The following is a 57,671-nucleotide window of genomic DNA, read 5'->3' as shown; positions in this document are numbered from 1 at the left end:
TGCTGCCATGCATGCAGAATGCTGCATCGGTCACACAGGGCTCACAACGGACGTTGTCAGGTCGACGCCCGCCTGCGCGGACGTGTTCCGACCCTTGGATCGCCTAGCTCGCGTTAGCACGTCAGATCTGTTTGGACCACTAGTCAACCACCGACATACACACCCGACTTAGGTCGATAGAATATCTTCTGATCGTGCAGCCGCCCAAGCAGATCCTGAATTCGGTGCAAGCTGTCATTCCGTGCTTTCTTTTCGTCTTCGCTTTCACCAGGGGCTCCAACCGACAATGAAGTTAGTGCACGCCGCAAGGATACTTCAATCAGATCGATGTCCTCGACCGAGAGTTCGAACAAATCGTTGTATTGGGGCATTCTGGTTACTCCTACCCGAGCGTGGGTTTCCAGAGTGCATCACGATCCAAAGTAAATCCACCCTTGCATGATGCGGTGGTCAAGGTGGCTCTCAGAATTGTTCCGTTACTGCCCACCCGTAATGAACGCGGTTGTGTTGCAAAGTTTTTTTTGCGAGGAATATTATTCCTATGCTCATCAAGTGAATGGGTAAATTGGGGGCGACTTTCGAGGTTTTCGGTCAATTGGCGCCCAGATTCAGCCGGAGATTGGTGTTAAACTGAATGCCAACAGAATAATTCCCCAAGTTTTGAAGGCTCCAAGAAAGTTTGCGACACATCCCATCGGTCTATTGTGAATTGAATGCCAATGTATTACATTGTACTACAATACGGAAACAGGTGATTGCGATGAGTACCAGCCCATATTCAATCCGTCTCGATGAAGACCTGAAAAAGACCCTGGAACGGGAAGCTGCGATCGAAGATCGACCGCCTGCACAACTCGCCGTACGGGCAATTAGAATGATGTTAGAATCCAAGGCTGCTAAACGTGCAGCCATTGATGCGGCCGTTGAAAAAGCAGACCAAGGCAAGTTCATAACGGCAGACGAAATGAATGCCTGGATAGACAGCTGGGATACCGAGAATGAACTTTCCGCTCCGGTAGCAAGCGGGCAATCCAATAGCCAATGAAGATTATATTTCTCGAAGATACGGCCCGGGACATTCAGTGGTTCCGTTACTACTACACGTCAGTTTTTCCTGAAGGAAGCGAAAGGGCACGAGCTCAACTCAAAGCCATTCAGCTTACTCTTGCAGCCAACCCTTATGCAGGTCACCCGAGTGACACACGCCGAGACATACGGGAGCTTTCAGTGCCGCAAACCCCATTCACGCTGATCTATCGTGTAATGCCCACCCAGATAGAAATTTTGCGTCTCTGGGATACTCGGCAGGGCGCGGATTACTGAAACCAGGAGTTTAAAATTGGTGGCATCAAGCGGGCAGGGTAGGGGCGGGCAAGCAACCGAACCTACTCTGCTGTTCGATCGCTGGATTCTGAACAGAGGTCGGGAATCTGCCGGTGCCAAGGAACTGTCAGTGTAGCCTGGCACGTACTAGGTAGGCTTCAATTGTGTCACCGCCGAGGGCGCGAATGGCCTCCAATCGGTGTAGACCTTCGATCAAAACGAACCTCTTATTGTCGGCGCGCAATTGGATCGGGGTACACTGGCCGTTCCTCAATATATCTTCGGCAAGCGTCAGAACTTTGTTTTGATCAAGTGTTTTTGCACGCTTTACAGGTACGTAGATCAATTCGAGCGGGTACGGTCTTTTCTCCAGCATAAGCTACCTGTGCAACCTTTCGTGCATTTGGTCCAGTTCGGGTTTCCCTTTGAACGCGCGCGCTGGTACGTACATCAAAGTACCGAACGAACAGCGCAGTGCAGTTCCTTATGCATGATCCAAGTCGCTGGTTTATCGTCACTTTCGATATGAGAGAAGGCCACGATTTGTGCAGCACTATCATTCTGTTCCGATACGGTTTCGGGAAGATTGAGGTCCAGATATTCCGCGATCAACAGCCCTGCTTTTTTGAAGGCCTTGATGGATGTCTCGCGCGATTTGTAACCAGCAGCCTGAGATAGTTGACCAATAGTCAGGCCTTTCTTCCCAGCGATTGAGAGTGCTCTGAGCATAGTGATCTGCGCCGGTGTAAACCTGACTTGGCGCAAGGCTTCTGTGTATTCCCGTTCGCTGGGAACAAGCGTGCCAGAATTTCCTTCCAAACGACGTTGATCGCAGCGCTTCTTATCACGTTCTTCAAGAATTTCTTTCAACGCCTCAATAGCCATTGCCGGAGTCTCACCAATAGCGTCGGCAATCATGGCTTGCGTCTTGGCAGGTGGCTTGGGGAACGCCCGCGCAACGCTGTTGCCGCTCAAAATACCCGCTTTTATTAAGTACCTTCCGAACTCTTCTTCAATAACTCCAGATACGTCAGCATTTTGCGATTTTCGAACACTGCGGTCCTGAAATTCTCGCTGTTCCCGACCAAGAACTGACGCTTTTGCGTTTTGAAGACTGACTTTAGGGGCTCTATTGCGCATCAGAGGAACACCACCACAACAACCGTCGCTACGAGCACCACTGACGCGATAAATAATTTGATTCCGTAAGTTAGGCGGCGAGCCCTTTCGGCTTTGAGCTTTTTGCCCAATTTTTCGTCAATCGAATCTAGAGTCACAGTTTGATCCTTCCGGCTCTTTCGTGGCGGCGGCGGCTTACAACAGCCTAATGTCGCGACAAATTTTCAACGCATTTGTCGTTCTGGCGATTGAAGGGTTGATTGCATTCCCATCTATCGCCTCGTCGGTTTAAATGAGCGTTTGATGGGACGATGATTGCCATGCATTTGCCTTTGATTGTGCGGAAACCACGCTCGCATTTCCATCCGGCATAGGTGTCAGACGTGAGGTATGCGTGATCAGGAACTGCCACAGGTTCGCAGCTACTTTCCGTAGCATTGAACCCTCTCAGGCATACCCAACCATCTACGCTGTTCTTTTCGGTCAGGCGACCGTTCAGAGGGACTTCGATAGCAACACAGTTCCGGCCCTCTTTGCGAAATCCCCAGTTGCAATGTATTTCTTGCACACCAAATCGGGTATCAACGAACCCGTTTTCCGGTGCAATCACTTCCTCACACTCTTCACCAATACGTCGAAACAATCGATTGCAGGTCCACCGATCTCCTGTTGAAGCGAGGAAGGCATTTTCAGGAATTGCTATTTCCTCACAAATATCCCCAATACGCTGGAATCCGTGATTGCATTCCCAGCCACGTCCATAGGAACTGCCTGTCAAATATGTGTTTTCAGGCGCTACCTGAGCTGAAAGCTGCGTTCCTGAAATCAACACGAGTAATGTCAAGATCAAACACGAAACATCTCGCATATATATGATTGAAGTCTGGTTAGAGTGGTGTCTGGGGCCGGACCTATCAGGCATCAGACACGCAGTTGATGAGCCATATATTGTTCATGTATCGCCTGCTTTCATGTGTCGTTCGTCGTCTGACAAATATCAGGAAACAATTGCAAAAGTTTGCGAGTAACGAGTTCGTTCCGAACACCCTAGCGGAACCCGTTCCTATGCTGGGGCACATGCTACAGGTTTTTGGAAGGCCATTGGATCATCGAAGTCGGCAGCACTGCGACGACGAATTAACTTCTCCAATGCATTCTTGTGGTTCTTATAAGGCGTAGAGTCAAGGAAGTATCCTTTTGTCGCAAAGTCCACTTTATGCGCAAAAGCATGCGCAGATTGATGCCTAGGCTGTAGAAGTGGCGAGCGACGGCTTAGCGCCCTCTCTGTTCGTTGGTGGCCCTACGATGAAGGTCAGCCATCGTCGTCTGGCAACATTGCAGCTTTGTCTGCTTTGGGCTGACACCAACCGAGTTCAACCGCAGCAGTCAGTTCGGTTGGCAATGACGGCTCAGGGCTCTTGCTTCCAGTCGGAACACACCGCAGAGAATGCCCGGAGCGAGCCCGAACTGTGAATTCGATTTTCTTGCTGCGCGCGCTCGCAGCGTAAAGTATGCCGCGCGAGCGAGAAATTAAATGCCGCTGCGCAGCGGAAAGACTGGTCATTCATGCGGACCGCAGCGAGGATCAGACAGCGGATTTACAGGTCGCGGACAAAGCGGCCATTTTGAGGTTGAGCACGAAAACCCCAACTTGGACGAAGAGAGCTTCTTTTTTTAACCCTCGGAGAAAAACTTTCCTGGTGCCCCCTGTTTGGCTACTCAATAAACCACATTCCATCAGGATCCATCATATCTTCAGATCGAGGCGGGGCTTCCAAAACGGCCGGAAGAGTTCAATCTTCGGACATCGATTCATCACAACTTTGAGGCCGGCATCCTCGGCGAGCTGTGCTGCTTTGTCGTCGTAGACGCCGATCTGTCCCCAAAGAACTTTGGCATCGATCGCGATGGCCTTTTCGGCAAAGCCAAAGAGTTCTTCCTTGGGGCGGAAGACATCCACCATGTCAACGGGTTTGTCGATTTCTTCGAGTGAATGATAGACCTTCAGGCCCCTGATTTCCTTGACGTTCGGGTTAGGGTTTACCGGCAGAATGTCGTAGCCAATTTCGCTGAGCTGTCGCAGAACGCCGTAGCTAAATTTCGTTTTGTCGGCGCTTGCACCAACCATTGCAATGGTTTTGACCGACTTCAAGATCTCGGCGAGATACTTGGGGTCGTAATCATACATACGGTCGAAATCTGCTTCGGGCATCGGTTAACCTTCCTTCGGCGTCGCAATGTCTGCCTTGAGTTCGTGGGGTTTGAGCGGATCGAGGAACGGATTGCGGTAAAGCTTGTCATGGCTCTCAACCCCGATCTCCAAGGTGATGTCGGACGTCGCGCGTGCCACGCAGAGGATTACGTAGCCGTTGGCGATCTGCCTATTGTTCAGCGCGACCTGTCGGCGCTGATCCACCGTGCCTGTTTTAAGTTTCGCGGCGCAGGTAATGCAGCCGCCGTATTTGCAGCCGAAGGGCAGATCAACCCCCTGTTCGCGTAACGTGTCCAGAAGTGGGCGTCGTGCGTTCACCTCATATGTCGCGCCATCCCTGTTGGCGATCGTCACAGTATGCGTTGTCATAGCCAAATGTCGCTTGTGCAATCACCGCCTGGATACCGGCTCTCGTGGCAGCGCGAGGGGCCATTTGGCTCTTTCCCAAAATCTACGATGAAGTCCTCGTTGATCTTCATGCCGCCGTTTTCAGGATCGCAATCTATCATGACCATTACTCCGCCCTTTTCGCGGATCTCGGGATAGAATTGGTTGTCCCAAGTCGAAAACAGCGAGGTGGTGACATAGAGCCTGCGTCCGTCGAGAGAGAGTTGGAACATCTGTGGACCGCCAGCGACCTCAACCCCATTAACGGCCGGCGCCTTGCCCAAAAGCCCCCCCATGTATACTTGGCCGGTCAGCTTGGGATTATGCGGGTCGGTGATGTCGTATTGGCGCATGTCGCCATGAAGCCAATTGTTGAGATAGAGGTATTTGTCGTCCATCGAGATCAGTATCGCCGACATCACTCCTGGCAGCGGGATCGGCCATTCCGGGTGCATCTCGTTATCAACGTCGATGATCTTTTCCCACTTCCACACGTCGTCGCTGTCTTTCCACCAGTGAATGACGTTGGTCGACAGCGCGGCCCCACAAAACCCATGCGTGCTGTCGGGGTCGTGGTGGAACTTGACCTCCAACGGCAACAGCCCGTCTTCGCCTAGATAGAAGCTTTCGACTGGTTCGCGTTTTTCGAAATCCCAGAAATGCAACTCGCGCCCGTATTTCAGATGGCCAACTTCTTCCAGATCGAAACCCGGCATAAAGGTGTTGGGCGCGGCCCATTCGGAACTCACCATCACGTTGTGACGGGGCTGGTACCAGAAATCATAACCGAACTTGATGCCGCCCATCGAGTTCTCCCAGCGGCCGACGATGTTGAATTCTTTATCGAGATGCAGATAGCCGCCCGGAGCTTCGCCCTTGGCGTTTCCAAGAAAGGAAATGATGATCTCAGAGCCCAAACAATGCACTGTATGCGGCCCTGACAGATCGACCTTGGCCTTAATCTCGGCCCCATCAATAACCTTGTGCAGCCGCGGCGCGCGTGGGTCGGTGGCGGTGTCGACGATGTGAAGGTTGTTAGAACGCACGCCAGGCAGGATCAGGTACTTTCGCGACATTGAGCCGTCGTCGTGACAGGACGAACAGGCATTCCAGCCCATGTGATGAAGCTCATCCCCGATCCCGGGCATTTCCAGCCGGTGGATTACCTGAGAATAAGTTGGGCTTTCCGGGTCTACATCGACTGTCGCAAGATAGTCGGGCTTCTGAATGCCCGTGCCTGTATAAATCGCAATCGTGTAAAGAAGCTTCTCACGCGGGGCCTGGATTGCCTCTTGCGGGCTAGCGTAGCCCGGTCCGCAACATGCACCATCCATCGTTGAACCCTCCCTTGATCACGATAACTGTATCGTATATCGAAAATGCTATTATCGTATAGTGAGAAAAATGCATCTAGAACGTTTAGCTCTGATATTGGAAATCGTAGGTCAAAAAGGGCGTGCGACAGTCGCGGAGATTTGTGCGCAGTCCGATCTCCCCAAGCCAACGGCCTATAGACTGGTTCAGGATCTTGTTTCGTCCGGACTGTTGCAGACATCTGCGCGTGGGGAGTTTGCCATTGGAGCCCGATTGAAGCGTATCACCCGGAGTGATCATTCTGATCCTGCGCTTCTAGAAGTGATTGCGCCGGTCCTGGCCAAGGGCGCCAGAGACTACGGGGCTGCGTTCTTTCTTTCCCGACTGCGCGGCAACCGGGTCGAGATCATTCACGTGGCCACGCCAGAAACGGGCGTGTCTTATCTTCACCCGGGTGTGGGCAAACGGCCCATGCACGCGTGCTCTTGCGCCAAGGCAATTGCCGCCGTTTCTCCAGAGCTGCTGTCTCATGACGAACTGAACGGGCAGCTCAAACGGTACACCGAACGCACCATTACCAGCCGAAAAGAACTGGCAAAAGAACTCGAATCCATTCGGGCCAAAGGGTACGCTGAATGTGTCGAGGAGCTGGAAAGAGGTATAAGCTCTGTCGCAACTACATTGGGCAAAACAGGTGTTGGTTCGACGTTGTCCATTGGCGCCACAGCCTCCGTTCGGGTGTTTACCCCTCCTATGCGGGTTAAGATCGGCCAAGCACTCATCGAAATGTCGCATGAGTTATCATCTGCACTAGGATGGGATGGTGCAGACGCGAATATTAAATCCGCCTAGGTTAGTGTTGGCTAAAGCAGTGGAGAAGGTTCACGTCATCAGGCGGCGGTGAAACGTTTGGTGCCATTAGGCGGGTTTACGCACGGTCAAGGAGGCTAAGTATGGATGATGGAATGCGCGGCGGGTTCTTCGCAGTTAATGTCAAACCTGAGCACCGGCAGTCTTTTTTGAACGCCAGCATCTTTGAAGCGCAAAGTGTTGTCAGCGAAGAGGCAGAGGTTTTCCAGTTTCAGATCATGGTGGACATGGCAAATCCCAATCGGTTCTATTTCTACGAAGTGTTCCGGGACGAAGCAGCCATTCAGGATCACTGGGACTCTGAAGCTTTTAAGAACTGGTTGAACACGGTCCAAACAATGCTGGATGGTGACATCGAAATTATTGCTCGGATGCGCTCGCTTTTTCCCACGACAAAAGGCTTTGAGGCCCAAAAACCGAGCCTGCTGCAGTGGTGAAACTGACTGGACGTTTGAAATTTTGGTCGCTGTGAGAAGGCGACCGGATGTGACGCTAGTCGGTTTTGGGCTCACTGCCGCCGAGTGCATCGGCACAAATGGTGTTCTCGGCTGGCTTCCGAGAGCAGACATTCACTCCGCTTGTACGATGACGTCGTCAGCGCGGTCCTGATGCTTGGGCGTGGGGGGAGGATCGGAGGGCATAAAATGTGTATGCTTTCCATCGGTTATTTCTCTCTATCGGGACCCTCATAGGGCGCTCCGGTTCAATATTAACCGGCAGGAGGGGCATCCAATCCTTCAGCTTATGCTTTCATATTCACATTTTGAACTGCTATCCGAAGTACCTGCTGAATTGACGTTTCGGAAACATCTGGTCTTGTCATTAAGCCCACAGGCCCCTGGGTCAGTTTTGTATTAATCGGCAACCTCATCAGCCGACCATCGGCTATTTCATTTGCAACGACCCCCTTGGAGTTGATCCCGACCGCGTCGGATTCATGCAGAATATATGCCCAGAAATTTCGGAAACGGCTTCTATTCGGCTGAGGACTCACCGATGCCAACTGTAATCAGAAAGTGATAGATGAATGGATCGCTAACTCGGCGGAAGAGATGTAGACTTGCCAATTGCTGAGACAGCTCCGATCGGTATCCATCAAAATAGGATAAAGGTTGAATCAGAAAACGATCCGGGTTCTTAGACCGAACAGAGTTATTTGGTCCTGATCGGGGTTCAAAAGCGGGTCGAGAACGAATTGTACCGATGGTGTGACCTGCAGTCCGGGTGAGATTGAAAAACGGTAGAATGCTTCGAGTGTGAACTGATCATCGTCGATGCCTCTTGCCTCAGCCCAGTTCAGGCCCAACCCGGCCAGATCGGTATTGCGACCGTAGTAGCCAAGACCCGCGGAAACGGACCGATCATAGAGCGCTGCGGTCCCCTTCGAAGCCCCAGCCCGAAAGAATGGCATCCATTTATTGTTAACAAACCATGCAGCTGAAAACGCAGCGCCGTAGTCTTCTGGACGGCTACCATCGTCAGCCGCATCCGCATGCCAGACGGTCAAATGGATGTTGTCGAAGTAGATGCGATCGAAGCCGGAGGTGTAACCAAGCTCGAGTGACTTGAAGAGATTGCCATCGCTAAACACATCAAAGTTTGGATCAGACGGATCGGCGTTTGCGTCTGAGACGCTCGCAACGGCGTAGAGGTTCTCGCTCAGCTTTAAGCCTCCGGCAATACCAAGGCCTGGATTAGGCGCGTTAAGTGTAGGGTTGGTGTTGAAAGACAGGTTTTGGAAACCACTGTAGGGGCTTACCAACCCGTAGATATCCACAAAGTCTGTTACATCAATCTGCCCGACTTGCAGCGTCCACGAGCCGTTCTCGGCCCTTTGGGTCCAGAACAGATTGGTCAGCAGTAGACCATTATCGTTGAAGGCTGTCCCTGTGATCGAAAGGGCTCCACCATCTAGCCCAAGGAATTGCGGGGCAATATCGGTATAACTGTGCCGGTCTTCGATCTTGAATGTCAGAGACCCCCGTTCAGTCGCCTGCCAATTGCCATAGAACCGCGCAATTCCGCTGGCAGCTTCGACCGCCCCCAGATCCGCGTTCGTGGTTTGGCCCAACGCTAGGTAATCAATGTTGAAGCGAAACCCACCCTCAGCCAGTCGGTCTTTCAACTGAAACCAACCCGGCGCAATATTGCGTGGAAAATCGGAACGATATTGTGGGTCGGTCAGCCCATCTCCGGGCTCTAGATCAGCTTCGACGGAAGATGGCCCGGATAATCCCTGTGCCGACGCTGCGCCAGCAAAGACAATACTCAGTGCGACAACGAGAAGTCTTATCATTCAGACGCCTTTGCCCCGCCGGTCTTGCGACTGCCCGCAGCTCGGATACGATCAGCGGCGCGCTGCTTCCATTCCAGCCCGTCTGCTTCGGTTTCCAGAGTTTCGACACGTTCCGTATCCAACTGGAATGTCGCATTCATAGGCATGAGACCGTCCACAACCATCATATTCTGGACAGTGGGATCGATAGTCAGCGTGCCCGTCAGCCGAACTGGTTCGTGGAAATAGCTGGGCGTCCAGTCGCCATTCAACCGCACGCGGATCATTTGGTTGGGCGGGGGCGGGGGCATGTGGCTACACATACCTCGTTCTGGCACTAGATACGCCACAGATCGCCCGTCTGGATCGCTCGGGCCCGGAATGGCAAAGCCCGCGATTGTTATTGTTTGACCATCGAGTTGAGGATTTCCGCTCGTTCCTGCCTTTCTTCGCCGCTCTTTCACAATCTCTCTTTGATCGAGCAGCCAATCGACATCAACGCCAACTCCCGCCAAGGCATCCTCGGTTTCGGTCAGAAGCTCCTGCCATTTCAGTCTTTCTTCCGCGCTGCCAGCGTCCTGCTGCAGCCTGCCACGCATCCGCACAACGAAAAGGACGTCGTCGAACTGTTCGGGGCTGAGGTCCCGATAGGGGTCCTCAAAGACCTGCACGGATGGGTCCGGGAGGTCTGCCCAGTCCAACGCGGTTTCAGGCGTCGCATTGGCAGACTGTCCCAACCAAACGAACCCTGCAAATACTACGGAGCGAAACCAATGGTGCATAAATACTCTCCGGCTACTTAGGCAGGTCAATCCAGTGTGTTCTTGTAGATGACGCCGTCCTTCATGATCAGCCGGATCGTATCAGGGCTTTCAGGCCTCGGGTCGGCGCCAAACCACTGATCACCAGTTCCCACTACTGAGAAGTCTTCTAGTGGGTTACCGTCGATCAGCAGGATGTCCGCATAGGCCCCTTCCTCGATCACACCCAGTTTTCCAGCGGTATACGGGTTCATAAAATCCCCTGACAGAGCGACAACTTCACCGCCCGTCGATGTCAGCGTGACCATGGACGTATAGGGGCCAAAAAAATCATTGTTTAAGTGTTTTTCGTAGGCAATCTGGATATTGCACGCCTCTACCGAACCAACACAGTCTGTCTGGAACCCCCGCTTCACCGGGCATTCTTTCATATTGTCGATATAGCCTGCAAATGTGGCCGAGGCAGACTTTGCCTTGGCAAGGCTCGCCGGAACGTTCGCCACAGCCGGAATATCAAGAAGGCCGGGGTCAAATGCCGTTAGGTTTGTTGTAATGTACGCACCCTTCTCGTTCATGACTTCGGCAATTTCGCAGTCAAAAGAAAAACCATGTTCGATTGACATAACACCTGCGTCGAGCGCACTCAGGATTGCTTCCTTGCGATAGGAATGCGCCATGACATAGCTGCCATATTCATTCGCGACCTGGACGGCGGCTCTGATTTCTTCGGGCGACCCGGCCAGCAATTGCCAAGGGTCGAATGCGGACACGACACCACCGGATTGCATGAATTTCAATTGCGTCGCGCCCATTCGAAAGTTGTTCCGTGCGAATTTATAGACGTCATCAACACCACTGACCTCCTGAGCCATGTTCAGCCGACCCATGTTTGTCTCCGAACCAGGTGGTGCTGTGAAATTCGCGAAGTCAGCGTGACCACCGCGTGTTCCGATAAACGCCCCAGATGGATAGTAACGAGGACCCTCGATTTGCCCCGAGTCTATCGCCCTACGTAGTCCACCATTAGCGCCACCAGCATCCCGGACAGTGGTGAAACCCTGCATCAGATACATCTCGGCCATCTGCGCACCGTGTATGGCAAAATCTTCCCAGGTCGTGTTGGCCTCCATCGCTGGAAGCGTCGGTCCCATCAGCATAAGATGCGCGTGCAGTTCAATAAACCCGGGGGTCAGTGTCCGTCCCTCTCCGTCAATAACCGTAGCATTGGGGGCATCAATCACTTCAGTTGATACGGCCTTAATCAGGTTGCCCTCGACCAATACGCTGGCATTCTCGATACGCTGTTCATTCACGCCATCGAAGATGTGCACGTTGGTAAACAACGTTTGGGGTTCTTCTTGATCCTGAGCCTGCGCGGACGCTGAAAAAGAAAGACCTGCAGCGACAATTACCGTCGAGCAAAGCGACATTCGTAGACCGGACATAAGTACTCCCTTCATATTCATGTTTTGCCAACTGTAGTCCGGAAAACTTTGCCTCGGTTGCCACTTTTGAATTGGCATGTTCGAATGTGATCGTAAAAATGGCCACCAATCAAAGCTACTAATCATCACAAGGGTGACGAGCTTGCCTTTCAACTCCACCTCTCAAGAGCATAGCGAGGGCTTTATTCGCCTCTCCTTAGCAGCTCCGTTTCTGCAATATCTCACCGAACGTAAAATCAATCCGCAACCAGCATTGGATCAGGTCGGCTTGAAAGCTGAACTGTTGTCTGACCCATCTGTGTTCGTTCACTCAGAGCTGGTCTACGGTTTGGTGAATGCCTTCTCAGAAGTATCAGGGGATCGATACCTAGGACTGAATGTAGGGGAGACGTTCGACCTACAAGGATGGCCGCCGTTCGCTCAAGCCTTGCAATCAACAGAAACGCTATTCGAGTTTTTTACTCGCTTTGTTGGGCTCGTACCGCAGGAATCCAATTCTGTGCGGCACAGCCTCGTCATTGAAGCAGACAAAGCGACTTATCGTATCGAGAGACAACAGGAACCAACTGTCCCCCCCGTTCAGGTGACCGGTTTTGGTGCCGCAATCTATGTACGCCTATTGCAGACCGTCGTCGGAGATTCTTGGGACTCTTCGCTTGTGCGATGGGAAAGCAGATACATCAATGGTCTGCCCATCGACTACAAAGGGATCGAGGTTGGCCTTGGGACTGATCCCGGAATGCAAATTAGTTTTCCTTTGGATTGGTTGTTTTTGCATCATGTCGCTGAGGGCTCTGCCAAGCCCATAGCCTCACCTCAACAAGAGGAAGAAGTAACCGTGGTGGCAGCTTTGCGCTCTGTCTTACGCGACAAACTGGATGGAACCGATTTACGACCAGACGTGGTGGCTGGATTACTGGGAATACAGCCGGGACGGTTTCTGAAAGCGCTTCAGCAACAAGGCACAACGCTATCCCGTGAAATCAAACGGCTGCGTGTCGATGTCGCCAAGGAACACCTCAAAGAAGACCAGATGACAATTGCGGAGATCGGTCTGATGCTCGGCTATTCTGACAAGTCCCATTTCACCCGCTTTTTTCGAGGCCAGACCGGAATGACACCGACCAAGTTCCGAAGCAAGTAAATGTGGTCGAGCCAAATGACCGCTCAGAAAAAGGGTCTTCGTCGGATCAGTTTGGAGAAGTTGTAGTGCGACGTTAAACAGATTAGTCGACGGCTTGAATTGGTTGGTCGCCACCGTCGTTTCAGCCTCTGCAACTGGCAGTTTCGTTGTGTTTTTCCGAGTTTGCGAAGCTTGGTTGCGCACGTCCGCATTGGGTTGCGATCAGTAATTGATGTCCGAAGCAGGTATTGCCTGGTAGGTCTCCCTCGCTAATGCAGCGTGTCTTTCGTCAACCTCATCTTGCTGGTCGGATCATCCCGATAGCGTCTAAAGTGCACGTTTTGATGGAGGCAGCATGGGCGTCATTGAACATCGAGCGGCAAACGGTATTTACACATAATCTGGGCCATCACATTGAAGGTAAATTGCAGTCTCGGCGCCTTATTTGCGAGCCATCACAATCACCGGTAACAATTTACGCAACTCATTCTCCAGCTCGGCAACACCGTTCGCATCACCGGAAACAACACGCGCCAGCGCCTCTTGGAAAAGGCCATCGATAGCCGCGTAAATTGCTCGGGATGAGAGGATTGGGGAACCGTTCTTCAGAAGCGCATAGCGCTCAACAATCCGCCAAATCATGTCCTCCAAGTCTCGGTCGATTTGCTGCACGTCATTCTGAAGAACATCGTCAAACAGCGCCTGTGAACGGAGATCGTACCAAAGACGGTGTAGTTTTGTTTCCTTCAATAGAGTTTCGGTTAGCTTTTCAATAAAAGCGTCAATAAGACCTTCCGGTGTGTCAGCTTGCTCAGTGGCCATATCGTAGCGGCGCACACACACTGATTTGTACTGCCGGATGCACTGGATGATCAGGTCATTCTTGTTGCTGAAGTAATAACGCAGCACACCATGCGAGAACTCGGTGTTTTCCGCAATATCGCGCAAAGAAGTTCGAGCATAACCCAGCTCAGCAAGAGTTGTCAGCGCGGCATCAGCGAGCTCCGCCTGGCGATTGGCAAACTTGCCGACCTTCGCGCGCGCTCGCTCACTTACATCGGCTAAACGATCTCGGGATGCCACCACAAAAAAACTCCATGTTTAGCAGATTCGCGCAGTTGATACGGCTTTTCAGCCGCTTACGCAGATATTCCTTCTACTTTCGAATATCAAGATATCCCATCCGTAAAGCAAAAGACTTTACAACTGTATAAATTGCTCTATGTGTAACCCCGCCGGAGCCATCAACCGTGAAGCCACGGCGGAAGCCGGCAACTTAACAAGTCTATGGAAGAACACTCAGGAGCCTCCAAATGAGCAAGCTGCATATCAAAACGCAAGGCGGTGTGGCGTCGGTGGTCATCGACAACCCGCCAGCGAATATCTGGACGGTAGACGTCATCAATGAGATGAATGCATTCATCTTGTCGCTTAAAGACGACCGGGAAACAAAGGCGGTCGTCTTTAAGTCGGCGAACCCGCATTTCTTTGTTGCTCATCTTGATCTGAACACGATCAACGGCACTCCTGGTGGTCAGGCAGGAATCATCGAATTTAGCCATATGATCAACAACATCAAAGCCATGAAGCAAGTGTCTGTTGCTGTTGTAGACGGGATCGCTCGCGGAGGTGGCAACGAGTTCATCATGGCTTGCGACTTCGCTTACGGCACTGAGAACGCAGCCTTTGCCCAACCGGAAATAGGCGTCAACATTCCGACGGGCGGGCAAGGTGCAGTGCAATTTGCCCGGCGTATGGGGAAGAACAAAGCACTCCAGGCTCTGCTGACAGGTGCAGACCTTACGTCCGAAGAAGCAGAGGCGGTGAATGTCATCACCAAATTTGTGCCCAGGGCAGAGATGGAAACTTTCCTTGAAGCAATTCTTGGTGCGATCCGAAATTTGGAACTGCGAGACATCGTGATGTACAAGGAGATTGTTGCAGTGTCCGTCAGGGATGAAGCCGCAGGCGCAGAGCTAGAGCTTTGCCATTTCCTGGAAAGGGCCAGAGAAGGCAAAACCCAGGCGATAATCGCGGCTTTTTTGAAGCACGGCGGTCAAACGGAGCGTGAAGCAACAGATTTCGAGGGAGTTTTTGCTGATACTGCCGCTGAACTGTCCGGCTCTTAAGGTAGTTATCGACCGCTGATCAGGTGCAGATAGATCATGGATGGCACATCCATCCATGATCAAATCTGCGTTGTTTCTCGAAGTTTCTAGGTTAACGCAATCTTGTAGCTATCAGCACACGTGTCGGAGCCGAACTTAGTAGGGACGGCGAAGTTTGAAATTGTCTTCGGGCACAAAGCCACCGGCAAAGCAACTCAAGCTGCACATGCGGCAAATGCCCGGAAAGTGGCGCTTCTCGGGATTTGCAAAACTAAATTGGGAACGTCCGGTCCGGGCTGCATACCAGCCATTCTTATGGTTGCTGGGAACGGCCGCAATGTCCGAATAGTGTTGAAAAAGTCTTTTGATTGGTGGGTCTTGCGCTGATTCACTGGTTTTGAGAGTGGAGGTGCGGCGATGATGGGACCGAGGCATATGGCGCAGGGTGCGCTGTTCTACGCGTTTTCAATCGAGGAATTTGTGCCCGAAGATCACCCGCTACGTGGCATTGATCGTTTTCCGGATCTATCTGACGTTCGACCGCTTCTGGCACCATCGTACAGCACGCATGGTCGTCCTTCGATTGATCCCGAGTAGATGATCCGGATGCTGTTGTTGGGCCATTGCCAAGGCATTCGGTCCGAGCGCCGCCTCTGCGAAGAGGTGCATGTCAAACTGGCGTACAGGTGGTTCTGCAGGCTCGATCTGACCGACCCGGTGCCTGACCATTCGACCTTCTCCAAAAATCGACATGGACGCTTCCGGGAGAGTGGTTTGTTCCGACACCTCTTCGAGACAGTTTTGCAGCGCTGCATTGATGAGGGCTTGGTTGGCGGCGAGAGTTTTGGTGTCGATGCCAGCCTGATCCCGGCGAATGCGAACCAGACACGCGGGATTGAAAGCAAGGAAGGTCTGCCATCCAACCTGACAACCCGCGTCGTTGAGGAATATCTCGGGACACTTGATGACGCGGCATTCGGAGCCTCGACCAAAGTCGTTCCCAAATACATCTCGCCTGTCGATCCTGCGGCGCGCTGGACGGGGGCAGATGGTGGAGCAGCCTTCTTTGCGTATTCCACCAACTATATGGTGGATTTGGACAATGCCGTGATAGTTGATGTTGAGCCATCTGTTCCGATCCGAACCGCTGAGGCCTTTGCCGCAAGGCGTATGATCGACCGGATCACAGACCGCTTTAGCATGACCCCGGACAAACCAGTTGGCGATGCCGGCTAAGGTTCAGCGGAGATGTTGGGCTGGTTGGTGGAAGAGCGCGGCATCGCTCCGCACATTCCGGTCTGGGATAAATCCAAACGGACGGACGGCACATTCTCGCGTGAAGACTTTGCCCACGACCCCGCGACCGACAGCTATACATGCCCAGGCAACAAAGAATTGCGGACATATCGTCGGAACTTCTCCAAGCCGCGAAAGCCCAACGGCGGCAAAGACGGGTTCATCCGTTACCGCGCCTCAAAGCACGATTGCGATGCCTGCCCTCTGAAGCCGCAATGCTGCCCAAGTGATCCCGGACGACGCGTGATGCGGTCCGTCCACGAAGCGGCCCGAGATGTTGCGCGCGACATCCGCAAAACAGATGCCTACATGACCTCGTTCATCCAAAGGCGGAAAGTCGAGATGCTCTTCGCTCATCTGAAGCGATACGTAGGTGTGCCGATGATGCGGCTGAGAGGACCCAAAGGTGCATACGAACAGTTCCAACTCGCAGCCACAGCACAGAACCTAAGGAAACTCGCCAAGCGGGTTCCGCAACTAAAACCAATAGGCTGAGAGGAACGGCCCAGCTGCTTTGGGTCTTCGCCCAACGGCCGCTCCAACGTCAACTTTTTCAACACTATCCGGACATTACTGCCATTTGGTACTCTTGTTCCAATGGCGGCTTAATCCCCGAAGCGTATACTCGCAGCGATTCCCTCTTTGGGTGAATAAAGCAACAAAGTCTCTGAGTTGGAGAAATAATATGAACCGGGTTCGTCATGCGCTCGGATTAGCCGAGCGTTGAGCTCATCTGGCCAAAGATAGGTGCATGCACCAAGGGTTTCATGGCGACCGTCAGGAACGGCAACTGGTGTTTGGAACCAATCGGCTTGCCAGTTCACTGGTGGGGTTGATGACGCGTTCCTTGAGATATTTGCAATTGCATAGGAGCAACCAAATACGTTGTCAGCCCATGGGTGACTGCCCCAATGCCACCGGCGGCTTTCAACAACGTCTTCGATTTCTAGCAAGTCCTCAAAGAACGTAGAAGCAAATCGTGGGCTTTGAACAAAGTGAATCCAACTCCACCAAACCATAACCAGAACTATCGGCAGGGTTATCAAAACTCCGACTGAACAAAGCAAGATGAGTAAGAGTTTCTTCATTTGACTTATTTGCGTTCCCGACTTCGGGCATAAATAACCAGCGGCGCATCCGACGCAATGGGCTCGTTGCTGACCTCAGTGTCGTTACAGCAAAGCCCCTTTGTTCAGATCCGCCGCGTTGGCTTCCCTGCAGTTGTTGCAGGGCTTTCACTCGTCGCAGCCTATTTCGGTGGGATTTACGCGATTCAGAACACCTCGGTTGCAAAAGCCATGTTGCTCTTTGCGACAGCACCGTTCATGAACGCGTTTCTAGGATGGATCGCTCTGCGTAAACGCGTGCGCTTCGCAACCTGGATCGCGATTGTTATTGCCATTGGCGGGATCGCGATCATGGTCGCCGAGAAGTCCGGAAGCGTCGCACTTAAAGGCAGCCTTGCAGCAATTGGTTCGCCGTTTTCACCGTGGCGTTGCGATGGGGGCGAACTGGAGAGATGCTGCCAGCGGTCTTCCTTTCGGGTCTTTTCGCAATCGTTATTACCTTGACGATCTGCCTTGGCTCCGGGCTCTCCATTGTTCTAAGTCTGAATGACAGCGGCATCGCGATGGGCATGGGGGTATTCTAGGCCGGGGTCGGAGCCGGTCTAATCCTCTACACGCTGGGTTCGCGCAGCCTCCCCGCGGCAGAACTCGCGCTCTTGTCTCTGGACGAAGTCTTGCTTGGTCCGCTCTGGGTCTGGCTTTTTCTCGGGGAAACCTCAAGTTTCAACACTCTGATGGGCGGCGCGGGTTCTACTCGCGGCCATCGCGGGCAATGCGCTGTCGGGCAAGCGACGGAAACCACCGCCAATTACATCGCCGTAGTGCAGCAGCAAGTACGGCCCAAACCTGCTGTTGACCACCACACTCGGTCGCTGGGCTGCGGCCCGTCGAACCTACCGTTCGCTGTGGGTGCGAAAGCTACCCCTGCGGACGAGGCTAATACCCTGAACGCAATGGAGTTGTGCGACTGAAAATTCGTGGCCGCGCAGCCCGGGCCGATACAGGCCCGGGCTATCCACGGCACGCCCTAGCTGGCCAGGCCGCAAGAGGAGGAGTCGCTGTTGTTGGTGGTGTCTGTCTCCGTTACACCATCAGCGGGATTGACATTGACGGTGATCTTGAAGGGGATCTGTTCGCCACCTTTGACGTCGTCAGGGAAGACGAGCGACAGGGTGGTTTCACCGCCGTTTGGAGCCAGCGCTGGTGTTGGCAGATCGACCACCACGCCGCTCTGGAAGAAATCGACCCGCGTTGTCGAAGGTCCAGCGGCCCCTTTACCAATATTGCGCACAATGACCCTCAACTTGCGCGGTTCCTCACAATACCAAGCCGGGAAAGGTGGTGGGCCGGGCCGGAAGGGCTGCACCGGGATCAAATCCGGCTTCTCTTCCGTTTCCGGAGGCGGGGGCGGAGGAGGCGGGGGCGGCGTCTGTTTGATCAGCCGAGGCACGACCGGTTCGACATCGATGGTTTCCACTTCGCCTTCGCCATGGGCCGCAGTATAGACAGCGACAACGTCCAACGGTGTCTTACTGTCAATAAAGACGAACCCCTTCAGGAAACAGCACTCGGCCACCAGCAGGTGTCGCGCCACATCCTCGCAATCGATCTCCATCGATTCCCAAGGTCCGAGTTTGTTTTTTGTCCTGGAAGAGACATTGCCCGGTTTCTCGTTTGGCAAAGCCGAAGAAACCCGTTTACGAAAACGCACCGGATCTCCGCTGCCGTTACCGATGTTGATTGCCGTGTGATAACGACCCGGGGACAAAATGCGGCCCTTGGAACAGCCGCAGACAAATTTAACGGCGTAACGATAGGTCATCTTCGGTTCTTCCTTTTTGCAGCAATCAATGTCATCATCGGCGCGGTTCACCTCCATACGGCGGATGGCTACATTGTTGTCGCCGAGCGCCAGCCGCGCGACGGGCAGACTGCCTGCGATCGTCTCGACATTGCTGCGGTCGTCCGGCGCGTCTACGCTCGCAAGAATTTGTTCTTCGCACAGGTCCTCAGGGCACCATGGGATCGGGCCGACGATCACTTCGTCGCCGCAATGCACTGGCTGGCCGATAGGTTCTCCCACTACCAGCGGGTTCCAGTCATCCGGCCACGTGGCGCCCTTGCCCTCCGTCGCGCGGGCCAGTGACAAAGTGACTGCTTCGGCTGGGCAATCGCCTCGATTGCCGATCCTGACATAGAGGTAGTTCTCGACGCAGCGGCGCGGTGTTTCGTGGCTGTTGACTCCATCTGGGCGGTGCCGGTTCCAGATACTAGGGGCGTCGTCTTGCTGGTGCCAAGGGTATTCACCCTGCCGTCCGTCATCAATGAAGACGTCCACCTCCGGTGGGGCTCCGCTATACAACGCTTGTTTCTCGAAGCCCCAACGCACCACTTTGTGCGCCCAGCCTCCAGCGGCACCGTCAAACAGAGCAGTGTTCCGGTCAGATTCCTGCAACGCGCTGGAAAAACCGGTTACCGTGTTGGGCACAATCCCTGCCAAAAGCGGTACAGCCTGCAGAATTAGGTATACTGAGTACCGGCTGGCGTGGATTCTTTCGTCCAGATCCAGAGAATCGCCGCCCAGCGACCGGTAGATCCGGCCCAGCGTGGTGGCGTTGATCTCGGTGGACAGATACCCGCCCACGTCCATCGTGCCGCCCCAGCCCCAGCCCGAAGCGACTGACCTGTCCCATCGCCGGGTGATCAAGTTGCTGAAAGGAAAGGTGCGGAAACGGTCCGGCGCGATGCCCTGCGGATCGTAGAGGATTGCGGCCAGCGCGTCGCCAAAGCCATGACAAAAGCCGAAGTTGGGCGAACTGAGATGATCCCACAACACCGCGTGCCCGAACTCATGCGCCGATACGCGCGAGTCTGTGGCCATGCCAACTGTGGATCCATTGGCAGCCAGAGCGTAGCGAAACCGTAGGACGCCGTTGCCTATGGCATTGCCGGGTGCCTGGGCGTTCACCGGCCCTGCAGCGGGATTGAACCAGCGGTGATCGACGTCCACCGGGAAGGTCACACCGTCGAAATAGCTGGGCAGATCAAAGCCCAATGACTGGACGAAACGATATAAGAAGTCATGGTTGTAATAAGCACAGACCGCCGCAAAATCGTCGGTATCGGCGGCATAGTCGAAGACCGATGCGGCACCACTGTTTTCAGTCGGTGGGGCGATGTTCGGAGTATCGAGATCGCGCACTGCCACCAGTTCGCCGCTTAACTCCACTGGCGCGCCGCCGCCTGGCAGAATTAGTCGTTCCAGCGTCACCAGTTCGCGCTGTGCATTCAAAAGTGCGACCGGCGCCGTTGGATCAAGCTGAGAATCCCCCGAAAGGGATATCGGGTCGTCGGTGAAGACATAGCCCGAGACACACCCCACCAGCGGTCGGATGTAGAGCACCGCGCCGGTCTCCCAATCGACTAGTGCCCGCCAGTTCAACTCACCATAGTCGGGAAGTTTGCAGCCGAAATGGACAAGGCTCGCGAAACGCCAGTCGCCGTCTTTGATGGCCTTTGGCACCTGATCGATATTTGGTAATGGCGTCAACTCGGCGCCTTCGATCTCGCCTGGTTCTCTGTGCGGCAAGCGATGTCCCGCATCGTAGCGGTAGACGAAATCACGGATGTCATTGACCTTGAACTTCGTGAACTTTGCCCGTTTCGCGGCCTCGCGCAGGACCGCGCCAGCTTGCTTTTCACGGCCCGCCGGCGGGGTGGAGACTTTGCCGGGGTCGATATCGGAAACGATGCTCGAAGACGATCCGGTGACTATATTGTCGGCGCCAGCCATACGCAATGTCAGACCGCGCTCCCAGACGGGAATACCGTTAAGGGTTTGACGGAAGGTGAAGATCAGAAAGGATTGGACCGCCTTCGCTTCTTCCAGCCGAAGCTTGCTGCCCTCCTCGCGATCGAACTTGTTTGTCACAGGTTCACCCAGTCGATCAAGAAGATCGGGCGATATCCGGTAGTGGCCTGCTACTTCGGCCGCATAGGCCTGCGCCACATCCAGTGCGCTGGTTCCCTTTGTGCGCCCTGCAAGTGGGTCGCCACGATGCTGAAGGCCGATGATTGCGCCGTCTGGCGCGCGTTCAAATACAGTTTCCGGCATGTCTGCCTCCGTTCAATAGCATCCTGAAACGCTGGCCCAAAGGCCCCGGATCGCCCGGCCGAACGGCAAAAAAATACTTGGTGCAAAAAATAACGGTGCGCGATGGCCGGAGAAACCCATCGGCGATCCTGCCAACAAGGCAATAGTAACACTTACTGCCGATTCCCGCAAAGTCCGCCGTCTGCGTCAATGGGCGCGGCTACCCGTGAGTTGCAATCGTCTCCCGCTCGTGCATCTAGGACAACGCATGTCTGCGAGGGCAGGATGGTAAACAGTAGTATTCAACAACATACGGCGAAAGTGTCGATGCTGAAATTAAGGACACCATGCTGCTCTTAAAGCGGACCACCAGATGAGGCCGTTCGGAATAGCCTCGAAGGAGGCATTTGCATTGATGGAACCGAACGGCCCATTCCGGACATTGAACACCCAAGCAATATTCTGCGGTCGCAGCCTGCTTTGCGGTCATTCGCTGCAAGCGCATAATTTAACTGCTAACGAATTCACACATCGCGGAGATAGTGTTGAAAAAGTTGACGTTGGAGCGGCCGATGGGCAACACGAACGCTTAGACACCATTGTTTATGGAGGTCATCAAATGAAGAGGCTATTTCCATCCCTTCCCGAGGACGCAACACTTGGCAGCATCTTTCAAATGTTTCCGGACAAACTTTCACTCTGGTGCCAGTATGAGAGCCTTGTGATGCGAGGAGAGAGTGAGCTTTCCGCTTCCGAACGCGAGTTAATCGCTGCCTACGTTTCCGGGTTGAATGTCTGCTCCTATTGTCACGATGCGCATACTGTATTTGCCCGCGCCTATGGCATTGATCCAAAACGGATCTGTTGCAAATTTTTGGCCATTGACGCTCGCGCCACCAGCGGGTGAATGACTATCGGTATTTTTAAGTCGAAAGTCGGACCATGATCTCTTTCAAAGGCGCACAATATCCCAGGGAAGTGATCCTGTTCGCAGTATTTTTCTATGTCCGATACGGAGTATCATATCGTGATCTGGAAGAAATCATGGCCGAGCGCGGTGTTTCAGTGGACCACACCACGCTAAACCGATGGGTCACACGGTATTCTGGTGCGATTGCAGAAACAGCGCGCCGCCGAAAAAGCCCATGTGACCGCTCCTGGAGAATGGATGAGACTTACATCCGAGTGAAAGGCACGTGGGTTGGATGTGTAGCAAGCATTTGAAACGGCCAAAGTCAGCGACTTACTGGACACACCTATCCTGCGATCTCGGCGAATAGCTGGAAGCCAGACGTCGTATTGCTGGGGAATTGCCGCTTCCGGATCATGTTGGCGACTTCGATGCCGTCCAAGGTAGCTGATGCGGATCTGAACGATTTGAACCCACACATGTGCCGTACGCGACGCTTGATAAATCGATGATCTTGTTCGATCAGGTTATTCAGATACTTGGACCTGACCGTTTGGATTTTTGCTGGGCAGCCAAACCGATTGAGGAATTTGTTCACCTCTCGAATGCCCGCCGCGTTGGCTCCACTTTTGTCGATGACGATCTTGCTTAGGATTCCATTTGAAGCCAGCGCTTTGCCAAAGAACCGTGCTGCTGCTGGACAGTTCCTACGCTCAGACAGCATGAAATCAAGGGTGTTTCCCGCTCTGTCGACCGCTCGATAGAGATACATCCACTTGCTGCGCACACGAATGTAGGTTTCGTCCATGCGCCTTGAACTCTGAGTTGGACGCTTCATTGATTGCGCACGAGCAGCGATGATCGGCGAGTATTTCACAACCCACCTATTCAATGTGGCGTGGTCAACTCGCACACCTCGTTCAGCCATGATCTCTTCCAAGTCACGATAAGAAACCGTGTGCCGCAGGTAGAAGTAAACGGCGTACAAAACCGCATCCTTGGGAAAATGACAGCCTTTCAAGAAAATCATGCTGAAACCTGTTGGAGAACGATACGCGGACAACCAACTTCGAAATCTACATGCTCGTCAATCCAGACCCAAAGTTTGCGACACATCCCTTTTGATCAGATCATAAGCAACATCGCTCAGAGCCCAGAATAAAAGAATTCGTTTGTCATTTGTCGACCTCAAGACCGGCCTTGTGTAGACTGCCTAACAGCTTCTGTTCGAACTGATCACCCAGTTGCCAGATTGACAGAATGCTGTTTGCCTCGGATGCAAAGGCTGGTCGTTGCAACAATAACTCATTCAACGAGGACTGAGCCTCCTGCTGTCGTTCCAATTCCGCATTCAAAGCTGCGCTCCAAAGGTGTGTCCAAAGGAAGTTTGGCATGTCAATCTGGTCCAATACCGTGAGTGCCTGTTGGTAATTTTCCTGATCGAATTCATAAAAGATACGCGGAAAATAGTACCAATGCGGATGTACGGGGTTCAAGGCGATGGCCCGATCCACAATGGTCAGACCTTCAGCCCAATCGCCGCTGAAGGCGAGCCTCATACCGTAGTGTGCCAGAACAGAACTGTCATTTGGGCTCAGGCCAACTGCAATTCGACCGGCCTTGCGAAACCCAACAAAATCTCCGCGAACAAAGCGCATGTTGGCCAGCATCAAATGTCCGGCAGCGAGGTTCGGGTCAACCTCTACTGCACGGCGCGCTGCATCGGAGGCGTCGGCGATCACCTCTTTACGATCGCCGCCAAGACCAAAACGGATTTGTTGAAGATAAAGGTTGGATAACACCGCCCATGCTTCGGCGTAGTCTGGGCTTTGTTCCAGAGTTCTTTGAATGCAGTCCTTGATTGCCGGATGCCTGCCAAGGTCTATTGTGATCTGGTAGCTGTAATAACTCAGCACACAATCATAGGCATCGCGGTTACTCGGCGGCGTTCTGGCGGCAATTTTCATCGCATCCTGTGTAAGGACTCCGTATTTTCCAGCCAATCTTCCGATTACATCCTGGATTATTTTATCTTGTGCAGTGTAGATTTCGCTAGGGGCGCTGCCGGTGGAATAGTCATTTACCCAAACGTATCGATGGCTCTTGAGGTCGATGAGGCGGGCCGACAACACTATGGTATCGCCCTTGTCGAAAACACTTCCTTCAAGTGCGTAATCCGCGTTGAATTCTGTCCTCAATCCCTGCAGATCGGTGCCCTCAAGGGACGATCGCTGACCACTGCCCAAAGGCAGTACCCAAATGTCACGAAATCGCGCCAACTCGCTGGTCAATTGCTGGGTCAGTCCATCGGCAAAATAACCCGGTCCATCGCCTAGCGTGTCAAACGGAAGTACAGCTACGATAGGGCCTTGTGGTAATGTTTCCTCAGAGATTGAAGGGCTTGCTGACCACGAGCCACCAAAAGCAAACCAGATCAAGGCGCATAGTGTCGCGAGCCCGCCAACGCCAAAACCGACGATGGGATAACGCCGGGGGCTACGGTTTCCCAGGGGAGAGTCTTCAGGCGGCGTAACACGCTCGAACCGTGGGGTGTACCCACCCTTGGGAATGGTCAGGCGAAGCGGATCTTCTCGACCCGGTCCGGCATAGTAGCCATCTATATCCTGTCTCAGGCGTCGTGCCTCAAGCCGGACAATCGGGTCGATTTGCTGATCAAAAGTCTCGTCCCTGTCAAAAACGGACATAGCAATGGAAACACCTTTGATCTGATCAGCGCGACCGGACAGATACTCTTCGACGATGTAGGACAAAAAGGCGCGGCGTTGGGGTGTCGCCGCAAAATCAGGATGGGTCAATATACGATGCAACTGCGCCCGAATGTCATTTTCCGATATGTCCATCCGAAGAGCCCCAATCCCGTAAGAATCTAAAGAAAACAATCAATCAACACGCAACTCCGGGTGTCATACAAGGGTTCAACGGCAGGTAGCAACATGTTCGCACTTCTCTGCTGTATTTCTTTCGCTAACACGGGCGAGCACTTTGCCATGCAGGCAAGCGCCGGAGCGACGGGGAAACGGCCTTTGTATTCGAAAAGATGCCGTTCTTCGCGAACGGTTAGACTTTCCCTCGTGAGTTGGTTCTGTAACCGCTTCCTTGCCGCTTTCGATTAATGAATTTTCTTCGACAGGAGCTGTCTGACCATGGCATGCCGACAAAAACTACTTCTCACCACCACACTATTGATGCTGACCGGGGGTGTTGGGGCCGCGCAGGAACATTTTGACCCCAAGGGCAAGATGCCATCGGAATTCACTGTCGAGTTTCAGGAGCAGATGCGTGACTCACTGCCGTTCGAAGATCAGCGTGACTTTGAAGAAAGCCGCAAAGGTCTGATTGCAGTTCCAGACTACCGTCAGATCAAAACCGAAGACGGAACGGTCGCGTGGGATATCGGCAGCTATGACTTCCTGCTCAAAGAAAGTCAGACCTTTGACTCGATTCATCCATCGCTGCAACGCCAGGCTATTCTGAACATGAACTACGGCCTCTACGAGATCCTGGAAGGCAAGATATATCAGGTGCGTGGATTTGACCTGTCGAATATCTCGTTCATCCGGGGTGACACCGGTTGGGTCATCTTTGACCCTCTGGCGTCGAAAGAAACCGCAGCCGCCGCGTTGAAGCTGCTGAACGATACGGTCGGAGAACTGCCGGTCAAAGCGGTCATTTATTCCCATTCCCACGCCGATCACTATGGCGGTGTCCGCGGTGTCATCTCCGATGAAGATGTTGCCAATGGCGTCGAGGTGATCGCGCCCGAAGGCTTTATGGAACATGCCGTTTCAGAAAACGTCTACGCCGGCAACGTGATGAATCGCCGCCTGTTCTTCCAATACGGTGTTCTGCTGCCGCGCGATCCGCATGGCCATGTGGATCAGTCTATCGGCAAGAATATCTCGGCCGGAACCACCGGCCTGATCGAGCCGACCCGCTATGTCTCGGATGACTACGAAGAGATCACCATCGACGGCGTGCGCATGATCTTCCAGAACACGCCCGGCACTGAAGCCCCGGCTGAAATGAACACCTATTTCCCCGATCTCAAGGCTTTTTGGGCGGCGGAAAACATCACCGGTACGATCCACAACATCTATACCCTGCGTGGTGCTCTGGTGCGCGATGCGCTCAGCTGGTCAAAGCATATCAACGACGCGTTGTATGAATTCGGGCAAGATGCCGATTTGATGTTCGCCTCTCATTCCTGGCCCCGCTTTGGCAATGACCGCATTCAAGAAGTTATGCGCGCGCAACGCGACACCTATGCCAACCTCAACAACGGCGTGTTGAACCTGGCCAACAAGGGTGTGACCATCAACGAGGTCCACAATGTCTATGAGGTGCCGGAAAGCCTGCAGCAGCAATGGGCCGCGCGCAGCTACCATGGCTCGGTCGAGCATAACAGCCGTGCGGTCATCAACCGGTATCTGGGGTATTGGGATGCCAACCCGACCACTTTGACCCCCCTATCCCCAAAGGACAGTGCGCCGCTGTTTGTCGAGATGATGGGTGGTGCAGAACCGATCCTGATCAAAGGACAGGCATTGTTTGACGACGGTCAATACCTGCATGCCACTGAAATTCTGAACAAACTGGTCTATGCAGAACCGGACAACCAGCAAGCCAAGGATTTGCTGGCCGATGCGTTCGAACAGATCGGATACCAGAAAGAAAGCCCCTCCGTACGCAACTCGTTCCTGGGTGCCGCCTATGAACTGCGCAATGGCATCCCGCAAGGCGCCACCATCGAAACCACGGGCCCCGACACCATTCGGGCAATGGAAACGTCGATGTGGCTGGATTTCATCGCCATTCGCGTCAACAGCGCAAAAGCGGCGGATATGGAGTTTGTCATCAACCTTTCCATTCCCGACCGGGATGAGAACATCGTGGTCGAGATGAGCAACGCCACATTGACCCACATCATCGACCAGACAGCCCCGAATGCGGATCTGTCAATCAGTTTGAACCGGGCCGATCTGGAAAAGGTCATGACGGGTGAGAGCAAGCTCACCAAATTTCTGGTGGACGGTACGGCACAGTCCGAAGGCAACACGGATGTTGTGGCACAACTGGCATCCACATTGGACCAGTTCGATCTAGGCTTTGAACTGATGCCTGGCACCGGGGCCAAGGACCTTACGCCCCAGACAAATGATTTTGCCCAGCCTCCGTTGGCGAATTCAAACGGAGGCTAATCTCCGCGTCGATCTGGGCGAGCTATCCCAGATCGACCCGTGTTTTGGCCACATGAGAAGTTCGGGCCCGAATTAAATGTTGGTCTGGGATACCTCTTCCTCGAAACGGTCGCATTGATTTAACAATGCGACCGTTTTCTGGAGGTACAGCATCGGCTACTGTGGGGTCTCTGCCGACCACAGAGGCAAAACAATATTCCCTAACCTTGACAAGATTACGGTTGCGAAGAGCGGCCCGGAGTGGTCTTCCATGAGACATCAGAGAGCTGCAATGCAGCACCGCTGAACCGGACCTTCGCCGCAACTGCAAAATCTTGGGGTCGCTGAACTCACACATAGCGGACAAAACCGCCATAACCCGCTGAAGCAAAGTTGTTCTGAAATGATTGACCTTCAAACAGAGGCATGCCCCCGCAATCGGATCACCAGAGGCATCATCAGCAGAATCAGTGCGGCCGCGAAAAGGAACGGTGCACCCGGGAAATATAAGCCTGCCCCATCAACGGATATCTGAAACAATCCGGTCATCACCAAGGGAGATAAAACTGCGGCAACGGATGACAGCGACGCAATAACGCCCTGCACGACTCCCTGCCGATCTTCATCTACTTGGTTCGATGCCATCGCGGTCATCAACGCTGGTACAAGGTCAGACAACGCCGCTAGAACAAGGAAGATGATCAGGGCCACAACCGAACCGGTGAAGCCAAAGCCGATCATCCCGATCAGGGCCGAAGTCATGCCCAACATCAGCGTGCGGAAATCCCCGATCCACCTGATAAAGATAGGCATTAACCCCCCTTGGACCAAAGCCAACAGCACGCCGTAGGCCGCAAGAGACAGTCCGATATAGAGTGTCGGCCAGTCGAATACTTCGCGCGTCCAGAAGGCCCAAAGCGTTGGGTAGACCATATTGGCAAACTCAAAGATAAAAATGCAAAGCAGGGGCACAGCTAGGCCTGGCAAGCGGAAAGCATCGAAGATCGATTTGAATGGGTTGAGGTCGCGCTTCCCAAAAGGGCGGCGTTTTTCCGGCGTCAGGCTTTCTGGTAGCACGAAGTAACCAAACAAGGCGTTGCTCGCCGACAGAACAGCCGCAATCCAAAACGGTGCCGCGATGCTGATTTCTGCAGCAATGCCACCCACGGCTGGTCCCAGTACAAAGCCGATCCCGAATGCCGCGCCGATTAGGCCAAAATTAGCCGCCTTTTCCCGAGGAGAAGATATGTCGGCAATATAGGCAGTAGCAGTGATATAGGTCGCCCCTGCAAGGCCTGCGAGGGTCCGCCCGAGAAGAAGAAGCCAAAAACTGTCCGCCATGGCCATGATCACATAATCCAGTGCCAGCATGACAAGCGCCGCAATCAATATCGGCCTGCGGCCAACTGCATCTGAAATGCTTCCGACAATGGGTCCACACAGGAACAACGCCCCTGCATAGGCAGCCATCAGCAACCCACCCCAAAGCGCACCTTGCCCGGTATCACCCGCGCCAACCCGATCCATCAAATCCGGCATAATGGGGAACACGATACCGATGCCGATGGCGTCGATCATCAGCGTTAGAAGAATGAAGACAATAGCTCGGTTCTTAAACATACCGCCCTATCGAACGGGAACACCGGCAAAGCAAGCCAAAAGAGTTTTCACCTGGAGGTACGATTAGACTGCTTCGGTTCCTGTTGCCCAATATCATGCCCAAGCCCGAACTGGGTGGTATCAATCCGGTCTCAAACCTAATAAGCCTGCCTGAAACCAAAAGAGGACACCCAATGCCTAAATCAAAAAAGCCCAAGGCAAGGCGCCCGGGCGCAAACCCCGTCAAGAATCCTGCTTGGCGTCAAGCGCTAAACGGAACTGCCGGACAACATGGGGAGCGGCCAACTAAGACAGGCAAAAAGGCAAAGAACAAATCGGCCTAGGCCGACTGCAAATTTGAAGTGACTTGGTGACATTGCCGTATTGGATATCTTGGCCGCCAGTAGCCCATTTGCGCGGGTTTGTGCCGGTGACGTTCAAAGCCGGCCCTTAGCCGACATTCAGCACGGCATCGAAATCCTGCCATCGCGCCCGCTTTGCTGACATTCGCAGCAAATGCAAAATCTAGACGTCTGCGAATTCAGCGGATGCGGACTTTGCAGTCATTGATGTTTCGGCATGTTGCTGACTCAGCATCCGTTCGCATCTGCGACACGATTTTTGTTGCGACGCAGCGAAAGCCACCAATCCGGTCGTTCGCGGGTGTCGAATTCGCCCGAACCGAGACCACTTTTTCGCTGCAACTTGGTCAGACCATCGAGGCGCGGAACGAAGCCGCTGTCCCTCATTATCTCGTCAATGACCGTTCACGACACACATCGGACACGAAAAAATCTCACATGCTTAATCTACAATCTGTCAACATACTGTCAGGTTAGGGCGGTATCCATGTGCCAAAAGTCCGCTCAGAACACGTATTCACTGCGATTCAACTACTTCAAGTTCCGGGTTTGATGTAAGATACAATGACCTTGGTATCTGCGTGATGAACTCTCAAATGTGCTTGCTGTCCGACCACGAGTGTAGCCGCATTATTTTCAGAGCGTTCTAATGCAATTACCCTGCACTCCTTTAAGCAAAAATAAGCTGCAATCTTCGTTTTCCAAGAATGAGTTACATTTGGTGCTTATGACGTTAGGCATGTCGGGCATCAGGCAGTTATCCAAATTGAAGACAACTAAAGATGCAAAGGCCGCGCGCGATGACATCGAGCTTCGTGTGTCTAAGCAGGAGCTGGTATGTGGAAGCTTGATAGTCAACTGACTTATGCAACGAGACCAGATACAGTTGCTGATGCCTTAAGAGGTTGGAATCCAACACATCATCGTGCAAATCACAATTTTAGCATAGCTTACAACAATGGGCCTCTGGGTCAGTTGCGCCTCTTCCTCCACATTTAAACGATGAGATACGCAGCGGCGACGGCCAGGGGGAAGCCGATGACCAGTCTGAGCATGAACAGCGTGGCCAACCGCCAGAGCCTGAAGTCTATCTTGCTTTTCATCAGGACGACGCCGGTTTCCGTCATAAATATCAGTTGAACCAAGCCCATGATTGCAATTGCTACCCGGTTGACATCTGCCGGGATGTCGGCGCCGATCAGGACCGGGAACAGCGGGTCTGCCACGCCGGTGACAACCGCAGTCGCGGTGTCCGCCGCAAACTCCAACCCTAGTAGCTGAACCAGTGGCACAAATGGCACCGCAACCCACTGGAAGAAGGACGTGTATTCCACCACCACCATAGCAATTGTTGCAAAGGTCAGAACCGGTGGCAGGATGTTGCACCACATTCCAATCAAGTCCCTTATGCTGTTGGTAAAATACATGCCGACACCGGGTCCGGAATTGGCGCGTTCGAGTGCCGCCGAACAAGCGCGCGCGAACATGTGGCCATCTGTGGAAACCTCTTCGGGCCGATTGTCGATACCATTGTAGAAACTGTCTTCGATCAAGCTCAACGGCGGAATTCGCGCCAAGATCATCGCCAGGATCAGCAAAATACCGATCGACGTCAGATAGTACTGAACATAGTAATCCATTATGCCAGCGATATCCGCCAGAACGACAGAGAAGGGGATGGCCAGCATTGAAAAACAGCTGGCAATGATGGCAGCCTCGCGGCGAGTATAAAGCCCCATCTCGTACTGACGACTGGATAGGATGATACCAACGGAAGCCGAACCCAAAATCGAGGACATACTGTCGACAGCGGCGCGTCCCGGAAGCCGGAAAAGGGTGCGAAACGGCTTTACCAACAGCGCGCCGGCAAAATCCATCAATCCGTATTCAGTCAGCATTGGAAGCAAAAGCGCGGCCAGAAACAAGATGGCCATAAGCTTGATGATCACCACATCGACTATGATTTCTCCGGTGAATTCGCTCCAGATCGCTTCGGGTCCGACTTTAAACATCACCGAGATCAGAAAAATGGCACCGACAGCACGCACCAGGATTGTGAACCAAGTGACATTGATCAGTGGGGTCAACCAAGACGAGAGGTCATTCGACGCAGACTTCGAACGCATCACCATGGGCAACACGAAGGATATCGTAAGAACCAGCAGCAGAATCCAGTGCATAGCCTTGCCAAGAACACCGACGATCGAGTTGGCAAAATAGACAAGTGGTATGGTGTATTCCCCGCCTATGTTGAGCGGAACCATGAACAGAACCAGGCCGATCAACGATGGCACGATGCTTTTGAGGAGGAGACCAGCAGAAATGGAAATGGTCTCCGCGTCGTTTTCCGTGCGCAAATTTGAACTCTGGTGCATACGTTCCTCCTGGGGAAATTCGGTTTAGGATGGCCGGATCCATGGTGATCTGATGTTTCTAAAGGTCCCAATCGAACGACAAGAAGGACCACAGGTTCCTACGGTAAGGGCAGCCATGTCGAGGCTGATGCGTCCGCTCTTACAAAGAACGGACGCTAACAAAGCGAAACTGGGGAGGGAGAGGAGCCCCGCTTTGTGTATGGTTAGCTGGCAGATGCGGCCTTCAGGGCCGATACAACGCGTTCAGGCGTCATTGGCATATCCACCCAGACCCCGGTTGCATTGTAGACAGCCTGTGCGACGGCTGCGATCCCTGCGGCGATCGGCGATTCCCCTGCGCCGCGTGCTCCAAACGGCCCAACGGGATCGGGATCTTCGACGAACAGAACTTCGGCATCATGCGGGAAATCTGCACAACGCAGAAGCTTGTAGTCGAGCAAGTTGCCGTTCTTCAAAGCGCCGGTTTCCTCGTCAAAGATCATGTGCTCGTAGATCGCAAAGCCGGACCCGCAGATCGCGGCACCAATGATCTGGTTCTTGAGGACCTGAGGGTTCACCACTGTCCCGCTGTCCTGAACGCACAGAAAATCGATCAGCTTGATTTGGCCGGTTTCGATGTCCACTTCCACCTCGCAAAACTGCGCGCCGAACTGACGGGCAAAGGTCGTCGAAGGTGGCATGGGCACCCGCGGGCTGCCGGTGATCGAAGAGGTTTGACCCAAGGTATCCGAGCGTAACTCGTTCAGCACATCCGAGAAAGGAACCCTTTGATTGTGCTTCCCTGGGTCCCGATGGATAACTTCGCCACTATCTACGTCCAGTTCTGACGGATCGACACCATCAAAAAACTCGCGTGCAGCTATTGTCAAAAGCTGGTTCTTCACGTCGCGGGCGGCTTCGCGGCTGGCCCATCCGGTGCGATACATCGTCGAGGATGCCAGCGAACCGTGGTTCCATGGGCAGCTGTCGGTGTCGCCTGTTTCAATCGCGACCTGATCAAGCGTCAGGCCCAGTTCTTCGGCCACAACCATGGCTTGGGTGGTTTCAGCCCCCGCGCCCTGACGACCTACGGCGCAATGCACCTTGACAGAACCATCTGGGTTCATGCGGACCATCGAATTTGACGCGCCTTCGAATTCCACACCACACACATGGGCACCCGTACCGACGCCAATCCCGCGACGCTGCGCGCCCTCTGATTGGGTTGGCACGGCCCAGCCTTTCCAGCGGTCCTTCCAGTTGAATTTTTCTGAACCCTTCTCAAGCAGCGCCCTGGTTCCACCGGCTGACAATTTGAAGAGTTCCGGCCAATCCTTGCGCAGGTGTTCAGGGACGTTGTTGATATACTCGTCTACCTGACCTTTGAGGTTGTGGCGGCTGTGCTGCATCCGCAGTTCATCGCCCGAAACGATCTGGTTTTTGATCCGAAAATCAACCGGGTCGATGCCGACTTTTTCTGCCAGTTGATCTGCGCAACGTTCTACCGAGGCGCCAAGCGTGCAGTCACCAACCCCACGCATACAGCCCGCAGTTACCATGTTGGTGTTGATGCCGTGGATACTGTAATCGCCGTGACCGTTCTTGCCCCACATGTCGACACAGAAGAAACCCACATCGTCCTTGAAACCATATCCCCCATTGTCGATCAGGTGGTCAAATTCAAAAAAGGTCAATTCGCCGTCTTTGGTGCACCCCATCGAACCGCGAGTGCGCTCCTGGTGGCGGCGCTTGACGGTGGCCATGCATTCTTCGTTATCCAGCTCGATCTTGGCTGCCTTGCCGACCTTTTTCGCCAGCAAAACCGCAATGAGCATGAAGTTGTTCGACCACCACTGACCAAACGAACTGCCGCTTGGCAGGGCTTGCACCCGAATTTTGGACAGCGGAATACCCAATGCTTCGTGCACGCCATCGCGCAATTCGCTTGGGGTCTGGGATGAGGTGATCACATTCACCCGATCCCCCATCCATTCGGCGATACAGGCATTGCGACCAAGGGGTGCATATTGCTGGCTTTCATAGAAGATGTCGCAGTCAACGGTGACGTCCGCTGCTGCCTTTCCAGCGTCAACATCCCCCCAGGATACTCCATAAGGGTCGCGCTCATTGCCCTCATACCGGATTTGTGGGGCGTCTGCCTTGCGGGCTTCTTCCATGTCGAACACGGCAGGCAGAAGTTCATATTCAATCTCGACCAATTCAGCAGCTTTGGCAGCGGCCTCGGGCGTGGTTGCTGCGACAGCGGCCATATCGTCACCCACAAACCGCCCAGTTCCGTCGAGCACCTTGCCGCGATAGTTGAACCAAGCCGCTTCCCAGTCATTCTGAGGGACGTCGTGATGCGTCAGAATGCCAACATATCCCGGCACCTCCTCGGCTTTGCTGGTGTCGATTTTGACGATTTTGGCGTGCGGGTGCGGACAGCGGACAATCTTGCCGTGCACCATGTTCTGCACTTCGTAATCGACACCGTAACGGATTGTTCCGGTTACCTTTTCAACCGCGTCTTTCACGTGCAATCCGTGGCCAACAACCTTGAGGCTCTTGTCGTGTTTTACCATATCATCCTCCCGCCCGTGTCGGGGCGCATTGTTAAATTGTCAGGCTTATTCGGCGGCTTGCTTTTGCGCGTTCATTAACTTAACGGCACGCAAAACGGCCTTTACGATGTAGGGGTAGGCCCCACACCGGCAGATGTTGCCACTCATGCCTACAGAAACCTCATCGGCAGTTGGGTTCGGATTTTCCTCGAGAAACGCCTTAGCGCTGAGGATGAAACCGGGTGTGCAAAATCCGCACTGAAACCCCTGTTCTTCGATAAAGGCTTGTTGAATGGGATGCAGCGTTTCACCATCAGCCAATCCCTCGATCGTCATGATGTTCTTGCCTTCGGCCTGTTGCGCCAGCATCAGGCAGGATGTCATCGGAAGGCCATCGACGAGAATTGTGCAGGAGCCGCATTCCCCTTCCGAACAGGACACGCGGGCGCCGATCAGCCCCAGATCATTGCGCAATGCATCAGCCAGGGTCCGGTCCCCGCGGTCAGAGATTTCGACATTGCGCCCGTTGACTTTGAGTACAGTCATTAGATCGTGCCTCCGTGGTTTTTGATGGTATCTTCCAGCGCGCGGCGCAGCATGATTTCGACCATATCCTGCCGATAAGCGGCGGATGCCCGGACATCCGAGATCGGTTTTGCGTGTTTCGCAGCTGTTGCGGCAATGGCGGCCAGTTTGTCTATAGTCACATCCGCCAGAGCCATTCCTTCCAGCTCAGCACAGGCATCAGGCGCATTAAGGATGATCGGTGCCACAGCGCCGAGGCCAATGCCGACCTTGCTGATCACGCCGTCTGATCCAACGGTCACCGCAGCAGATCCGTTGACCAGCGCGATGTCTACGACAGTCCGGTCGATCCGGCGATACGAAACGTGCACCTCTCCGTCCGAGGGCAGCGGAATGGTCACCTCTTCGAGGATTTCGGCGCCGTTCAATGCGGTTTTGTTCACACCCTGGAAGAAGTCATACATCGACACTTTTCGTGAACTGTTTTCGCCAAGAATCTTCGCGGTCGCATCAAGAGCGACAAAGGCAGGGCTGAGATCCGCCGCCGGCGATGCATTGCACAGGTTACCACCAACCGTTGCGAGCGTTCTGGTCTGCGGGGTCGCCATCAATTTAGTGATTTTGCTCAACGACGCCAGCACGTGGTGTTGATCAGCAGAACGCTCGAGAGTTGCAAGCGAAGTCAGTGCGCCGATACGGATCGCGTCGCTTTCGATCCTGATGTAATCAAGTTCCTTCAGATCGCGAATGTCGATACAGGCTGTCGGTTTCGTTTTTTCCTGCTGCCAATGCAGCGTCATGTCGGTCCCGCCGGCCCATATCTTTGCCCCGCCACCCTTTTCTGCAAGCAGGGCTACTGCTTCGGCCGGGGTTGTTGCGCGTTGGTAGGTGAATGAAGATTTCATGGCATATTCCACACTTGTCCAATGCGGGGGCGGCACCGCCCCCGGCTGTTGAGGTCCAACCCGGTAGGCGGGCGGATTTAGGTGCAAAAAAGTGATCAGATTGGCAGACGGCCAACCCAATTGTTATTATTGTACTTCTCGCCAAAGCCTTCGGAATCGAGCCATTCGATGATCGAAGGATCTATTCCATCATCAGCAGAAATCGTGGCATCAGCGACACCGGCTTCGTGATAAACGTCGCTGAAAAGTTTCCACGTGTCCGCAAGATAGCCGGCTTGGCAGTCGACATCTTTGCCGACCAACACGCCCCAACCACTTGGTTCTCCATCCGGTTGCGGTGCTTCGGCAGGAATGCTCTCGCACAGGGGTTTGCCGTCGCCCAGACCAAGGGCACCCTTATTCTGATCAATGGTCAGCATAACTGCGCCAGCCTGCGTCAGCCGCACATCTTCCTCGGGCCAATCAAGCCCTTTTGCTACGATCGCGTTGCCCTCGGCAGGGTTTTGTTTCCACCAGTCGACCGCCTCGAACCAGGCTCGAATGACCTCACGCGCAACCTCGGGCTTTTCTTCTAGCCAGTCAGTCGAGCAAGCGATCGAGTCAGATACTAATCCGCGTTCATAGGTCTTGTCGGTGAATGTGCTTTTCAGGACATGCGCACCTTCACGTTGGGCTGACTGCGTCGAGAAGGGAATAAAGTTCACGTCTACATCCAACGCACCACTTGAAAAGGCTGCGGTCGCGTCCTGCGGCAACATGATGCTGTGGTTGGCTCCATCAAACGGAATGCCATTCTTTTTCAGAGTAAGCAGCATCCACATGTGATTGAGGAAACCATAATCTGCGGCATACGTCTTGCCCGCCAGATCAGCCTCGGACTGGATCGACCCGTCGACAACCATTTCGTCAAGCCCGTAGGACATCAGGGGTACGGCGACATGCTTTACCGGTACGTCTGCGGCTGCGGTAACAACCGTAGAGTCCATTGTCGTCATCATGCATTGGATGGAACCGCTGACCAAGCCAGCATTGCGCGCGGTGATGTCTTCGATGATTTTGACGTTGATATCGACACCGTCTGCCATGCCCATCTCTTTGGCAATGAACCAGGGGCCATAGACCGACACAGACAGCATTGTGACAGTAAATTCTTCTTCGGCTGCCACTGTTCCGGCTGTGCTGGCGATCGCCGCTGCACACACAGCCAAAGTGCTGCCGGTCGTTTTTAGGATGGGTTTGATTTTCATTTTTCCTCTCCCGTGATGTATTTCAGGCGGCCTGCAGCTGAATTTCCTCGCGCATCCAGGCAAACATTTGTTTTTCGATTTCCAGGTATCCGGGCTGGCTCAGCAAATCTTCCTTGCTGGTAAAGCGGTGGCCCTTCTTGAAATCCATATAGACGTCTTCTTTGATCCGCCCCGGAGTGCGGGTGTAGAATACGATGCGGTCAGCCATATAGATGGCTTCCTGAATGTCGTGGGTGACCATGATCACTGTCTTTTTCTCGACATCCATGATCTCGACCATCATTTCCTGCATTTCCCAACGAACCTGAGCATCCAGCGCACCAAACGGTTCGTCCATCAATAGAACTTCCGGCTTCTGCGCGAGTGTGCGGGCAATCGCGACACGTTGCTTCATCCCCCCCGACAGTTCCGCCGGATACTTTTCTGCAGCGGCACTAAGGTGAACCTCTTCCAACAGCTTTTGAGCGCGCTCGCGTCGTTCGGCTGCGGGAACCCCCAAGATTTTCATGCCGTATTCGACGTTCTGCCGCGCGGTCAGCCAGGGAAAGGATGTATAGGCCTGAAAAATCATGCCGCGATCTGGACCGGGACCCTGAACTTCGTGTCCGTTAACCAGAATGTCACCAGTGGTCGGCGTTTCCAGCCCGGCCACCATCCGCATTACAGTCGTCTTGCCGCAACCCGAGGGGCCGACGAAGGCAACGATTTCACCTTCCTTGATATTGAGGGAGACGTTGTCGACGGCGGTAAACGTGCCACCAAGGTACGTCTTGGTTACTCCGTTGACGCTGATGATGTCTCTTTCGCTGATTTCACGCTTCAGTTTCATAATATGCTCCCCTCAACCTTTGCGTTTCCGGTTCCACGGAAAGGCGTAATGGGCCGCCACCCGGAACACGATGTCAGTGAGAACACCCATAATCCCGATGGTCAGGATGCCCGCCATAATGACGTCGACCTTCAGAAACCGTCCGGCCCGCATCATCACAGCGCCGATACCGTCCTGGGCCGCCACGATTTCAGCAATAACCAGATAGGTGTATGCGACAGCGATCATGTTGCGCATGGAATCCATGATCGCTGGGGACGCTGCGCGGCCAACAACATTGATCACGATTTCCCGTCGAGACGCGCCCATGGTTTGGGCCGCTTCGATTAACTCTTTGGCGACCGCTTCAGTGTTGTCCAAAATCAAGGCGATCAAAAAGAAGACCACGCCAAGAACCAGCAAAGCCATTTTCTGGCTGTCCGTTGGTCCAAACCACACCAGAAGAAGAGGAATGAAAGACGCAGCAGGCAAGTAGCGTGCGCCAGAGATCACGGGATTAATCAAGGCGCGGATCGGAGCGAAGCATCCCATTAGTATTCCAAGAGGAACTGCAATGACGCATGCAATGAAGAAACTACCGAAGATCCGGTATGCCGAGATACCAACGTCCGCTATATAGTCTTTTTCCTGGATCAGTGTAATCAGAGCCTGAACCACAGAAAGCGGAGAAGGCAGGAATCGCTTTGCTTCTTCTGCCGTCAGCAGATGCGCCACCTCCCACAAACCAAAAAATACAAGCGCGCCAATCAGACCGTAGGTCATCGTTTGCTTGCCACTCAGTGTGACCAGAAGCTGAAGCTTTTTTGGCTTGTCGCGCGTTTTGGTCAATTCTGGGTTTCCAGCTTTGATACTTGTGTCCGACATCTCTCTTCCCCGTACAGAGCCTATGGATGGCCTCCATGCCTAACTCTCATTCACAACATGGCCGCTATTATTTAGTGATAGGATTGTAAGCTATTCACAGATACATTGATGTCTATCGATGTAACGAAGGAGCTTTTATTGTACCGGTTAAGCGATACCGATATCCGCCTACTGCATGTCTTTCGTGCAGTTGTTGAATGCCGTGGCTTTTCGAATGCACAAGCCGTTCTTAATGTTGGTCAGCCAACTATCAGCAGCCATATTAGTCAATTAGAGCAAAGGCTTGGATTTCGATTGTGTGATCGGGGTCGTACTGGATTTCGCCTGACCCGTAAGGGCGAGAGTGTCTATGAACAGATTTTGGTATTGTTCAAAGCGCATGAGAATTTTCAGAACATAACCCTGGAGCTCAAAGGCAAACTCAGTGGTTTTTTAAAGCTCGGCCTGATCGATAGTACGGTTACGGATTCCAACAGCCCGATCATCCGCAGCCTGGAGATGCTTAACAACAAGGCCAATGAAATTGCGATTCGGTTATCGATCTTGACACCAAATCACTTGGAAAAGGCAGTACTGGATGGGGATATCGATATCGCCTTTGGAACGTTTGACCAACAAGTGCCAAACCTGAGCTACAAATCAGTCTATGTAGAGCAAAATACGCTGTATTGTTCGTACAACCATCCGATCGCGAGCATGACAAAAAAGTCGGATATCCGCCGAGCTGTTGCCGATAGTCGCAAGGTCACCAGATCGTATCTTGAAGGTGAGGATCTGTTTCCACTGGGTAGCGATCACAGTGTCAATCATGCCTCTGTCGAATTTTTGGAGGCGGCAGCAATCATGTTGTTGGCCGGAGGACATATCGGATTTCTGCCAAACCACTATGCTAAAATGTGGGAAGAAACTGGTAAGTTGTTCCCTATCCTGCGCGATGTATACATTTATACTTCGGAATTCTACATTGTGACCCGAAAAAACCTGCGTGGCTCAGTTATTGTCGAAACCTTTTTGGAAGACTTGGAAATCGCCATCGCAGAAATCAATGCGGATAACGAAACTGACCAGAGACCCTAAGACCGCAAAGTCTTCATGTGGTGTTGATTGGGATCGGGCTAACCGGCGCGTCATAATAAGGCAGTTGATCCCGCCGTGGTGAATACGTCCCATCTGCCGTTACCTTTTCCACATGAGCGGCAATTTCTTCCATCGGCGCGAACCAGACATCGCCCCGTTGCAAAACCTCTTCGAGAAATGCACTCATCACCTCCCAGCGTGCCAGACGGCCTGTCGCAAAGGGATGCACAACCGGTATCCACAGACCGCCGTGGCGGTAAGCGGCTTCGAACTCTTGCCTGAATGTTTCGAAACCTTCCCGTGGCGCACGGATAGGCATCATGTAGTCCAAATCGCCGGATTGAACGTACTGTGGCCAGTCGTCCAGGCCCCAATGTGTTGGCAATTCGATCAGAGATCCCTTGCGGCAATCCAAATAGTAAGGAACGTCGTCTCCCATCAACGAAGCATCATAGGTAAAGCCACGCTCGGCCAGAAGGTCTGCTGTGCTATCGGAAAAATTATAAAGTGGAGCGCGAAAGCCACGTGGGGCTTGCCCGGTTGCCGACTTGATTACGTCCAACGCCCGATCCAACCAGTACTCTTCTTCTGAAGGGGGTAGTTCGCTGGGGTGTTCATGTATGTAACTATGATGTGCAATCTCGTTTCCGCCTTCAAGCATTGCTTCCACAGCCGAAGGGTAACGTTCGATACACCAGGCCGGAACAAAGAAGGTTTGGCGCAATCCAAGACGCTTGTAGGTTTCGACGATGCGCGGAACGCCGACCTCGGGCCCATAACGCAACATCGACAGAGCCGAGACTCGCGAATGGCCATCGGTCTTGTGAGCGACGTGGATTAAGCTGTCGGCATCCATATCAAACGTGACGCACGCCGCGCATTTGGCCCCGTTCGGCCAGGGAACCGGGTTCTTGATCATGGCATCACACTCCCTCCATTGACGTGCATCCCTTGACCAGTGATGAACTGCGAGGAATTTGAGGTCAGAAAAACCGCCATATCTGCGATTTCCTCAGCCGCACCGAACCGGGACAAGGGGATATCTAGCTCCTTCTGGCGCCATTCCTCAGTCATCTGGTCGGCCGACAACATCGCAGTGTCGATCGGACCCGGACAGATCGCGTTGACCAGAATATTTGGTGCGAATTCCTTGGCCCATGATCGCATCAAGCCGATCACACCATGTTTAGAGGCTACATATGGTGAAAACGTCTCGCGCCCGAGATACCCCAGATCTGATGCAATCAGGATCACCCGCCCACCATGGGGTTGCATCACACGAATTCCTTCACGACCAACCAGAAAAGTGCCACGCAGATTGACATCGATCACGCGATCGAACTCTTCGGTTTTTGTGTCGAGCAGGGGCTTTTCATGCATGATCCCCGCACAATGAATAAGAAAGTCAATGCGCCCGATATATTGGCGCACCTGTGCAAACAGCGCCGATACATCTTCGTCGCGCGACACATCACAGGTGATCGAAACCGCCCGTCCAGAAACCGCTCCAATCTCTGCCACGGTTTCATCAGGCGGAACAATGTCAACACAAGCGGTCCACACCCCATGAGACGCAAGCGCCTTGGCACATGCAGCGCCGATTCCGTTGGCTGCGCCGGTTACCACAGCCCGGCGACCAATCAATTCTGACCCGTAGTTGACCGACCCCATGACGTTAAGTTGTCCGGTTGTGCAGGATGCGACCAATCAAATTCATCAGGATCTGCGCAGCAAGAATTGAAGTTGAGCCGGAATGATCATAGTCCGGTGCCACTTCCACTAAATCGACGCCCACAATGGTGCCGCGTTTAGTCAAGCCATCCAGGAATTCCAGAACTTCATAGTACTGAAACCCGCCATGGCTTGGAGTGCCGGTACCCGGCGCGATTGAAGGATCGAAAGCGTCAACGTCTATGGTCACATAGTAGCGTTTGCCTTCGGGCACGCGGCCCAAAATGCCTTGAACGCCCAGATTGCGTAAATGCCTGACAGAAAGAATATCCGACCCCATTTCACGGGCTTGGTCATATCCTTCCTTCGCAGTCGAAGACACGTTCCGGATGCCCAGTTGAGTCAATCCAGTAACATAATCTTTCTCTGCCGCTCGTCGCATCGGATTACCGTGGCCGTATCGCACGCCGTGACGTTCATCTACGAAATCCAAATGGGCGTCTATTTGGACGACGTGAAATGGCTCCTGATCATCAAATGCATTGATGCATGGAATATTGACCGAATGATCTCCGCCAAGCACAACCGGCAGCGCACCGGACTTCAGAATTGCACGTACACCAGCTTCGATATTGGCGTGACTGTTTATTGTATCAGTATGGATGATGTCGGCATCACCGATATCGACAATCTTGGTCGTGTTGGCAGGCAGGTAAGTGACATCGTCTTCGAAATCATAAGCTCCGCCATGTCCGAACGAAAAAAGCGTCGACGCTTCACGGATTGCGCGTGGACCGAACCGAGCACCTGATCGCCACTGACAACCAAAATCGAACGGTGCACCCAATACCGCAACATCTGCATCAATTGCGTTCCAATCCGCCACGTAATCGCCTTTGGCAAAAGTGCAGATGCCAACAAAGGGCAAATTCAACCGCCCACCTTCATATCCATGACTGCTCATCTGGGGATCTTTCATGTGTCAACAGGTTCCATTCCTGGCCACAGTAGCAAAGCAATAACATTGGTAAACTCAGGCCCTACAAATGATTACATTGAAAAAGACCAATGTTACCTGACAGTCAGAAGATTGCATGGTCAAAGCTCAACCGATTGTAACGTGTTGACCAAACGCCGGGAGCAATCCAATAGAGAGTTGAAAACAAATGATTTCAGTCGCAATGGGTGGTCTCAGCGCGCTGTCCCTCGGGGTCGCGGACTTCATAGCCAGTCAGAATTCAACACGTATTGGCGCGGCGCGGTCTTTGCTTGGAATGTTGCTGGTCAGTTCTGTCGTGCTAAGCGTATTCTTGCTGTTTCAGGGTGGGTTTTCTGAACTGTTCATACCGGCAAAAGCCCGGTCGATCCTGCTGGCAAGCTTGCACGGATTCACGATGGCGTTCGCATTGCTACTGTTCTTTTATACAATGTCCATTGGCAAAATAAGCGTCGTCGCCCCAATAGTTGCGTCACATCCCTTGGTGATTGTTTTCTTTCGCGCAGCACAAGGCGAACGCCTGACTACTGCACAACTGGTCGCCGCTATAGGAGTGCTAGCCGGTGTTGCGCTGGTGGGAGCGAGCGGCGGAAGTCACTCCTCAAGCGATAGACAAACCAAGTACCAAGCCAAATGGCAGATCGTGGTATGCATATCCCTAGTATCAAGCCTGTTTTATGGGACAGCTATCCTCTTTCTTCAGGAAGCTGCTGACGGAATCGCAGACTCGCAAGTGTTGTGGTTCGGACGCGTTGTTGGGTTTGTTACAGTCTTGTTCTTTATCCTCGCGAAGCGACAAACACCATTTCCTCCTTCGACGAAATGGTGGCCGATATTCATGGTACATGGAACCCTAGATTCGGGCGGGCTTTTGTTTTTGCTTTTGGGCACAAACGGCAGTCCAAATGATACCTTGACCGCTGTAGTGGCTTCTACCTTTCCGGTCATCACCATGGGTCTGGCATGGTTGCTTTTGAACGAGCGCTTAAGGCCACTTCAGTTGCTGGGTGCTGGACTTGTTCTGACTGGCGTGTCCGTGATTGTTGGCCATTGATCAGTCTTTGATCTCTACAACCGAGACTGTTGCATAGCCAAAAACAAAAAAATTGGTTTTCAGGTCGTAAGATCTATGGTGATCTATTATGCTCTGTCCCTGCTTCATCTATCCAAAAAGAAAGGGGGTTTGCCTTCACACCATCCAACATCCTCAACACTTCTGCCTTCCATCCCGCTTTGGTCTGTAATGCCAGTTGGGACGGTGGTCGGTGGTTTGGTTCGAGGATGGCATACTCATATCTGAGCGGTTTCGTGAAAGGTAAGAAAACCACTTTGCCATTCGAGAAGTTGAGCTCACGTTCAGTCGCAACTGTCAGCGGATCAACGATGCTGCAACACTGTCCTGAACTCACAAAGGGGATTAATGGCAGAAAGTACTGGCATGTTACCGTTGGGTTGTATTCAGCCGCCACATTCTCAAAATCCTGCCGAATCTTTCGCTGGAACGGGTGTGAAGGATGCAAACCGCCCATTGGAGTGCCGCCCAGATCCGATAGGGTCAGGCTCTGGCGCGATGAAAGTGGATGATCGCGATCAATGGCACAGAAGCAATCTGCCCGGATAAGCTCGGCGGAATACTGGGGCTCTTTGCCGGTTGAATGCTCAAAGTCTGCAAAGCCGAAGTCGATGGTTTGTGTTCCCGCAAGCTCCATAATCTGTGGCGAGCTGCGTGTGGACAGTGTTATGCGAATTTCGGGGTTTTCGCCAACTGACTGGCTTATGAAACGCGGGAACAAAAAGGCGGATGGACCAGGCATCGTTGCGATATTCAAGCTTCCGGCATGCCCTTTGATGAGCCCTTCCATGGTGTTGGAGATCGACGCGAGGCGGTCCAGAATGCCTGTCGTTTCTGCCAGGAGATAATGCGCTTCGGGAACCGGCGCCAAACGCCGTCCTTTACGTTCGAACAGCATTAGGCCCAGAGATTTTTCAAGGTTTTTCAACGCAAGGCTGATCGCAGGCTGCGTTCGGTTCAGTTTCTTGGCTGTTTGAGAGATGGAGCCGGTCTCCATCACCTCACGAAATACGGTTAGCTGAGTCAGGTTCATAATCTTAAACATAAGCAAAACTTTAGTTTAGTGAAATATAACAAATTTGTATTTATGCAGTTTGTCTCTACGCTTGCAGGATCGAAGTTTGGGAAAACCAAAACCGAAATTCCAACAAGGGAGATGATAATGAAATTTGTGAAATGCTTGACTGGTCTTGCATTGGCGGGCGCGATGGCAGCCCCCGCGCTGGCGCAGGACCCAACGTTCTTCCGTATTGGCACCGGTGGCGCTGGCGGAACCTATTTCCCCATCGGTGGCACCATTGCAAATGGAATCTCCGCCCCTCCGGGATCGCGCCCGTGTGAAGAAGGCGGCCAGTGCGGTGTTCCGGGCCTGATCGCGATCGCGCAATCCACCACCGCTTCGGTCTTCAACAATGCCGCCGTGCAGAATGGAGAACTTGAGGCCGGGCTGGCTGCGGCCGACGTCACCCGTTCGATGTATTTGGGTGAAGGTAAGTTCGAAGGCAAACCTCATCCCAAACTGCGCATCGTGGCCAATCTGTTCCCAGAAGACCTGCATCTGGTGCTTCCGGCCGGCTCGACGATTAACGATCTGAGTGACCTGGAAGGCAAGCGTGTCGGTATTGCTCAGGCTGGTTCCGGCACGCAGGTTGCCGTTTTGCAGATGCTGGATGCTTGGGGCGTCAACCGTGACAACATGGATGAGGCCGAGCTGAACAACAGTCAGAGCGCCGAACGTCTGGCCGATGGTCAGCTTGATGCCTATTTCTATGCCGCAGGCTGGCCGGTTGCTGCGATGGTGCAGCTGTCTTCGACCAAAGGTATGAACCTGCACTCCTTCTCCGACGAAGATCTGGGCAAGATCAACGAGATCATTCCGGCCTATATCCCCTCAGCCATTCCAGGTGGCGTGTATGAAGGCATCGACGGCGAAACCAAGACCCCTGCGGTCAGCGCGATGCTGGTTGTGTCGTCAGACCTGTCTGACGATCTGGTCTATGAGCTGACCAAGGCGATGTGGAACGACAATACCCGCAAGCTACTGGATAACGGTCATGCTAAGGGCAAGCAGATCACCCCTGATACTGCTTTGGATGGTGTCGAAGCACTGGGCGTTCCGCTGCATCCGGGTGCTGAGAAGTTCTACAAAGAAGCCGGACTTCTTCAGTAACCCGTTCTCATCTCAACTCATCGTCCGGTGCCCCTATTTGGGGCACCGCACACTCGAAATGCGCGAAATCAGGGGGCCATCATGTCCACGACTCAAAATCTTGATGACCACGAACTCACAGCCGAAGAATTAGCGGCTATCGAAGAACAGTTCGACGAGGGTGCCGCCGTCCGGCAGGTTACGCCGACAACTGGCAAGGTCCTGCGCGTTGTGGCCCTGATCTTTGCGTTTTACGAATTCTTCACGGCCGGTTTTGGCCTGCCGGCCGATCACTGGCACATGGGCATCTATCTGGCTCTGCTGTTCATCCTGGTCTACGCGACAATCCCGATTATCGGGGCCAAAAGCCTTTACGCGCTAAAGGTCAGCAGGTTCCGGATCGGCAACATCCCTCTTTACGATCTGGTCTTCATGGCCCTTGGGATCATCGCGGCGCTGTATGTGGGCGTCGCCTGGCGTGGCATTCCGTTTCTTGGGATTGAGGAACAGACGTTCCGCATGGGCAACCCTAATAACTATGACGTAGTACTGGGCGTCATAATTATCCTGCTGGTGCTCGATATCGCGCGCCGCACGTTAGGCTGGGTGCTGCCACTGATTATCTGTGTGTTTATCTCGTATGCGCTGCTAGGCCCCTATTTCCCCGGCTTGCTACAGCACCCCGGCGTGAACTTCAAAACCTTCGTATCGTCGATGTATTTCCCGCAAGAGGGTATCTATGGCGTCACGTTGTGGGTCGTTTCGACGATCGTCTTCCATTTCGTGTTGTTCGGCGTGATCGCGCAACGCACCGGGTTGGGGCAACTTTTCATCGATAACGCCACCATTTTGGCGGGCCGCTATACTGGCGGTCCGGCAAAAGTGTCGGTGGTATCCTCGGCCTTCTTCGGCACGATCTCGGGTTCTTCGGTGGCCAACACCGTTTCGACCGGCGCGCTGACAATTCCCAACATGAAGCGCCTTGGATACCCCGGCCATTTTGCGGGCGGGGTCGAGGCTGCATCTTCGGCGGGTGGCCAGATCACCCCGCCGATTATGGGGGCCGCTGCCTTTATTATGGCCGAGTTCCTCGAGGTTCCCTACACCACCATCGTGATTGCTGCGATCTTCCCAGCACTACTGCACTATGTCGGTGTATTCGCCGTCGTGCATTTGATGGCACGCAAGCTGAATCTCAAAGGTCTGACCAAAGACCAACTGCCGCAGCTCAAAGCCGTCTGGGCCGAAGGTTGGGCCAACATAGTGCCCCTGATCGGCCTGCTCGTCGTTCTGTTCACGGGTTACACGCCCTTCATGTCGGCCTTCTGCGGCATATCACTTGCGGTAATCGCGGGCATGTCTCGATTGAGGCAACCTCCGACGCTGATCTATGCGGCAGCGTTCCTCAGCTTTGTACTGTGGAAATTCTCAGACGGCGGCTTTGACCTGACCATGACAACAATCCTGTGCGGATTGACGGCGGTCGCAACAATGAACCCTCAGAAACGCATCGAAGTGCCCGAGATGCTACAGGCGGTAGAATTGGGTGTGAAATACTCGCTGGCCGTGGGCGCCGCCGCAGCTGCGGTTGGTATCGTGGTAGGCGTGATCAACACCACTGGCATCGGTTTCCGCATCGGTTTCATGGTTACGCAAGGCGCAGGCAACCTGGCATCGGATCTGTACAACATGATCTCGTTCGGCAGCTTCCAGTTCTTTGCGATGGAAGACTTACAATTGTTCATCTCATTGGTGTTCATCGCCGTCGTCTGTATCCTGATGGGCGCCGGCATTCCGACCACCGCGCTGTACATCATGCTGGTGTCAGTGGCGCAGCCTGCGCTGGCACAACTGGGCGTTCCACCCATCGCCAGCCACCTTTTCGTGCTCTACTACGGCGTGGTGTCCGAGATTACACCGCCGGTCTGTACTTCAGCCTATGCCGCGGCTGCCATTGCGAACTCAAACCCGTTCCGAACTGGTCTTTCTGCTTTCACCCTTGGATTGGGCAAAGTGATCGCGCCTATGGCCTTTGTCTATGCGCCGGTGCTGCTATTTGTGTCCTCAACCGGGTTTAACCTGTGGGAGTTCACCTATACCGCGACCAGTTGCATCGCTGGGGTTATTGCCCTGTCGGCGGCTGTGGTTGGGTATTGGTTGAGTCCGCTGAATATCGCATCGCGCATTTTGTTGGCCATCGCTGGGATTATCTTTGTCGCGCCCAGCCTGACTGCTGATCTGATCGCGTTGGCCGTGGCGTCACCGGTGATCATCACCCAACTGATCGCGCGCAACCGCAGTCATACTCCGGCCTGAAAAGATGACCGAACAAGTCACCATCATCGGCGCAGGGATCGTCGGCATTTGTTGCGCGTTGTCGTTTCAGGAACGGGGTATTCCAGTTCGACTGATCGATCGAGGTGAGCCAGGGCAAGAAACCTCATTCGGGAATGCGGGCGTAGTTTCACCGTGGTCAATCATTCCGCAAGCGATGCCGGGCATATGGAAATCACTGCCACAGATGCTACTGGACCCCAAAAGCGCGCTTTCGGTCAGAACCAGTTTCTGGCCAAAAATGATCCCCTGGGGGCTGCGGTTTTTGGGAAACTCTGGCGAAAGATCAGTGCGTGAAATCTCGGACGCGATGGAGCTTTTGTGCCGCCCTTCTATCGACCTGTATCGTCGTCATCTTCAAGGCACCGGGCACGAAAACCTGATCACTGACAGCTACTATATTCACGCTTTTCGCCAACGGAAGCAGGCTGATCTGAATGGGCTTGGATATCTGATCCGCCAGGAAAAAGGAGGCGATCTGGAGCTTGTCGATGGTGCCGAGTTGCGCGGCCTGGAACCTGCACTGTCAGAGGAATTCAAAGCCGCAATCGTGATAAAAGGTCAGGCACGAGTAACCTCACCAGGACGTGTTGGCGCAGTTCTGGCTGAAAAAGCGCGCTCGCAAGGCGCTGAAATAGTAAAAACCGAAGTCTCCAGGCTGACATCGGCTGAAGATGGTCGTTGGCAGATTATAACCTCGCATGGCACGATGCGCGCTGCCAACATCATCCTCGCGGCAGGTGTGTGGTCCGCCAACCTGCTGAAACCACTGGGGATGCCTGTGCCGCTTGTGGCCGAGCGGGGCTACCATGTCGAATTCCCTAAGCCCTCGGCCCAATTGAACAATTCGGTCATGGATGTAGACGCAAAGGTGGTCGCAAGTTCGATGCAGGACGGTCTGAGAGTCGCTGGCACGGCTGAATTTGGTAGCGTCGACGCGCCCGCTGATCCTCGCAAGAAAAAAATCCTGACCGAACAAGCCAAGGCCATGGTGCCAGGCCTCAATACAGGCGAGGCACAATTTTGGATGGGTCGACGTCCGTCCTTTCCGGACAGTTTGCCGGCGATCGGACCAGTTAACGGGCGGGAAGGGCTCTATACCGCGTTCGGGCATTCTCATTATGGGCTGATGATGGCCCCAAAGACCGGCGAGCTTGTGGCCGATCTTGTGTCCGGTCGCAGCCCAAACATCGATCTGGCCCCGTTTTCTCTGGCCCGGTTCTAAAGTTTCAAATCAGAAGGATCCGATGATTATGCCAATATACAACGGTGGTCAGAACATCTGCGGGGCGTCAATTGGTGTTCTGTGCCTTGAAAGCTATTTTCCAAAACCACCGGGCCATATCAAAAACCCTTCCAGCCTGCCATTTCCGGTTTTGTATGAGATGATCGACGGTGTGACGGTCCCGACCTTGCTGAACAACCCTTCGCCCGAGTTACTGGCACCGTTCATCGAAGGCGCCAAGCGGCTTGAGGCTGAAGGCGTGCGAGCCATCACAGGCAGTTGCGGCTTTCTAGCCTTGTTTCAAAAAGAATTAGCAGCTGCGGTTTCAGTGCCTGTCTTTGCCTCCAGCCTGATCCAGGTGCCGCTGGCCTTTCACATGACCGGTGCCAACGCGCCAGTGGGTGTGCTAACTGCGGATGCATCCGCATTGACGGCCCGGCATTTCGAAGGTGTTGGTGCATCAGGTGTTCCTGTGGCCGTGAAGGGATTGGAAGATACCACAGAATTCGCCGAAGTGATCTTGCGGAACACACGGACCCGTATGGATACGGACCTGATCGAAACCGAGGTCTTGGATGCGGCCCGTACTCTGGTTCTTGAAGCTCCTGACATTCGCTCGTTGGTTTTGGAATGCACGGACCTGCCGCCTTACGCATCGCGGCTTCAGGAAGAACTGCAGCTTCCTGTTTTTGAGCTGACCACACTGGCGCAAATGGCGCACGCTGTGACGACCCGGGCGCAATACTCGGGACTGATGCCGTGGCAGCGCTGACCGTACCAAAGCGGTCACTGAAAGAGAAAAAGAATGGACGCTGGCGGGGACCTCGGAATATCTGAGGCCTTGCGACATTGTTTTGGTCCATAGGAGTTTTGAGTGTCCGTTGACCTGTCCATCCTGATGATTGCCATCTGCCTTGGTGCAATGCTACAAGTCGGAGTTGGTATCGGGTTCAGCATCATCGCGGGACCGCCCATGATGATTTTGCTTGGCACGTCGACAGCGGTTCCCGTTTTGCTTTTGCTGAACACGTTTGTATCAGTGGTAGCGACGGACCGGCATGTTCTAAAAAACAACCATCAACTAATCCGCACCGCGGTCATTGGTTGCTGTGTCGGAGTTGCCGCCGGCCTTGTTGTGTATCCCTTTTTGAGCGAAGCTTTTGTTCTTGCCCTGACGGCGTGTCTATTGCTGATCGGGTTGACTACGACGTTGCTCCCCTTGCGGGGACCCATTGGCAACGCTGGGTTTTCAGTCGTTACAGGACTGTCTGGGCTTGCGACTGTTTGGGCGGCGACACCGGGCCCTCTTATGGTGTTTGGTTTGATAGCTAAAGGCCGTTCCGCCAAAGAAGTAGCGAAACTGGTTCAACCCATAGCGCTGGTGGCATATGGCATAGCTTTCTTGTTGCACAATTTGTCCGAAGCCCAAGCAATCTCATATGAACCGCAGTTAATAGGGTTCGTTGCGATCACTCTGATCGGCAGCATAATTGGTCGTGCAGCAGGCCCTTATTTGCCACAGCCGATCGTCATCGCAGTGATCCGCGTGGTATCCTTGATTGCCTGCTGCGTTCTGTTCCATCGGGCTTTTTCAATGGCTTAACCTTAAAGGTCACAAGATGACACGAAATAACAATCTGCACAGGTTTCCACGTGCCAAACTTATGTCGGGTCCAACCCCTTTGGAGCGTTTGGACAACTTGTCGGCAGAACTGGATATCGACCTTTGGCTGAAACGTGATGATCTGACTGGGCTTAGTTTTGGTGGCAACAAAACACGGCAGCTTGAATTCTATCTCGGAGATGCGCGTCAACAAGGTGCTGATACCATTCTGATCACCGGTGCTGTCCAATCCAATTTCGTTCGGTCTGCGGCCGCTGCGGCAGCCAAACTGGGCATGCAATCCGTGCTTCAGTTGGAAGAGCGTGTCCCTAACATGGGGGCGGAGTACTATTCGTCCGGGAATGTGCTGCTGGCACAAATCCTTGGTGCCGAGCATATGGGTTACCCTGAAGGTGAAGACGAAGCGGGAGCCGACGCAGCGCTGCATGCGCGCGCAGTTGAATTGAAAGCCAAAGGTCACAAACCGTACGTTATTCATCTGGGGCTGGGCCATCCGCCCTTGGGTGCCTTGGGCTACGTCGTGGCCGGACAGGAATTGTATCAGCAGATGCCGGATTTCGACGCGGTCGTCGTCCCCTCGGGTAGCGGTGCCACACATGGCGGACTGCTGACCGGTCTGGCGTTAGAAGAAAGCACCGCATCAGTGTTTGGTATTTGCGTGCGCCGGGATCGCGAAAAGCAAAAGGCTCGAATGAAAACCGTTCTGCAGAATCTTGCGGACTTGCTGGAAATCGAAGCAGGTTTTCTACAGGACAGGATTGATGTTTGGGATGAAGCCTTGCCGCCAGGCTATGGCAAAGTGAATGCCAAAACACGCACTGCAACGGAGAAAATGGCCCGAACCGAAGGGGTTTTTCTAGACCCGGTCTATTCTGCTAAAACGTTCGCCGGTTTGCTGGACCTGATCGAACGTGGAAAGATAAAACCAAGTGAGAAAGTCGTTTTACTGCACACGGGCGGGTTGCCCGCACTTTTCGGATATCAAAAAGAGCTAGTAGGCAACCCGGCTTGAGTTGCTCAAAGCACAAATCCGGATCAGGATCCTACTTGGCTGTACCTTTGGTACCCAAACGAATTTTTTAGCCCGTTCCGGCTCGATTTGCGAACACGCAAGGTCAGCGTTCGGTTCGCGAGTTGCAACTGAGTTCTACGCTGGGAACGGCAGTATTGTCCCGTTCATCTTTCATTTGCAATCTGACTTTGACTGTCCGAAATGTGCGGTTCGCGGCTTTCTGCCGGAGCAAAGCCAAACATAGAGACGGAGGTCCGGAATGGCCTCAAATGGCTTGTTCAGGCTCACTGCAGAGAAAGTCGGCAGCGAGCCCACTGTTATACGCGTCTGATCTGAGCCGTTTGTTGGGCGTGCAATTTCTATCGCCCACCCGATAGTACTAACTGACCAGTAAGCGGCCGTAAATTTAGCTGAAATTGAATGACGTTTTGCCCGCCCACTGGACTTCTATGGCAATCGTAAACGCTCGACTGCTACGAACGGCAACCTTAAGGCTCCGGGCTGCAGGACATAGAAGTCCAATGGAATGTTCGCTTTGGACCGTGATATGTCGCAGATCGCTTACCCCGCCGTCTCATACAGCTGCACGTCTTGACTGTCGCTATAAAATTCGAGGTCGGAAACTGGAGCTATTGTCCGAGATGTCGAAGGTAGTGATTTTTTTTGAGTGAACAAACCTTTGACAGGAGTAGACATTCAACAAAACAGAACCCGATTGGTGTCCGTGAACCAGCACTTTTGATTTCGCGGCTCCTTTCCAATTGAGAGCCTCTCAAGATTTGGTCCCTTTTCCAGGGGATACCTCGGCCTCATCCAGATCCAACACCGCGGGGTCGATCATGCGCTTGTCAGCGCTCATCTTGACAGAGTTTCGCATGGCCTTGCTTCGCCGCAGCAAGCGCCGGAAACTTGCTTCGTCGAGCATAAGCAGCGTCGACGGTGCCAATGCCCGCACGTTTACGCGACGGGGCCGTTTCAATAACATGGCCAATTGCCCGAACATTTCACCACGACCCAGCCGCGAGGTGTGCCGGCCGAGTTCCACTTCAACAGCTCCGGAAGCAATGAAGAATACACTCTGGGCGAATTCGTCTTTGGAAATGATGGTATCACCCGCGTTGGCATATCGAGTACGCAGCGCCCGGCTGAGTTTCCTAAGCGAAGACTTGTCGAGATCGGAAAACAGTGGGAACTGCCGAACCAGATCCCGTCCTTTAAGAGTGATGTCCAACTTTGGACGTCCTTCAGATAACGTACGTCGCGTCGCCACTTCCTGCATCAACACGGAATAGAGTTCTTCGCCCACAAGGCCGTCTTCGCGCATGACCGCATATTCACGTTCTTCAAGGCGCAGCGCGGTTCGCTGGATGAATCGTCGCTCTAACTTTTCGGCGTAACCGGGAAATTGCAGTCTCAGACCATCAAGCGCCGTCTCAACCGCCTCGGATCGACGCGCCAACACTTCATCCAGCAATTCCGCAACCCGGCGGCCATGGATCCGGCGGATGCGGCCGCGGACGAACCCATCGAGGTCCTGCAGGATCAGACGTTGCATGAGCAATCTTTCGAACCTATCCGTTGTGATACGCGTGAGTGGGAACGAAATTCGAAGCCGGTTGTGCAGAAACACGGCGATCCGAAAAGATCTGCCGTAAACGACCGACCGATTTGATGCGCGCTGATAGCCGATCCGCCCGCCAGTCCGTGCGCCTTCAATGAGCCGATCGGCATCGGACAGAATCTTTTCACTCAGAACCGATGACATGGTGCGTTCCCGCATCCTGGCCAATACAGAGTCCCGCTCTGCACCGGCCAGCGCAATAAGACCAAGCGTGACCCGGTCACGATCCAGGATTTGCGCACTGTCTTCGGCGGCCTTTACGGCCTCGTCCAGGCGTTCACTAAACTGTTTGGCTTCGTTCCTGACGATATCGTGCGTCAGGTTATAGTTTTCTGCTGTGCGGGACACGTCCTCGCGAACCGATTGCAAGGCGACGGCGACCACCTGACGCGACAGGGCGGTATCAAGCGGAGAAAGCCTGTCGAGCCCCAGTTTTGTGATCACCATGCGCAAGGTTGTACCCTGAACAATCAGTGTAAACAGGGTAAAGCCAGTGGCCAGGATGCCGACCAGGCGCTTGGTCTCAAGCGGGATATGCGTGCTTTCGGTGACTGCCAGAGCCAGAGCCAGCGTCACGGCACCACGCAGCCCACCCCAAAGTATTGCGGTGCGATAGGGGCGTTCGACAGCAGGTGACAGACCGATTGCCGTAAGCAATGGCAGCAACCCGAACAGAATTGCCGCCCGTGCGAACATGGCGGCCAGAACCACCACAACCAGCAGGCCAAAGTCGGACGGCCGCACCTCTTCCAGCAATCGTGGTATCAGCAATGCTGCAAGAATAAAGATCAGCGCGCCGGCCCAATGTGCCAGAAGGTCCCAAACTTCTTGCAGATTTGTCCAGGTGGCCGGTGACAGACGACCGGGGCCTGTGAGGTTGAGCGTAAGACCTGCAGCCACCACCGCGATGACACCCGAAGCCCCGACGCTTTGTTCTGCAACGATATAGGCGAGATACGGTAGAGACACGGATATTGAAATCTGCGCCATTTCCCAGCGGCCTACGAAAGCCATCAGCCAAACCGCCGTGCGGGCCATGAGCCAACCGGTGAGAACTCCACCTGCGATCAAAAGCGGAAATTGCCCCACGGCTTCACTTAGCAGTGGATTGGGTCTCCCGAGCATGACAAAGCTCATGAATAGCCCGAAAAGAGCAATCGCAGCAGCATCGTTAAGAAGGCTTTCGCCCTCGATTATTCGCGACAGCCTGCGCGGTGCCGAAATCGACCGGAAAATGCTGACAACCGCTGAGGGATCAGTTGTCGATACAATAGCACCGATCAACAGACACGCGGCCAACGGCAGCGCACTTGCCCAACTGAGCGCATAGCCAATGGAGAGGGTTGCGACAATCACTGCCACAACGGCCATCATCAGGATGGGCATCCAGTCATCCAGCATCCTGCGCAGGTTCATGCCGAGTGTCGCCTGAAAGAGCAGCGTGGGCAGGAAAACATAGAGGAAGACGTCTGACCGGATCGGTAGATCTATGATCGCCTGCGCCCCCGGGTTCAATGCATCCGTCAGGTCTGTGTCGAGAAAGAACGTCGCGCCAAGCCCGATCACTATCCCCAGCACGGCGAGGATAACGCTGTAAGGCAGGCGCATTCGCGCGGCCAGCGGTTCCGCCACGCCGATGACAACAAAAAGAGAAGTGATGATGGTCGTAATGACGACGATATCCATAGTTACGTATTACCTGAGAACACGAGTAAGTGGAATCCACTCTTAAAGCCGGATCGACCACGTGGAAACAATGTGTGAACTTTTGCTCGTCCAGTCTGAGCCGTTACAGCGTATGTCAGGAATGACGGGCCGCAGTGTGACACCAGCGCGTTGAGTGAACGGCGGGTCTGGGGCCGTTCTGGCTTGGGCATTGTATCAGTGGACGCGAGTTGCTGTATCGCATCCGAGGTCGGCTCAGCACTGGCCTATCTTCATCGTCGGGGATTTTGAACACGTTGGGGTCCGCAGCGAAAGCCGGCAATCGACCTACAATAACCTGTCTAACCGACTGTTTCTTGGCATTTGACATCATCCTCGGTTAGTGAGTGAAACTCCGGCAATCACCAGCGCGCCGCCCACCAGCATGGCAACCTCAACCGGTTCGCGCAAGATAGCAGCCCCAAGGACCACCCCGAAGACGGGGACGAGATTGGTGAATACTGCCGCACGCTCAGGCCCTAGCGAGTGTACCCCCCGATAGTACCAAACAAATGGCACGACTGTTCCACCAATGGCCAGATAGATGATGGCCATAGTGCAAGTGAACGTGGGCAATTGCGGCAGTTGCACGGGACCGGCCAGCGACAACCCCAATGCCAGAAGTAAAAACCCAATTAGTGCAGCCCAGGTGGTTGCCGCCAGTGGCGAAATGCTTCCAAGTGCTTTGCGTCCAAGTAGCGTATATCCCACCCAACTGCCCACCGCAGCCAGCATGAACAGTTCTCCCCGCCCAAAATTATTCCGGACGTCAGACAGCAGCCCCGCAACGTCCCCCCTGCTAATCACGATCACGGCCCCGGCTAATGCCACACAAATCCCGGCAACTTGCCCAATCGGTAGGAGCCGCCGCGCGATCAACCCGCAGGCCAAAGCCACGGCTATCGGATTGAAGGCAACAAACAGTGCTGTTCGCGAAGCTGGCATCTCAGCCAGAGCGGCAAAGAAGAACAGGTTGTAAAGGCAGACGCCGGACAGTCCGAGAAGCGCCATCAACACGCACTGCCGCCAAGTGAGGCGGGGCAAACCACCTTCCGTTTTCCACACAAGATAAAGCAATACCAGCGACGCCAGGCCAAATCGAGCGGTTGCCGCGACTAGCGGGGACATTTCACTCGAAACCATGCGACCGGCAACAAATGTACCGCCCCACAGGAATGCTACCATTGAGAGCCGGGCGTAAAGCAAAGCGTTCTGCGACGCTGTGGAATATGACAGGGCAGGGGACATGGAAGCACCTAAAACATGGGATTGCCCATGTCGAGTTTCAGTTATACTGTGTTATAGTCAAATGAGTATTTACTTATGACTTTTGGTCAACTTGAAATTTTCGCCAATCTTGCCGAAACGCGCGGGTTTACGGCTGCTGCATTGCGCCTTGGGATCAGCCAGCCTGCAGTGTCTCATGCCTTAAAGAGTCTCGAGGATGAGCTTGGCGTCACGCTCTTTGATCGCACGGTATCGCCAATCGAACTGACGCCGTTGGGCGAACGACTTCTATCCCGCGCACGTGAAATTCTTGGGCTGGCCAATGCTATGCATCAGGAGGCGTCGGAATATCGTGGCGTGCAGACCGGCAGACTGCGGATCGGGTCTTTTGGTGCGACGTCATCGCTGCAGATCCTTCCACGCCTTCTCGAAGCATTTCACGCAGCCCATCCTGGTATCGAAGTGCTGATTGAAGAAGCCGCGGACGATGAGATTATCCGCTGGATCGAAGACCGGCGCATTGATCTAGGTTTTGTCGTGTTACCAGATGAGCGCTTCCGGACCTGGCCTGTCGCACAGGACCAGTTTGTTGCCTTGGTTGCTGCTGACAGTACTTTGGCCAGGCAATCCTCAATCCGATTGGAGCAGCTGTGCGAAATGCCATTCATCATGCCGGAATCTGGTTCTGCGCGGATCATTCGCCGTCTGTTCACACAGTCCCGTCTTAGCCCAAGTGTTCGGTATCGGACATCGCAGATGCTAAGTACTTTGACCATGGTGGAACGCAATCAAGGCGTCTCGGTCGTGGCCGAGATGGCCTTGCCGCCAACGAACGGTAAAGAGGGCTGGGTCAGCAAACCGCTTAATTCAGTCAGGACACGAAAAATTGGTCTTGCGATGCATCCGCACGCAACACCATCCCCTGCGGCGGTCGCTTTTGTTGAGGTCGTAAAAGAAAGTAGAGACGATCTTTGACGACGTGTGCAAGGGAAAGTGGCGACATACCGATTTGTACTTTTAAGTTCGAAATGGATATCAGAAAGCACTTCGTGAAATCATTACCCTCCTTATTGTTGACTTCGAATGTTGCAATGAGCCCTTTGTCCCAGTAGATTTTTGGAACGAGCAGTTGTTCTAGGGTCAGGACCCATTGATTTCCGCTTGGCTGCGTGATTCACGGTTCGAAAATCGAGCGGTGACCATGTCTGATC

Annotated in this window: 48 protein-coding genes and 3 pseudogenes; 22 read left to right on the top strand and 29 right to left on the bottom strand. The window is 53.7% G+C overall.

Going from position 1 to position 57,671, the window contains the following annotated elements:
- Positions 1–143 precede the first annotated feature (143 nt).
- Entirely contained in the window at positions 144–371 is a 228-nt protein-coding gene (locus AC2FLA_RS17865; protein WP_496724040.1) for a hypothetical protein, read from the bottom strand.
- Positions 372–760: 389 nt separating this feature from the next.
- Between AC2FLA_RS17865 and AC2FLA_RS17860 the strand changes: the two genes are divergently transcribed.
- Both AC2FLA_RS17860 and AC2FLA_RS17855 read left to right on the top strand, forming a co-directional pair.
- A complete protein-coding gene (locus AC2FLA_RS17860; RefSeq protein WP_496724038.1) occupies positions 761–1,045 on the top strand; it encodes a CopG family ribbon-helix-helix protein in 285 nt (94 codons plus the stop codon).
- Entirely contained in the window at positions 1,042–1,323 is a 282-nt protein-coding gene (locus AC2FLA_RS17855) for a type II toxin-antitoxin system RelE/ParE family toxin (protein WP_496724036.1), read from the top strand. The genes AC2FLA_RS17860 and AC2FLA_RS17855 overlap by 4 nt, the downstream gene beginning before the upstream one ends.
- A 127-nt stretch (positions 1,324–1,450) precedes the next feature.
- On the opposite strand, the gene AC2FLA_RS17850 is transcribed toward AC2FLA_RS17855, so the two are convergent.
- The 6 genes from AC2FLA_RS17850 to AC2FLA_RS17825 all read right to left on the bottom strand — a co-directional run bounded on the left by AC2FLA_RS17850 (position 1,451) and on the right by AC2FLA_RS17825 (position 6,375).
- Positions 1,451–1,699 carry a ParB N-terminal domain-containing protein gene (locus AC2FLA_RS17850; RefSeq protein WP_496724034.1) on the bottom strand — a complete coding sequence of 83 codons (249 nt, stop codon included), beginning with the start codon at positions 1,697–1,699 and terminating at the stop codon, positions 1,451–1,453.
- Between the two features lie 74 nt (positions 1,700–1,773).
- Entirely contained in the window at positions 1,774–2,463 is a 690-nt protein-coding gene (locus AC2FLA_RS17845) for a hypothetical protein (RefSeq protein ID WP_496724032.1), read from the bottom strand.
- 184 nt (positions 2,464–2,647) lie between these two features.
- The gene (locus AC2FLA_RS17840; RefSeq protein ID WP_496724031.1) at positions 2,648–3,310 is read right to left on the bottom strand and encodes a hypothetical protein; all 663 of its coding nucleotides are present in this window, start codon (positions 3,308–3,310) and stop codon (positions 2,648–2,650) included.
- Positions 3,311–4,189: 879 nt separating this feature from the next.
- Entirely contained in the window at positions 4,190–4,654 is a 465-nt protein-coding gene (locus AC2FLA_RS17835; RefSeq protein ID WP_496724029.1) for a CoA-binding protein, read from the bottom strand.
- A 3-nt stretch (positions 4,655–4,657) separates the two neighbouring features.
- On the bottom strand, positions 4,658–5,023 hold the full coding sequence (locus tag AC2FLA_RS17830) for a 2Fe-2S iron-sulfur cluster-binding protein (protein WP_282120777.1): 366 nt from the start codon (positions 5,021–5,023) through the stop codon (positions 4,658–4,660).
- Positions 5,020–6,375, bottom strand: coding sequence for a selenium-binding family protein (locus tag AC2FLA_RS17825; RefSeq protein WP_496724027.1), 1,356 nt, complete (start codon positions 6,373–6,375; stop codon positions 5,020–5,022). Before AC2FLA_RS17825 ends, AC2FLA_RS17830 begins: the two co-directional genes overlap by 4 nt.
- 70 nt (positions 6,376–6,445) lie before the next feature.
- Here AC2FLA_RS17825 and AC2FLA_RS17820 point away from each other — a divergent pair.
- The 3 genes and pseudogenes from AC2FLA_RS17820 to AC2FLA_RS17810 all read left to right on the top strand — a co-directional run.
- Positions 6,446–6,583, top strand: a pseudogene (locus tag AC2FLA_RS17820) (helix-turn-helix domain-containing protein); the annotation flags it as partial.
- A 45-nt stretch (positions 6,584–6,628) separates the two neighbouring features.
- Complete coding sequence (locus AC2FLA_RS17815) at positions 6,629–7,207, top strand: IclR family transcriptional regulator domain-containing protein (protein WP_496724072.1); 579 nt, start codon at positions 6,629–6,631, stop codon at positions 7,205–7,207.
- A gap of 101 nt (positions 7,208–7,308) precedes the next feature.
- The gene (locus AC2FLA_RS17810; RefSeq protein ID WP_496724025.1) at positions 7,309–7,662 is read left to right on the top strand and encodes a putative quinol monooxygenase; all 354 of its coding nucleotides are present in this window, start codon (positions 7,309–7,311) and stop codon (positions 7,660–7,662) included.
- Positions 7,663–8,342: 680 nt separating this feature from the next.
- Here the strand turns inward: AC2FLA_RS17810 and AC2FLA_RS17805 are convergent.
- Genes AC2FLA_RS17805 through AC2FLA_RS17795 form a run of 3 tightly spaced genes read right to left on the bottom strand, consistent with a single transcriptional unit; the run spans position 8,343 to position 11,721 of the window.
- Positions 8,343–9,521 (bottom strand): carbohydrate porin, encoded by a 1,179-nt coding sequence (locus AC2FLA_RS17805; RefSeq protein WP_496724023.1) that lies wholly within the window; start codon positions 9,519–9,521, stop codon positions 8,343–8,345.
- A complete protein-coding gene (locus tag AC2FLA_RS17800) occupies positions 9,518–10,282 on the bottom strand; it encodes a DUF3299 domain-containing protein (protein WP_496724021.1) in 765 nt (254 codons plus the stop codon). Before AC2FLA_RS17800 ends, AC2FLA_RS17805 begins: the two co-directional genes overlap by 4 nt.
- A 26-nt stretch (positions 10,283–10,308) precedes the next feature.
- Complete coding sequence (locus AC2FLA_RS17795) at positions 10,309–11,721, bottom strand: amidohydrolase family protein (protein ID WP_496724019.1); 1,413 nt, start codon at positions 11,719–11,721, stop codon at positions 10,309–10,311.
- A gap of 127 nt (positions 11,722–11,848) precedes the next feature.
- Between AC2FLA_RS17795 and AC2FLA_RS17790 the strand changes: the two genes are divergently transcribed.
- A complete protein-coding gene (locus AC2FLA_RS17790; protein ID WP_496724018.1) occupies positions 11,849–12,850 on the top strand; it encodes a helix-turn-helix domain-containing protein in 1,002 nt (333 codons plus the stop codon).
- 420 nt (positions 12,851–13,270) lie between these two features.
- Here AC2FLA_RS17790 and AC2FLA_RS17785 read toward each other — a convergent pair whose 3' ends face one another.
- Entirely contained in the window at positions 13,271–13,912 is a 642-nt protein-coding gene (locus AC2FLA_RS17785) for a TetR/AcrR family transcriptional regulator (protein WP_496724016.1), read from the bottom strand.
- 230 nt (positions 13,913–14,142) lie between these two features.
- Between AC2FLA_RS17785 and AC2FLA_RS17780 the strand changes: the two genes are divergently transcribed.
- Together AC2FLA_RS17780 and AC2FLA_RS17775 are read left to right on the top strand one after the other, a co-directional pair.
- Positions 14,143–14,958, top strand: a complete 816-nt coding sequence (locus AC2FLA_RS17780; protein WP_496724014.1) for an enoyl-CoA hydratase/isomerase family protein — start codon at positions 14,143–14,145, stop codon at positions 14,956–14,958.
- A gap of 396 nt (positions 14,959–15,354) precedes the next feature.
- A pseudogene (locus AC2FLA_RS17775) lies at positions 15,355–16,728 on the top strand (transposase).
- 110 nt (positions 16,729–16,838) lie between these two features.
- Here the strand turns inward: AC2FLA_RS17775 and AC2FLA_RS17770 are convergent.
- Positions 16,839–17,321, bottom strand: a complete 483-nt coding sequence (locus AC2FLA_RS17770) for a hypothetical protein (RefSeq protein ID WP_496724012.1) — start codon at positions 17,319–17,321, stop codon at positions 16,839–16,841.
- A 57-nt stretch (positions 17,322–17,378) separates the two neighbouring features.
- On the opposite strand from AC2FLA_RS17770, the gene AC2FLA_RS17765 reads away from it, so the two are divergent.
- The gene (locus tag AC2FLA_RS17765) at positions 17,379–17,804 is read left to right on the top strand and encodes an EamA family transporter (RefSeq protein ID WP_496724010.1); all 426 of its coding nucleotides are present in this window, start codon (positions 17,379–17,381) and stop codon (positions 17,802–17,804) included.
- A gap of 152 nt (positions 17,805–17,956) precedes the next feature.
- Positions 17,957–18,271 (top strand): hypothetical protein, encoded by a 315-nt coding sequence (locus AC2FLA_RS17760; protein ID WP_496724008.1) that lies wholly within the window; start codon positions 17,957–17,959, stop codon positions 18,269–18,271.
- A gap of 56 nt (positions 18,272–18,327) precedes the next feature.
- On the opposite strand, the gene AC2FLA_RS17755 is transcribed toward AC2FLA_RS17760, so the two are convergent.
- The gene (locus AC2FLA_RS17755) at positions 18,328–21,414 is read right to left on the bottom strand and encodes a hypothetical protein (RefSeq protein WP_496724006.1); all 3,087 of its coding nucleotides are present in this window, start codon (positions 21,412–21,414) and stop codon (positions 18,328–18,330) included.
- A gap of 394 nt (positions 21,415–21,808) precedes the next feature.
- On the opposite strand from AC2FLA_RS17755, the gene AC2FLA_RS17750 reads away from it, so the two are divergent.
- Both AC2FLA_RS17750 and AC2FLA_RS17745 read left to right on the top strand, forming a co-directional pair.
- Positions 21,809–22,300, top strand: coding sequence for a carboxymuconolactone decarboxylase family protein (locus AC2FLA_RS17750; RefSeq protein WP_496724070.1), 492 nt, complete (start codon positions 21,809–21,811; stop codon positions 22,298–22,300).
- 35 nt (positions 22,301–22,335) lie between these two features.
- Positions 22,336–22,596 (top strand): annotated as a pseudogene (locus tag AC2FLA_RS17745) (transposase family protein); the annotation flags it as partial.
- Positions 22,597–22,649: 53 nt separating this feature from the next.
- Here the strand turns inward: AC2FLA_RS17745 and AC2FLA_RS17740 are convergent.
- Positions 22,650–23,333, bottom strand: coding sequence for an IS6 family transposase (locus AC2FLA_RS17740; protein ID WP_496724005.1), 684 nt, complete (start codon positions 23,331–23,333; stop codon positions 22,650–22,652).
- A 145-nt stretch (positions 23,334–23,478) separates the two neighbouring features.
- The gene (locus AC2FLA_RS17735; RefSeq protein WP_496724003.1) at positions 23,479–25,164 is read right to left on the bottom strand and encodes a tetratricopeptide repeat protein; all 1,686 of its coding nucleotides are present in this window, start codon (positions 25,162–25,164) and stop codon (positions 23,479–23,481) included.
- A gap of 303 nt (positions 25,165–25,467) precedes the next feature.
- Between AC2FLA_RS17735 and AC2FLA_RS17730 the strand changes: the two genes are divergently transcribed.
- Positions 25,468–27,522, top strand: coding sequence for an alkyl/aryl-sulfatase (locus AC2FLA_RS17730; RefSeq protein WP_496724001.1), 2,055 nt, complete (start codon positions 25,468–25,470; stop codon positions 27,520–27,522).
- A 393-nt stretch (positions 27,523–27,915) separates the two neighbouring features.
- Here AC2FLA_RS17730 and AC2FLA_RS17725 read toward each other — a convergent pair whose 3' ends face one another.
- From AC2FLA_RS17725 to AC2FLA_RS17690, 8 genes are all read right to left on the bottom strand, one after another.
- On the bottom strand, positions 27,916–29,121 hold the full coding sequence (locus tag AC2FLA_RS17725) for an MFS transporter (protein ID WP_496723999.1): 1,206 nt from the start codon (positions 29,119–29,121) through the stop codon (positions 27,916–27,918).
- A gap of 1,336 nt (positions 29,122–30,457) precedes the next feature.
- Positions 30,458–31,837 (bottom strand): YjiH family protein, encoded by a 1,380-nt coding sequence (locus AC2FLA_RS17720; protein WP_496723997.1) that lies wholly within the window; start codon positions 31,835–31,837, stop codon positions 30,458–30,460.
- A 203-nt stretch (positions 31,838–32,040) separates the two neighbouring features.
- Positions 32,041–34,398, bottom strand: a complete 2,358-nt coding sequence (locus AC2FLA_RS17715; RefSeq protein ID WP_496723995.1) for a xanthine dehydrogenase family protein molybdopterin-binding subunit — start codon at positions 34,396–34,398, stop codon at positions 32,041–32,043.
- Between the two features lie 45 nt (positions 34,399–34,443).
- A complete protein-coding gene (locus AC2FLA_RS17710) occupies positions 34,444–34,923 on the bottom strand; it encodes a (2Fe-2S)-binding protein (RefSeq protein ID WP_496723993.1) in 480 nt (159 codons plus the stop codon).
- Entirely contained in the window at positions 34,923–35,807 is an 885-nt protein-coding gene (locus AC2FLA_RS17705; RefSeq protein ID WP_496723991.1) for an FAD binding domain-containing protein, read from the bottom strand. Before AC2FLA_RS17705 ends, AC2FLA_RS17710 begins: the two co-directional genes overlap by 1 nt.
- Before the next feature lie 95 nt (positions 35,808–35,902).
- Positions 35,903–37,054, bottom strand: a complete 1,152-nt coding sequence (locus AC2FLA_RS17700; RefSeq protein WP_496723989.1) for an ABC transporter substrate-binding protein — start codon at positions 37,052–37,054, stop codon at positions 35,903–35,905.
- A 22-nt stretch (positions 37,055–37,076) separates the two neighbouring features.
- Positions 37,077–37,883, bottom strand: coding sequence for an ABC transporter ATP-binding protein (locus tag AC2FLA_RS17695; RefSeq protein ID WP_496723987.1), 807 nt, complete (start codon positions 37,881–37,883; stop codon positions 37,077–37,079).
- A gap of 12 nt (positions 37,884–37,895) precedes the next feature.
- A complete protein-coding gene (locus tag AC2FLA_RS17690; protein ID WP_496723985.1) occupies positions 37,896–38,747 on the bottom strand; it encodes an ABC transporter permease in 852 nt (283 codons plus the stop codon).
- A 108-nt stretch (positions 38,748–38,855) separates the two neighbouring features.
- Here AC2FLA_RS17690 and AC2FLA_RS17685 point away from each other — a divergent pair, with 108 nt between their 5' ends.
- Positions 38,856–39,824 carry a LysR family transcriptional regulator gene (locus AC2FLA_RS17685; RefSeq protein WP_496723983.1) on the top strand — a complete coding sequence of 323 codons (969 nt, stop codon included), beginning with the start codon at positions 38,856–38,858 and terminating at the stop codon, positions 39,822–39,824.
- A gap of 13 nt (positions 39,825–39,837) precedes the next feature.
- On the opposite strand, the gene AC2FLA_RS17680 is transcribed toward AC2FLA_RS17685, so the two are convergent.
- Genes AC2FLA_RS17680 through speB form a run of 3 tightly spaced genes read right to left on the bottom strand, consistent with a single transcriptional unit; the run spans position 39,838 to position 42,459 of the window.
- Positions 39,838–40,743: a polysaccharide deacetylase family protein gene (locus AC2FLA_RS17680; RefSeq protein WP_496723981.1), complete on the bottom strand. Its 906-nt coding sequence runs from the start codon at positions 40,741–40,743 to the stop codon at positions 39,838–39,840.
- The gene (locus AC2FLA_RS17675) at positions 40,740–41,495 is read right to left on the bottom strand and encodes an SDR family NAD(P)-dependent oxidoreductase (protein ID WP_496723979.1); all 756 of its coding nucleotides are present in this window, start codon (positions 41,493–41,495) and stop codon (positions 40,740–40,742) included. Before AC2FLA_RS17675 ends, AC2FLA_RS17680 begins: the two co-directional genes overlap by 4 nt.
- Positions 41,496–41,499: 4 nt before the next feature.
- The gene (gene speB / locus AC2FLA_RS17670) at positions 41,500–42,459 is read right to left on the bottom strand and encodes an agmatinase (RefSeq protein WP_496724068.1); all 960 of its coding nucleotides are present in this window, start codon (positions 42,457–42,459) and stop codon (positions 41,500–41,502) included.
- 217 nt (positions 42,460–42,676) lie between these two features.
- Between speB and AC2FLA_RS17665 the strand changes: the two genes are divergently transcribed.
- Positions 42,677–43,546 carry an EamA family transporter gene (locus AC2FLA_RS17665; RefSeq protein WP_496723977.1) on the top strand — a complete coding sequence of 290 codons (870 nt, stop codon included), beginning with the start codon at positions 42,677–42,679 and terminating at the stop codon, positions 43,544–43,546.
- Positions 43,547–43,619: 73 nt separating this feature from the next.
- Here the strand turns inward: AC2FLA_RS17665 and AC2FLA_RS17660 are convergent, their stop codons facing one another.
- A complete protein-coding gene (locus AC2FLA_RS17660) occupies positions 43,620–44,609 on the bottom strand; it encodes a LysR family transcriptional regulator (protein WP_496723975.1) in 990 nt (329 codons plus the stop codon).
- A gap of 117 nt (positions 44,610–44,726) precedes the next feature.
- On the opposite strand from AC2FLA_RS17660, the gene AC2FLA_RS17655 reads away from it, so the two are divergent.
- The 6 genes from AC2FLA_RS17655 (at position 44,727) to AC2FLA_RS17630 (ending at position 51,908) form a co-directional block, all read left to right on the top strand.
- On the top strand, positions 44,727–45,734 hold the full coding sequence (locus AC2FLA_RS17655; protein WP_282170278.1) for a TAXI family TRAP transporter solute-binding subunit: 1,008 nt from the start codon (positions 44,727–44,729) through the stop codon (positions 45,732–45,734).
- An 81-nt stretch (positions 45,735–45,815) separates the two neighbouring features.
- Complete coding sequence (locus AC2FLA_RS17650; RefSeq protein WP_496723973.1) at positions 45,816–48,029, top strand: TRAP transporter permease; 2,214 nt, start codon at positions 45,816–45,818, stop codon at positions 48,027–48,029.
- 4 nt (positions 48,030–48,033) lie between these two features.
- A complete protein-coding gene (locus AC2FLA_RS17645; protein ID WP_496723971.1) occupies positions 48,034–49,272 on the top strand; it encodes an NAD(P)/FAD-dependent oxidoreductase in 1,239 nt (412 codons plus the stop codon).
- 22 nt (positions 49,273–49,294) lie between these two features.
- Entirely contained in the window at positions 49,295–50,044 is a 750-nt protein-coding gene (locus tag AC2FLA_RS17640; RefSeq protein WP_496723969.1) for an aspartate/glutamate racemase family protein, read from the top strand.
- Between the two features lie 126 nt (positions 50,045–50,170).
- Entirely contained in the window at positions 50,171–50,875 is a 705-nt protein-coding gene (locus AC2FLA_RS17635) for a TSUP family transporter (RefSeq protein WP_496724066.1), read from the top strand.
- Between the two features lie 16 nt (positions 50,876–50,891).
- Positions 50,892–51,908: a D-cysteine desulfhydrase family protein gene (locus tag AC2FLA_RS17630; RefSeq protein ID WP_496723967.1), complete on the top strand. Its 1,017-nt coding sequence runs from the start codon at positions 50,892–50,894 to the stop codon at positions 51,906–51,908.
- A 772-nt stretch (positions 51,909–52,680) separates the two neighbouring features.
- Here AC2FLA_RS17630 and AC2FLA_RS17625 read toward each other — a convergent pair.
- Together AC2FLA_RS17625 and AC2FLA_RS17620 are read right to left on the bottom strand one after the other, a co-directional pair.
- Complete coding sequence (locus tag AC2FLA_RS17625; protein ID WP_496723965.1) at positions 52,681–55,215, bottom strand: cation:proton antiporter; 2,535 nt, start codon at positions 55,213–55,215, stop codon at positions 52,681–52,683.
- A gap of 348 nt (positions 55,216–55,563) precedes the next feature.
- Positions 55,564–56,418 carry a DMT family transporter gene (locus tag AC2FLA_RS17620; RefSeq protein ID WP_496724064.1) on the bottom strand — a complete coding sequence of 285 codons (855 nt, stop codon included), beginning with the start codon at positions 56,416–56,418 and terminating at the stop codon, positions 55,564–55,566.
- A gap of 138 nt (positions 56,419–56,556) precedes the next feature.
- Here AC2FLA_RS17620 and AC2FLA_RS17615 point away from each other — a divergent pair, with 138 nt between their 5' ends.
- Complete coding sequence (locus tag AC2FLA_RS17615) at positions 56,557–57,435, top strand: LysR family transcriptional regulator (RefSeq protein ID WP_496723963.1); 879 nt, start codon at positions 56,557–56,559, stop codon at positions 57,433–57,435.
- Positions 57,436–57,671 lie beyond the last annotated feature (236 nt).

The organism is Ruegeria sp. CDSA033 (genome assembly GCF_059612305.1).
The sequence above is the reverse complement of the archived record's forward strand: the minus strand, read 5'-3'. Positions and strand labels throughout refer to the sequence as shown.

What these genes read in the sequence shown, in the direction of transcription:
- AC2FLA_RS17865 (WP_496724040.1), bottom strand. Translation starts at nt 371, where the DNA reads ATGCCCCAATACAACGATTTGTTCGAACTCTCGGTCGAGGACATCGAT.
- AC2FLA_RS17860 (WP_496724038.1), top strand. Translation starts at nt 761, where the DNA reads ATGAGTACCAGCCCATATTCAATCCGTCTCGATGAAGACCTGAAAAAG.
- AC2FLA_RS17855 (WP_496724036.1), top strand. Translation starts at nt 1,042, where the DNA reads ATGAAGATTATATTTCTCGAAGATACGGCCCGGGACATTCAGTGGTTC.
- AC2FLA_RS17850 (WP_496724034.1), bottom strand. Translation starts at nt 1,699, where the DNA reads ATGCTGGAGAAAAGACCGTACCCGCTCGAATTGATCTACGTACCTGTA.
- AC2FLA_RS17845 (WP_496724032.1), bottom strand. Translation starts at nt 2,463, where the DNA reads ATGCGCAATAGAGCCCCTAAAGTCAGTCTTCAAAACGCAAAAGCGTCA.
- AC2FLA_RS17840 (WP_496724031.1), bottom strand. Translation starts at nt 3,310, where the DNA reads ATGCGAGATGTTTCGTGTTTGATCTTGACATTACTCGTGTTGATTTCA.
- AC2FLA_RS17835 (WP_496724029.1), bottom strand. Translation starts at nt 4,654, where the DNA reads ATGCCCGAAGCAGATTTCGACCGTATGTATGATTACGACCCCAAGTAT.
- AC2FLA_RS17830 (WP_282120777.1), bottom strand. Translation starts at nt 5,023, where the DNA reads ATGACAACGCATACTGTGACGATCGCCAACAGGGATGGCGCGACATAT.
- AC2FLA_RS17825 (WP_496724027.1), bottom strand. Translation starts at nt 6,375, where the DNA reads ATGGATGGTGCATGTTGCGGACCGGGCTACGCTAGCCCGCAAGAGGCA.
- AC2FLA_RS17810 (WP_496724025.1), top strand. Translation starts at nt 7,309, where the DNA reads ATGGATGATGGAATGCGCGGCGGGTTCTTCGCAGTTAATGTCAAACCT.
- AC2FLA_RS17805 (WP_496724023.1), bottom strand. Translation starts at nt 9,521, where the DNA reads ATGATAAGACTTCTCGTTGTCGCACTGAGTATTGTCTTTGCTGGCGCA.
- AC2FLA_RS17800 (WP_496724021.1), bottom strand. Translation starts at nt 10,282, where the DNA reads ATGCACCATTGGTTTCGCTCCGTAGTATTTGCAGGGTTCGTTTGGTTG.
- AC2FLA_RS17795 (WP_496724019.1), bottom strand. Translation starts at nt 11,721, where the DNA reads ATGAAGGGAGTACTTATGTCCGGTCTACGAATGTCGCTTTGCTCGACG.
- AC2FLA_RS17780 (WP_496724014.1), top strand. Translation starts at nt 14,143, where the DNA reads ATGAGCAAGCTGCATATCAAAACGCAAGGCGGTGTGGCGTCGGTGGTC.
- AC2FLA_RS17770 (WP_496724012.1), bottom strand. Translation starts at nt 17,321, where the DNA reads ATGAAGAAACTCTTACTCATCTTGCTTTGTTCAGTCGGAGTTTTGATA.
- AC2FLA_RS17765 (WP_496724010.1), top strand. Translation starts at nt 17,379, where the DNA reads ATGGGCTCGTTGCTGACCTCAGTGTCGTTACAGCAAAGCCCCTTTGTT.
- AC2FLA_RS17755 (WP_496724006.1), bottom strand. Translation starts at nt 21,414, where the DNA reads ATGCCGGAAACTGTATTTGAACGCGCGCCAGACGGCGCAATCATCGGC.
- AC2FLA_RS17750 (WP_496724070.1), top strand. Translation starts at nt 21,809, where the DNA reads ATGGAACCGAACGGCCCATTCCGGACATTGAACACCCAAGCAATATTC.
- AC2FLA_RS17740 (WP_496724005.1), bottom strand. Translation starts at nt 23,333, where the DNA reads ATGATTTTCTTGAAAGGCTGTCATTTTCCCAAGGATGCGGTTTTGTAC.
- AC2FLA_RS17735 (WP_496724003.1), bottom strand. Translation starts at nt 25,164, where the DNA reads ATGGACATATCGGAAAATGACATTCGGGCGCAGTTGCATCGTATATTG.
- AC2FLA_RS17730 (WP_496724001.1), top strand. Translation starts at nt 25,468, where the DNA reads ATGGCATGCCGACAAAAACTACTTCTCACCACCACACTATTGATGCTG.
- AC2FLA_RS17725 (WP_496723999.1), bottom strand. Translation starts at nt 29,121, where the DNA reads ATGTTTAAGAACCGAGCTATTGTCTTCATTCTTCTAACGCTGATGATC.
- AC2FLA_RS17720 (WP_496723997.1), bottom strand. Translation starts at nt 31,837, where the DNA reads ATGCACCAGAGTTCAAATTTGCGCACGGAAAACGACGCGGAGACCATT.
- AC2FLA_RS17715 (WP_496723995.1), bottom strand. Translation starts at nt 34,398, where the DNA reads ATGGTAAAACACGACAAGAGCCTCAAGGTTGTTGGCCACGGATTGCAC.
- AC2FLA_RS17710 (WP_496723993.1), bottom strand. Translation starts at nt 34,923, where the DNA reads ATGACTGTACTCAAAGTCAACGGGCGCAATGTCGAAATCTCTGACCGC.
- AC2FLA_RS17705 (WP_496723991.1), bottom strand. Translation starts at nt 35,807, where the DNA reads ATGAAATCTTCATTCACCTACCAACGCGCAACAACCCCGGCCGAAGCA.
- AC2FLA_RS17700 (WP_496723989.1), bottom strand. Translation starts at nt 37,054, where the DNA reads ATGAAAATCAAACCCATCCTAAAAACGACCGGCAGCACTTTGGCTGTG.
- AC2FLA_RS17695 (WP_496723987.1), bottom strand. Translation starts at nt 37,883, where the DNA reads ATGAAACTGAAGCGTGAAATCAGCGAAAGAGACATCATCAGCGTCAAC.
- AC2FLA_RS17690 (WP_496723985.1), bottom strand. Translation starts at nt 38,747, where the DNA reads ATGTCGGACACAAGTATCAAAGCTGGAAACCCAGAATTGACCAAAACG.
- AC2FLA_RS17685 (WP_496723983.1), top strand. Translation starts at nt 38,856, where the DNA reads ATGTCTATCGATGTAACGAAGGAGCTTTTATTGTACCGGTTAAGCGAT.
- AC2FLA_RS17680 (WP_496723981.1), bottom strand. Translation starts at nt 40,743, where the DNA reads ATGATCAAGAACCCGGTTCCCTGGCCGAACGGGGCCAAATGCGCGGCG.
- AC2FLA_RS17675 (WP_496723979.1), bottom strand. Translation starts at nt 41,495, where the DNA reads ATGGGGTCGGTCAACTACGGGTCAGAATTGATTGGTCGCCGGGCTGTG.
- speB (WP_496724068.1), bottom strand. Translation starts at nt 42,459, where the DNA reads ATGAGCAGTCATGGATATGAAGGTGGGCGGTTGAATTTGCCCTTTGTT.
- AC2FLA_RS17665 (WP_496723977.1), top strand. Translation starts at nt 42,677, where the DNA reads ATGGGTGGTCTCAGCGCGCTGTCCCTCGGGGTCGCGGACTTCATAGCC.
- AC2FLA_RS17660 (WP_496723975.1), bottom strand. Translation starts at nt 44,609, where the DNA reads ATGTTTAAGATTATGAACCTGACTCAGCTAACCGTATTTCGTGAGGTG.
- AC2FLA_RS17655 (WP_282170278.1), top strand. Translation starts at nt 44,727, where the DNA reads ATGAAATTTGTGAAATGCTTGACTGGTCTTGCATTGGCGGGCGCGATG.
- AC2FLA_RS17650 (WP_496723973.1), top strand. Translation starts at nt 45,816, where the DNA reads ATGTCCACGACTCAAAATCTTGATGACCACGAACTCACAGCCGAAGAA.
- AC2FLA_RS17645 (WP_496723971.1), top strand. Translation starts at nt 48,034, where the DNA reads ATGACCGAACAAGTCACCATCATCGGCGCAGGGATCGTCGGCATTTGT.
- AC2FLA_RS17640 (WP_496723969.1), top strand. Translation starts at nt 49,295, where the DNA reads ATGATTATGCCAATATACAACGGTGGTCAGAACATCTGCGGGGCGTCA.
- AC2FLA_RS17635 (WP_496724066.1), top strand. Translation starts at nt 50,171, where the DNA reads ATGATTGCCATCTGCCTTGGTGCAATGCTACAAGTCGGAGTTGGTATC.
- AC2FLA_RS17630 (WP_496723967.1), top strand. Translation starts at nt 50,892, where the DNA reads ATGACACGAAATAACAATCTGCACAGGTTTCCACGTGCCAAACTTATG.
- AC2FLA_RS17625 (WP_496723965.1), bottom strand. Translation starts at nt 55,215, where the DNA reads ATGGATATCGTCGTCATTACGACCATCATCACTTCTCTTTTTGTTGTC.
- AC2FLA_RS17620 (WP_496724064.1), bottom strand. Translation starts at nt 56,418, where the DNA reads ATGGTAGCATTCCTGTGGGGCGGTACATTTGTTGCCGGTCGCATGGTT.
- AC2FLA_RS17615 (WP_496723963.1), top strand. Translation starts at nt 56,557, where the DNA reads ATGACTTTTGGTCAACTTGAAATTTTCGCCAATCTTGCCGAAACGCGC.